This window comes from Tenacibaculum tangerinum (assembly GCF_029853675.1).
Lineage (GTDB): Bacteria > Bacteroidota > Bacteroidia > Flavobacteriales > Flavobacteriaceae > Polaribacter > Polaribacter tangerinum_A.
Genome location: NZ_CP122539.1, coordinates 3,312,128 through 3,369,798, shown reverse-complemented (window position 1 = coordinate 3,369,798; position 57,671 = coordinate 3,312,128). Strand labels below are relative to the sequence as shown.

Genomic DNA, 57,671 nt, shown 5'->3' with positions numbered 1-57,671 from the left:
CGACTGTAACTCAAAAAGAATTGATGGTTATTCCGAATGCTCCGAGATTTTTAAGAGAAGGCGACCAAATAACTTTTAGTACTAAAATTGCAAACATCGCTGATAAAAACTTACAAGGAACAGCACAACTTACACTAACCGATGCGATTACTGGAGAAGAAATCAACTTGTTAAACAACTCTTCTAAAAACCAGTCTTTTTCTGTTGACGCTAACGGAAATACCAATGTGTCTTGGCACCTTTCTATTCCCGATAGCTACCAAGCAATTCAATATAAAATTGTTGCAAAAGCAGGAGCTTTTTCTGACGGAGAACAAAACGTATTGCCTGTTTTATCGAACCGAATGTTGGTTACAGAAACCTTGCCGCTTTGGGTTCGTTCTAATCAATCTAAAACATTTACATTGGATAAGTTAAAAAATCAGACTTCGACTACGCTCAATCACCATAAACTTACATTAGAAGTAACCTCCAATCCAGCTTGGTATGCCGTACAAGCCTTACCGTATTTAATGGAGTATCCGTATGAATGTAGCGAACAAACCTTTGCCCGTTATTATGCAAACGCACTGGCGAGTCATATCGTAAATTCAAACCCGAGAATTCAAGAAGTTTTCAATACTTGGAAATCTTCAGATGCTTTGCTGAGCAACTTAGAAAAAAATCAAGAATTAAAATCGTTGCTCATTCAAGAAACTCCATGGTTGCGTGATGCGCAGTCAGAAACCGAGCAAAAGAAACGTATTGCCTTGTTATTTGATATGAACACCATGCAAAATGCACAACAAAACACCATGAACAAACTGCTACAAATGCAATTAAATAATGGTGGTTTCCCTTGGTTTAAAGGCAATGATTATCCCAACATATACATTACAAACCATATTGCTACTGGTTTCGGGCATTTACAAAAGTTAGGCATCACTTTTAACACTGAAGCTACTACAGCACTCATAAAAAAATCAGTGCATTTTTTAGATGCTGAAATTGAGGATATGTACAAAAGACTACTAAAAAATGCTGAACGTATTAAGGCTGAAAAAGGACAAAAAGAATACACCAAGTATTTAGAGAAAAACCACCTAAACTATTTCATCATTCAATATCTATACATGCGTTCTTTTTATAATCATATCGATATTAGCAGTTCATTTAAAACCGCTGTAGCTTATTATAAAAACCAAACAACCACCTATTGGAAAGAATTTAATTTATATGGAAAAGGACAAATTGCCTTACAACAATTTAGAAGCGGTAACACAGCTGTGGCTACCAAAATTTTAAATTCTTTAAGAGAAAACAGTATTACTTCTGATGAGTTAGGAATGTACTGGAAAGAAAATCAACCTAGTTGGTACTGGCATCAAGCGCCTATTGAAACACAATCGTTATTAATTGAAGCCTTTTCAGAAATTGAAAATGATACCAAAACTGTTGACAACCTAAAAATATGGTTGTTAAAAAATAAACAAACCAACCGTTGGAAAACTACCAAAGCTACCACCGAAGCTGTGTATGCCTTATTATTACAAGGTAGTGATTGGATTTCGGTAACCGATATGGTCGCTGTAACCGTCGGAACAAAAACTATCAGTCCAACCAAATTAGAAAATACAAAAATCGAAGCAGGTACTGGTTATTTTAAAACATCATGGAGTGGTGCTGAAATTACAAGTGATATGAGTACCGTTAACATTACTAAAAAAGGAAAAGGTATCGCTTGGGGTGGTTTGTATTGGCAGTATTTTGAAGATTTAGATAAAATTACCTCAGCAAAAACGCCACTACAATTAAGTAAAAAACTATTTAAAAAAGTAAACACTCATACGGGTAAAGAACTTCAAGAACTCACTGAGAACACACCACTAAAAGTAGGCGATTTGCTTACTGTTAGAATTGAACTTCGTCTCTGACAGAGACATGGAATTTGTACACATGAAAGATATGAGAGCAAGTGGAGTTGAGCCTATTAATACACTATCACAATACAAAAGACAAGATGGTGTAGGTTATTATGAAAGTATCAAAGATGCTGCAACAAATTTCTTTTTTGACTATCTACCGAAAGGAGTGTATGTATTTGAATACGATGTTCGAGTAAATAATGCAGGGAGTTTTAGCAATGGTATTACCACAATACAGAGTATGTATGCTCCTGAGTTTACCAGTCATTCAAAAGGAAAAAGATTAGTAATTAAATAAAAAAAGTTATCTTAGCGAGCAGATAACATTAAATTAAAAATTATGAAAAAATTATTTTTATTTATTGGTTTTGTAACCATATCATTTTTTACAGCTAACGCTCAAGATATTTCAAAAAATGCGCTTGGTCTTCGCTTTGGCGATAATGACGGCTTTGGTGCCGAAGTCTCTTACCAACGTAGATTGAGCGATAACAACCGTTTAGAGATTGATTTAGGTCTTAGAAATGGTAAGAATTATGATGGGTTTAAAGCAACAGCATTATACCAATGGGTGTGGAACTTAGAAAACCGTTTTAACTGGTACGCTGGCGTTGGTGGTGGTTTAGGGTTTTGGAGTTTTAAAGACCAAACATCAAATGGTATAACAATAGAAGGAGGATCTGAAACATTTGTGTTTGCTTCAGGTGTAGTTGGAATCGAGTATAATTTTGACATTCCATTAATCCTATCTTTAGACTTTAGACCAGAAATTGGATTCAATGATTCTTATGACGGGTTTAACTCTGACTTTGGTTTAGGTATCCGTTACCAATTCTAAAAAAGTAATACTACATATAATCAAAGCCTTCAAAATAATTTTGGAGGCTTTTTTTTATACCCTTACTACACCACTTAAAAACACCTTTTTTAAACACCTTAATGTTTTGTTGAAAACACTACTATGTTTTACTCAAAACACTACTACGTTTTTACAAAAAGACTACTATGCTTTGTTTATAAACACCATTATGGCAGTAGTGAAGAAAGTGAAACTGTCGACAAAGTAACTGCGAGCAACATAAAAAGTGTCCATACTATTTTTAAACCTGATAAACTGATTAAAGATGCCTTAAAGCCTGCTACTTTTGAAGAGAAAAGTCTAAACAAAGGTAAGTCTGGGATACAATATCAAATTGAATTCACTAAAAATCAATAGTGTGTCATATCGATAAAACGAAGTATTGGTAACATAATCTCATGAATAAGAGTTACTCATAACTTAAAGATTTCTCCTTCCAGTCGAAATACCCCTTTTAAAGATAAAATCTTAAAATCAACACTGATACCTAACTCACGTTAAACACCTAAAAACCCTTGCTATTATTGAAAAAATAACTATTCAATATCTTTGGGAGGATACTTATCTAGTACCTTTTCTATTATTTTTTGATAATATACAATTTTTTGTTCTGGTGTTATTTTTTCTCGTAAATCAGCTGTAGCAATTCCTTGCCAGATAAGTTGATTGTTCTTGCTCTCTACAAAATCAATGGTAAGTTGCTGATTTATTTTCCTACTTTCAATAGGAATACCACCAGAAATACCGAAACCAACATTTGCTCCCCCACTTCCTATACCCACACCTATGGTATTTCTATTAAGAGATTCTCGTTCTTCAGCGAAAATATTCACATACATAGCTGGTGTTTCAGACAATTGCATTCCCTTTGCTTCTAAGGCTAGTTTTACCTCGTGGGTTACTCTTTTTACATCTAATGCTGTTAAACCTTTACCTACATCTTCAAAAAAGTTAAAGGTTTTGTATTCGCTAAAATCTGTTGTACTATCATAGTCATACACTACCTTAGAAGAAGAACAGCCTATACAAAGCAATAGCAAAAGAAGCGTACCATATTTCATAAATATTTTTTTACATATTAAACACCAAACTACACCTTATAAAAATACAAAAAGCCTCGTACAAACGAGACTTTTTCTTGGTTTAGTTAGTTGATTTTTATTGAACTGCTTTTAACGCATCAATATTTCCATATCCAAACTGTGAATGTTTGTTCGGATAAAAATCAGAAGATTCTTTCATTTTTTGTAACACTTGTGCTCTAGACCAGCTTGGGTGCTTTGCCCACACCAATGCGGCAATTCCTGCTGTAGTTGCTGTAGCTACTGACGATCCTCCCACATAATCTGACTTTCCATCGTAATAACTTAGTACAGGTACTTTATTACTCGTACCATTAGTTCGTTGCATTTGTATAGTGAAATCAATTTTTGACCCCGTATGGCATACATCACATTTGCTGTATTGTCCTTCTCGAACACCCGTGGCAGCTACCGTTTCACTCATATTTGCAGGAAAAATAACACCGTACCAAGTAGTAAAAGAAGTAGAAGTACCCCCTGCGGCAATAATCATTTTTCCTCTGTTGTACGCATATTTTACGGCATCTTCAACACGCCCAATACTAAACGGAGAACCGATAGACATTGAAATAACTCTTACATCACTTCTATTACCCAATGCAGTTAATGCTTCGGCAACCCCACGCTTTTCATGATAATCGTCAATTACTACATTTTCTACGGCGCGATACGAAACTAAATTCGCATTGTAAGCTACTCCTACTGGCAAATTATTGTTATTTCTAGGTGCAGTAGCCGCAGAAGCCATGCTTGTTCCGTGTCCGCATTTATCGTTCACGCCATCATAATTATTAGACCATGACCACCAAGAATCTACAAACGTTCCGTATTTCTGAACAGTTCTTCCAGAAGAATATCCATCATTAAAATACTGATTCATCCATCGTTGTTGAGGCGACAGTCCTGTATCAATAACTGCTACGGTAACACCTGCTCCTGTACTATAGTTCCACGCCTGTGGTATGTTATGCGCATCGAATGACCAAGGTACTCTAGCACCTGGTGTTATCGTTCGATAGTCGTTTGAGTTTAACGTGGTCGCTTCGTAACCACAACCAGAAGAACTAGAAGAGTCTGACTTTGCTTGTGCTTCTGACGTTAAAAATTGATATCCTGCTGGTTCTATATACCGTACTCTACTATCGTTTAACAATACTTGTATCGTTTCTTTTTGAGTCACTTTTACGTCAATAACATTAATATTTTCGTCTTCATATAATTCAATACTTCCCTTACTAGAAGTTGGTTCAAAACTTTTTACCAAAGCAATAAGCTCATTTTTTATCGAATTTGTTTCTTCACTTTTGGCATAATTGTTTTCGTCGCTACCATATCCAATAGTTAGAATATTATCTCCAAGACTTACGGCGCTCCAAATGGTATGCGCATCTTGCGACATCCAATCAAAATCTCCTGTTTGTTCTAGAGAAGTAGTAATTTTTGCGTTGATTTCTTTCTGTGTAAGTAAGTTTTGTTCTTGTTGTATTTCTACTGCTTCATCAGGTTGAGAACATGAAATCATAGCAAAAACAATTGTTAAACTTAAAAGTGTTTTTTTCATTTTTGAAGGGTTTAAAGGTTATTTTAAAACTTTCCGAATATAGTAAAATTTTAATATAATTTTAATATTTTAAATAATTTTAGATGTATTTAATTACCGTTTCACTAAAAAAAACAACTAAAAGCCAACAAAAAAAGGAGCTTGAGGCTCCTTTTTTTATTCAGTTTTCTATATAATTACTCCATCGTAACTCTGGTGGGGGTATCTTTTCCTTCAATAATACTTTCAGTTCCTCTTGCGACTGCTTTTATAGTTTCTGTTAATACAGTCATATTTAAAGTTGCTACTTCGTCTGTTACTTTATGATAGTCTGCATCGATATCAATAGGTGTTGTTGAAAACGTGTGAGAAGGTACTCCTAAACGTGCTAACGAAGCATTGTCTGAACGTAAAAAAAGGTTGAACCTCGGGTATGGGTCTGGAAACACTTCATACCCTGACCCTTCCAAGTTCTTCTGAATTATTTTTCCAAAGTCCGATTTATCAAAGCCTGTTAGCCATGACGTTTTAGGCCCTGTTTTGGGTTGTTTTCCTATCAATTCTAAATTAATACCAGCTACAAATTTACTAGCGTCAATTCCTTTTCCAAAGTATTCAGAACCTACCAAGCCCATTTCTTCGGCAGTAAAACATACAAACAAAATACTACGCTCATTGGTTCTTTTTTTTGCATAATATTCGGCTAATGATAATACTCCTGCGACTCCGGAAGCATCGTCATTTGCTCCGTTAAAAATTCGATCACCATTCCCTGATTTCTTTACGCCTAAATGATCGTGATGCGCAGACACAATAACAAATTCGTTTTTTTTAGAACTTCCTTCTAGCAAGCCTATGATATTGCTCATTGGTATACCTTTGTATTCAAAATTTTGACGATAGGTAGTTAAGGTATCAAAGGTTTTTAGCCCTATTCTTTTGTATTCATTTTCTATATACTGAGTTGCTTTTTCCATCCCTTCAGTTCCTGGTCTCCTTCCTTCCATTTCATCCGAAGCGAGAGTGTATACATGTTTTCTTACTAAAACTGAATCTATGAACACTTGGCTGCTTTCCTTTTTCTGCATTACCGCAACAGCATTCGTAGCAACTTTGTTACCAGTGCTTTTTACTTGTTTGCACGATACTAAAATTGATACACTTAGCAATGCTAATGGGTATAAATTTTTTTTCATTCGTTATTTATTTAAAAGCCTAAATATAGCCAATTTAATTTCTTAATTTTGTCGAAAATTTTTAAGGATGGCTTTAACTGATATTCCAAACATAAAATATGCTAATTCAAACAATTTTTTCTTACTCGCGGGTCCTTGTGCCATTGAGGGAGAAGATATGGCAATGCGAATTGCTGAAAAAGCAATTACTATTACCGATAAATTAGAAATTCCTTATGTATTTAAAGGAAGTTTTAAAAAAGCGAATCGCAGTAGAATTGATAGTTTTACGGGTATTGGTGATGAAAAAGCGTTAAAAATTTTACGTAAAGTTTCTGAGACATTTCATATACCTACAGTAACTGATATTCATGAGGTTGCTGATGCTGAAAAAGCGGCTCAATATGTAGATGTATTGCAAATTCCTGCTTTTTTAGTTCGTCAAACCGATTTGGTCGTAGCTGCTGCTAAAACGGGTAAAGTTGTCAACCTAAAAAAAGGACAGTTTATGAGTCCAGAAGCCATGCAGCATGCCGTAAAAAAAGTACACGATGCCGGCAACCAACAAGCGTGGATCACTGATCGAGGAACCATGTTTGGCTACCAAGATATGATTGTTGATTTCCGCGGAATTCCTACCATGCGCCAATACGCTCCTACGGTATTAGATGTAACCCATTCGTTACAACAACCAAATCAATCTAGTGGTGTTACAGGTGGTAGACCAGACATGATTGAAACCATTGCTCGTGCGGGTGTCGTAAACCATGTAGATGGATTGTTTATCGAAACTCATTTTGACCCTGCCAATGCCAAAAGTGATGGTGCAAATATGTTACATCTCGATTATTTAGAAGGTTTATTAAGCAACTTGGTTGCCATTAGAAAAACGATTACGAATTTATAGGCACAGTTTTTGTTTCATGTCATTGTTTTTAACTCCTATATGAAACAGCTTCTTTTTTTATTCTTTTTAGTAACTGGTAGTGTTAGTGCACAAGACTTTTCTTTAATTGAAGAGAAAGTAAATAATTACCCACAATTCAAAAAAGTAGCACGGCTAACTCAGCAAATAGCGAAAGATTTTAATACCGAAGAACAGCAGGTACAAGCAGCATTTTATTGGCTTGCGTATAATATACAATACGATTTACATGCCTATTATCATCCTACACAAAAACGAATTTATTTTAGCTACAGAAACGAGCAAGAAAAGTTAGAAAAACAGCAAGCAATAAAAGACAGTATTGTAAACCAAACTTTAACAACTCGAAAAGCCATTTGCGAAGGATACGCACAAACTTTTGCTAAAATATGCTCCATGCTTCAAATTGAAAATGAAGTTATAAGAGGCCATATTAGAAATTCATCTCGTGATATTGGCAATGCCAAACCCAATGCTAATCACGCTTGGAATGCTGTAAAACTGCATGGTAAATGGATATACATTGATGCTACTTGGGCAGCGGGGGTTGTTAACAATAATAGGTGGCATTCCTTATTTAACGCTTACTATTATAACATTCCAAAAGAAAAGTATTTTAAAACCCATTTTCCTGAAGAAAAACGCTGGCAACTCAGGGTTGGAAGAACGAATAAAGTGGAATTTTACAGTCAACCTATTTATAATGCGCCCTTTTTACAATCTGACTTGGTATTAATTTCTCCTAAAAAAGGAATTCTAAACGGAAACAAAACGATTGAAATACGTATTAAAAATTTGAAGCCAAGTCAAAAAGTAACTTTAGGGTATAGTGGATATCGATATGCTGTGAAGCCCGACAAACTAGTTACCCATAACCATAGTACTATAATTACATCAACGCCTCGTAAAAACAGCAATCGATTATTTTTGATAATCGATAAAGAAGTAATGCTTGAGTTTTTGATTCGGTAATTATTTTTTATCTTTAGTTTTCAATTAAAACACGCCATGAAAAAAAGCTTATTTGTTATTGTTCTCTTTTATAACCTCTCTTTCTCTCAAAATCTAGAAAAAAATAGTTCATTAAACTATCATGTTAAAGTAAATTCTACCAAAGAGCTAACTCAACTAATCAATCATAATTTCAACACAGACATAGACAAAGCAAGATTTCTTTTTTCTTGGCTTACTTCTAACATACGATTTTATTCAAACTCAAATAACTCAACCCTCAAAGATCCAGAACTTATCGTTTACTATAATAAGGATGATTTAAAAAGGAGAAGAAAAATGATTAATGATGCTATTGCTGAAAAAGCAATTTCATCAAAAGAAGGAGTATGCATAGATATTGCTATTATATTTAAAAAAGTTTGTGATTTATTACATATTGAAAACGAGTTAATCAAAGGATATACTAAAATGTCAGCCACCGACATCGGTATAAAACCAAAATTTAAAAATCATGCTTGGAATGCCGTTAAGATTGATAATGATTGGGTTTTAATTGATGCTACTTACGGAATTAAATTTGATTCTAACTTACTGAAACAAGTGCCTAATTTCAATTATTTCAATATTGCTAAAGACAAAATTAAACTAACACATTACCCAAGTGATAAAAAGTGGCGTGACTTTCTTGAACAAACCGATTTGAACTCTTTTAGTCACTTACCCATGGTTTGGACACCTTTTTTAGAAAGCAATGCTAAGATAGTGTCTCCTATCAATGGTAAATTAAACAACCCTAAAAATATTTTTATCACTTTAAAAAACTTAGAATCTAATACTGATATTACTTATAAATACAAACAAGATAAACATGCCAAGAATCCTTCAGTAACGAACAGTGGGACTTATACAAATATTGCTATTGATAAAATTAAACCAGGAGTACTCACGTTATACTTTAATAATAAATCTGCTTTGTCATACATTATAGCTGCAAAATAAATTACGAAAGCACTATTTTTTCCAAAAACCTTTATGATGGTGTTTTGTCACTTCTTGTATAACTTGCAGTAGTATTTTTTCGTCAATTTCTTCTACTGAGCTATAGCGAAGTGATTTAACAACTGTTCTTCCTTCTGAAACCAAAAAAGCATCAAAATCTTGTAAAATGCCTTTTGCCCAAAATCCTACATCAACAAATCCTTTTTTATGAGATGCGTTTAGGTAACATAATGGTTTTCCGTGACTATAATACACAGGAATTTTCCATTTGTATTGTAGCTCTAAATTCTGAAAACTGCTTTCTATCAACACTTGCAAATGCAGTAAAATAGACCTGTATGGTTCTGGTTGTTCGAGTATATAGGCTTCGGCTGGCTTCATCATTTCAAAAATACAATAAACTACGTCGATGCAAGCATACTGGGTATTCAAAAAATATTTGACGTGATTTAGGGATCTTATTGTATTGATTTTAAAAAATTTACCTTTAAAATCCATTTAAAAATATCATTTCGCCTGGAAGGAGAAATCTTTACGTTATGAGTAACTCTTATTCATGAGATTAGGTCACTCATACTTCATGCAATCACCCTGCTATTAAAATTTTATTTGGTAGTTTCATAAAATTACTTTTACTTTGTTTTTCAAAGTTCTTTAAAAATGAGTTCAGAAGAGTATTTAAAAGACATATCAGAAATTAAAAATTTAATGAACAGATCTTCTCGGTTTATTTCACTGAGTGGATTGTCTGGTATTTTAGCAGGGATATATGCACTAATTGGAGCGGCGTATGCCTATTGGTTGGTAAACAACAGTTCTAATGGTTATTTACTGTTGGACGGAAAGGTTTTCCGAATAGTTATTTTTGTTTTATTGTTGGTAGGTTTTTTAAGTATTGCTACTGCTATCTTTTTAACGACTAGAAAGGCTAAAAAGAATGGAGAAAAAATCTGGGATGCTACCACCAGAAGATTACTTTTAAATTTTCTTATTCCGTTAGTTGCTGGTGCCATTTATATCATCATCATTTTAGGACATCAAAAATACGGACAAACAGGTGCTTTGATGTTGCTTTTTTATGGATTGGCGTTGATTAATGCATCAAAATATACGGTGGGAGACATCAGGTATTTAGGGTATACTGAGGTTGTATTAGGACTTCTTGCTGCGATGCTACCGGGGTACGGTTTTTGGTTTTGGGTAATCGGTTTTGGCGTAATGCATATTGTGTATGGCACAGTTATGTATTTTAAATATGACAGAAAGTAACCGTACTTTCGTACTTTATAATTCATCTTTTTTTGAAAAACATTATTCTAAATATTAACAAAGCTTTTGACCATAGGATTCGACTGGGAATTATGTCGGTGCTCATGGTAAATGAATATGCCGAATTTACAACGCTTAAAGAGTTGCTCGGGGCTACAGATGGCAACTTGGCAAGTCATACAAAAGCCTTAGAAAAAGTAGATTTTATTAGAGTAGAAAAACAATTCATAGGTAGAAAACCAAACACAAGATACTACGCTACCGAACTCGGCAAACAAGAGTTTAAAAAACATATAGACGCTCTTGAAAAACTAATTAAGAATACATAACACTAATTTTTTTATCATTAAACTTTGAAATTCAAAGTTCTTTTAAACAACAAACTATGGAAACATCAAACAAACAAAATGGAAAACTCGGAAAGTGGGTAAAAACATCGATTACTGCTAGAATGTTAATGATTGGGGTTTTAATTCTCATCTTATTAATTCCTTTATCTTTTATTGAAAGCTTAATCATGGAGCGTATGAACCGACAGCAAGAAGTGGTACAAGAAATCAATCAAAAATGGGGAAAAGAGGTATTACTCTATGGACCTATTTTAAAAGTTCCTTATAAAACCTATAAAGAAAAGTTTGTAAAGAATCAAAAAACAAAAGAAACGCAAACCGAAATAGAAGAGAAAATTAACTACGCTTACTTTTTTCCGAAGGAACTGAATATTAAATCTACCATTAATCCTGAAGAAAAAAAGCGTGGCATTTATAAAACGGCTGTATATAGCAGTAAAATTGATATTGAAGGAAGCTTTCCAACACCTGATTTTAGCGAAAAAGATATTGAAGAAAAAGATATTCTTTGGAACAAAGCACGCTTGATTATAAAAACCTCAAATTTAAAGGGAGTGAATAATTTGGTGGAGATTAAATTTCATAAAAACACCTATGCGTTTACATCTAAATATGAAGATGATCACAGCAATGAAAAAGCCTACTACAATTACTTAAACCTTCATAAATTAGAAAGTACGTTTTTGAATGAAGAAGATCTTCCTAAAAAATCAGACACCAACTTTCATCTGTCGCTAAGTATCAACGGTAGCAAACAAATTCGTTTTATACCTATTGGTAAAGAAACAACGGTTCATATCAATTCCAACTGGAAAACTGCCAATTTTATTGGAGAGTATTTGCCTTTTAATTCCGACAAAATCTCTGATACTGGTTTTAATGCTAAATGGAAAATATTGGATATCAACCGACCCTTTTCACAACAGTCTTTTAACGGAATTCCGAATTTAAAAGACTATGCTTTCGGTGTAAACTTTATGATTCCTGTAGATGAATATCAAAAAAGTGAACGCTCGGCTAAATACGGATTTTTGGTCATCGGACTTACTTTCTTAATTTTCTTTCTAATTCAAACTATGAGTAAAATTTCGATTCATCCCTTTCAATATTTAATGATTGGTGTTGCCTTAACGATGTTTTATACGCTGCTGATTTCGATTTCTGAACACAGTAGTTTTTTAAAAGCGTATGTAATTGCTTCTGTTGCCGTCGTAGCCCTGATTACAATGTATTCCAAATCGATTTTAAAGGGTTTTAAATTCCCAGTATTCATTGGAACTTCACTCAGCATACTATATGCTTTTATTTTCGTGATTATTCAACTGGAGAATTATGCGTTGCTCGTGGGTAGTGTAGGACTGTTTATCATTCTTGCTTCAGTAATGTATGCATCCCGAAAAATAGATTGGCAAAATGACTAATGAGGATTGAGAACGATGCCAAACATCCTATGGTATAACAGCTATGCATATTTAAAAAAATGACAGAAATAAGCCTACCTTATCACTTAATAGTTCCAAGTTTGATTTCAATGCTGATTTTGGGCATACTACTTTTGAAAAGAAAAAAATATTTTCGAAAGGTAAAAATAAATGGTTTTGGATAAGCACCACGATATTTTTTGGAGTTTATTTTCTGATAGTAACTACAGCAGCTTATACTGACATTTCATCGGAGCTAGCCCTACAAAAATTTGATCTTAATGGGGATGGAATTTTTAACAAAAGTGAGTTTACACCTGAACTGAAAGATGCGATGCAAATAGTGATTTCTGATACAGGACGTAATTTCTCATTTATCACTGGGCTAATATTTTCTGGAATTATAGCACTCTTTGTTTTTAGTAGTGGAAAAATAATTGAATCTATAAAACTGAAAATAAGAAAAAACATACAGTAATTTGTAAGAGCTATTACTGCGGATTCAACCACTTTCGAATCCGCAGTAGTTACCCAAACATTTTAGTTAAAGGACTATTAACCTACATATTTGATAATTGATCGTTACACGCGAATGATTACAAAAAATCGCCATGAAATTCAACCGAAAATACTTCCTACTCTTTCTCTTTCTTCTTTTGCTAGAAATGTAATAGCCCAAACTTCAGGATTTACACGACATACTTTGGGTGACTTTTTAGTAGTTATCTTACTCTTTTACTTGGTAAAAGCATTCTTTAACTTCTCCAACAAAACCATTGGCATTTCGGTACTTATTTTTGCTTATGTTGTAGAGTTTTTACAATTCGTACCTCTTTTAGAGTTTCTCGGACTACAAAAGAATCGATTGGCAGCAATGCTATTGGGTACTACTTTTAGTATGGGCGATTTAGTAGCGTATAGCCTCGGAGTAGGGACTGCCCTTCTTTTAGAAAAAAATTAAGTTTGTAAGTTATCTTCTAATCTTGCGTAAAATGTCTTCAAGTCCATTTAGTTTTAACTCGTACACTAACTCTAGCATAGTTCCCAATTTACCATTCGGAAATCCTTTGTTTTTATACCAAACAATATAATACTCAGGAATATCGATTAAATAGGTTCCTTTGTATTTACCAAAAGGCATTTTCATGTTTGCCGTATCGATTAAAAATTGTTTGTTATTCATCATAGTAATACGATTAATGGTTTATTATTTCGCATTTAGGCTTATTGTCTCTTCAAGTAAAAGTAGTTACATGAAATGAAGATTGTACTTCCGCCAGGCTCAGCAGCGCTATCGAGAAGTGATAGCATATTTCTCAGTACGGCCGAAGTACAATTTTTAATTTATTATCATTCTTATAAACCACTATGTTTAACATCTTTTCTTAACGAGTTAGTTTTTACATTGAACACTTTTTATAAGCCATTTTTCTTTTTCCATTGATGAAAAAGAAACAAAAAATCTAGTCTTAACCACCCTACACTCAAAAATAATCATCCTCGAACCTAAATTAAAATAACTCGCTGTAGCTCAAACAGATTTTAATTTTAACGGCTCTTGCGGTGTTATTTTTGGCTTGTCTGCTTAGGACGAGGTACTTTTAATAGTCTCATTAATCAAAGTAATTTGCCTTTCAAAAATAATTATATCGCTATCATTGCATTTGTTGACTTTTTTTTGTGTTTTGTCTAGAACTCGAAGTACACGAAAAAATCATTCGTCAGTTGTATATTCCCTTTTATAATTTTATAATGACGCTAATAAAACGCCATCTTTATGTTTTACCCTAATTTCAAACTACAAAGGTTATAAGAAGTTCGATATGGTATGTATGGATTGTAAACAACTAACAAACCTACTCTTTTCCGTCTACATAATTTTGCAGATAGGCATACCGTTCGGTTAGTTTTCCCGTAGCTGTTGTCATTTGCGAGCGTGCTAAAATTCCGTCTTTGTCGTTGTTAAAAAACGCAGGAACTACATGCTCTAAGAACATATTTCCAAAACCTTCACTAGCGTCTTTTGGCAACTCACAAGGTAAGTTATCAACCGCCATTACGGTAATGGCATTTTCATCTTTAAAGTCGATTTCTGATGCTGTTTCTGGGTTATAACCGTAAATAGGATCTGCAATTGTTGAGGCTCGGAGGGTACTAGCCACGGGTCCGTTGATATCGCATGAAATATCGGCTACATATTTTATTCTAAATTCAGGGTGCTTTGCATCGTCATGAGTAAATAAATAAGGAGCACCATCGCCATAAAAATGTCCGGCTATAAAAAAGTCGGTTTGTTTTGCATACGGCATAAAATTACTCTCGTACCCTGTTGGATCTTTGTAAAATTCATACTTATCTCCTACTTTACCATCTGTACGTTTCGCATATTCCATCACATCGGCTATGCAATATACAGGTTCGGTAAACTCTGTAGTTAAGTACAGCGCATCGCTTACTTGTTTTATGTTTAAGTGATCTAAAATTTCTTTCGCCCCATAGGTTACTTTTCCTGTACCGGTTAGTAAAATTTTAATATTCGGTATCGTAATTTTATCCAATTCCGCCTTCACGGCATCTAAATCAGCTAAGGTTTCTACCTTTGGCAAGGTATATATTCCTTCACGCAATCCTAAGGCTCGAAAACCGTTGTAAGCACCTACCAATCCGGCATAGCGACCAAAACCAATTAAACGCGCGCCATTTTCTTTTATAATAGTTTCATGGTCGTACAACTCGATATTTTTTGCCAACAGGGCTTGTAACAATTTTCTATTGTAGGGTTGTTTTTTGATGGTATGGCTAAAAAAGAAATACTTTTTATTAGGAATGAGGTTTTCTACTGGAACTTCTTTTACTCCTAACAACACATCGCAATTTGAAACATCGTTCGTTACTTCGAATCCTGCTTTTTTATATGCTTCGTCAGAAAAAACTCGGATATCAGAACTCTCTACCACGATTTCAGCCTGAGGAAACTGCTGTTGAAATGCTTGCAGTTTTTCTGGAGAAAATACGACTCTTTTATCGGGTGGGTTCTTGCGTTCTTTTATAATTCCGAATTTCATTGGTTACTTGTATTAAATTTAAACAATTTTGCCATTAATGTTACAGGTTATAACACCAGCAGCGAAAATACTTGTTTTAAAATGATTGTACAAGTCACCTTAAGTAGATTTTTAAGTAAGTTATTACTGCTAATTGTCAGCAAGATCATAACAATCAATTCGAATTTGTCTTAGGTTCCCATCATATATATGTTTTATAATAAGATGGGATTCCCAAATAAATTCAGAATGACGCGAATTTATAATTATACATACTATTTTAGATTTTTGTTTGTTTCAATCGTTGAAATGTCAGTTCGAGTATTTTTTGCTAAGTGCTAACGAAGCTAAAAAATGTATCGAGAACAGTATGCAGCAATAAAGAGCTCTTCTCGATACAAAATTATTCTTCATTTCATTTCTAATAATTTTACTCGAAGTGACAAACGTAGTTACACGAAGTCAATAGTCAACCTGAGCTTATTTCAGGTTCTCATCCTACATATTTTATATAACATGATTAGAGATTTTAAAATGAATTCGAAATGAGACAAATATTGTAATAATGACAGCAATAAAAGGAACTCTAAAAAAGAGCAACTGAATTGTAGTATTTGTTTATATTTGCATCCGCTAGTTTTTGTACTTCTTAACAAAGAATTGCGAATTAAATTGCACAGTATTGTAAGTACTATTTGGTATATTCTTTGCAGGAATACAAGTAGCATCTTTGACATATTGGGGACGACTGGTTTTGACAGCAAGACGAGTGAAAATGTAAGCATGCCGAGGAGTGAAATGACGACTCGTTAAACTTATTTCAACTTTATAAACGGCGAAGATAACTACGCTTTAGCTGCTTAATCTGAATTACAGTAAGATTACAAGCCACGTCCCGCTAGGCGGGAAAGCTAAATGTCCACGAAAAGCCTTGGTTTACGGCGTTTCACTTTTGGGCATCGTAAAAGTAAACATAGAAAACTTAGGGCTTCGATAGGTTTTCGAAATTAAAGAAGCTACGCTAAAAGTAGGTAGTTCTGAATCAGCTTTTAGTCGACAATTAATTCAAAACTAAGCATGTAGAAAGCTTTTGAGCTGCTTGTTTGGACCCGAGTTCGATTCTCGGCGTCTCCACAAATAAAAAACGCAACCCATTTGGTTGCGTTTTTATTTTATCTACAAAGTTCAATTTTTCCTTTCTATCTAAATCCATGATTTAACTAAAGTATATGTTCATAACATTGGTCATCTTATAATAGTAATTAACTCAAACATTTTTTTAAGAAAGGAACAGAAGTCAGTAGTAATTTTTATTAGCACCATATATGAAATAAAAAAGACTTACGATTTCTAAAATCTCAGCAGGATTCAAAACCTATGACCGTCTGCTTATAAGGCAGATATTATTAAACCAAATAAAACCAAACAAAAACACAAACCCTTATAAATAAAGGTGTTTAAAAAATATAAAATTTTACAGAATCAGATAAAAACAAAAATAGCGGGCAAAAAACGGGCAATTTTTTAGTGTCTTTGTATAAACAAAAAGTACTATGGCAACCGTAAAAATTATACTAGACAAAAAGAAAAGTAATCAAAGACAAGATGGCTCATTCCCTATAAAACTTAAAGTCCAAAAAGAAGGAAAGCATCTTCCGATTAATTCAAAAAAATATGCTTTAATAGAACAATGGGATGAGGATAAGTTCAATAAAAAATTCAAAAACTACAAAAGAGAAAATAACAAGCTTAGAAAAAAACTCGTCATTGCTGAAACATTAATCCAAGATTATGAAAACGAAATACATTCTTAGAATATTAAACAATTACGTGACTTTATTGCTCAACAAATTTTAGATAATAAATCTGAAACTCGTGATAAAAAAATCAAAGAAAAAGGCGGTATACTTTTAATGACTCCTAAAGGTATTAAAACCATTAAGCTTTTTGAATATGGTAATACTTTGGTCGAACACTATGAAAATTTAAAACTCTATGGTAGAGCTAAATCCTACAAGCAAGCTCTTAGCGCATTTAAAAAATACACGAATTGTAAAGAAGACATCACTTTTGTAGAAATCACTGGAAAAGTCTTGGAGCAATGGAAAGTAAACATGATGAATAAACCTATGAAAGACACTTCGTACAATGCTTATTTAAAAGGCTTGCGTGCAGTAATCAATCATGGCATTAAAGATCATAAACTTCCAAAAGATGGAAATTATGGATTTCAGTATTTTACGGTGGGTACGCCTCAACCAACACAAAAAAGAGCTATTCATTTAGAACAAATCAAAGCTTTATTTGAATATCTTTTAGAAAAAGATACTTCTTTATGGCACTCTCAACAACAGGCTATTTTTATGTTCAATACCAATGGTATTAATTTTCGAGATTTAGCTTATTTAAGAATGAATCAGATTATTGGAGATTTTGACCGTATAAAATATACAAGAGCTAAAAACCATAAAAATTTTGATATTGTCATTGCAGGTAAATCAAAGGAAATATTACAATACTATTCACAAGGAAAAAAACTAAACTCTAACGAACTGGTCTTCCCTATTCTACTACAACAAATTTTAGGATTAGGCAAAAAAGAGGTTACTCTTTATGAAAGTCGTAGTGATGTTTTTAACAATAACCTCAAAAAAATTGCATCCTTGGCTGGAATTGACACTAATCTTACTAGCTATGTTCTTAGACATTCTTTCGCTACTGCTTTAAAACACTCAGGAACAAACATTTCATATATCTCCGAAGCTTTAGGTCATGATTCTTCTAAAACAACACAAGTATATTTAGATAGCTTTGAAACTGAGGACAATGATAATATTACTAGATCTGTGGCTTTTTAAAAACATTTATTTGACGTTTAAACACATTTTATTTACACTTTAATTACATTTTATCGTACATTTACCCAAAACTTAATATGCCCTTTAACCCAAACTATACAATTACGTTAGAAATAGCTATGGATTTAGCTAAAATAGAGGAAGGTAAAAAACAGTTTGAAACTACCCCTGTAAGTGCTAAATTATTAAGTTCTTTAAGAAAATCAGCACGACTTGTTGCTACACATTATTCTACTCAAATTGAAGGAAACCGACTAACAATGGAAGAAGTAACTCAAGTAGTAGATAAAAATATCGGCGGTTTACCAGGGAGAGAAAGAGACGAAAAAGAAGTTAGGAATTATTATTTGGCATTAGAATACGTAGATGCTAATTATACTAAAATCTTAACTGAGAAAATTTTGCAAACTATACACGGTTTAGTTTTATATGGTAAAAAGAAACCTACTTTATATAGAGATGGTCAAAATGTAATAAAAGACGGTTTTTCAAATGCTATAGTTTATATGCCTCCAGAAGCATCTGATGTTTCTATGATGATGCAGGATTTAATAGTTTGGATTAATGATAAATTACAAGAAGAAAAAATTCCTGTACCAATTATAGCTGCCTTGGCTCATTATCAATTTGCCACAATTCATCCTTATTATGATGGTAATGGACGTACTGCTCGTTTACTTACAAACTATATACTTCATCATGGAGGATATGGATTAAAGGGAATTTACTCCTTGGAAGAATATTATGCTAAACACATTCATGGATATTATGATGCTTTAGCAGTGGAAGATATTCCTAATTATTATATGGGCCGTGAACAAGCCGATTTAACTGATTTCCTCGAATATTTTACAAAAGGAATGGCTATTGCTTTTACCAATATTATAGAGAATTCTAAAAAACAGAATCCTGTTATATCAAATGATAATTCCAAACTATTAAGAGAATTATCTGCTAAACAGCGAATGTCTTTAGGTCTATTTTTGCAACAAAAAGAAATTACTACTAATGATTTAGCGATTCATTTAGGTGTTTCTAAAAGAAGTGCTGCCATTTTGATAAAAAAATGGTTAGGAAGTGATTTTCTTATAATTGGTAACTCCTCAAAAAAAGCTAGAACATATTTACTTCATCATAAATGGGAAAAATTAATTTAAATCAATCATCACAATTATTGTAATCAAAATTGTAAATTACGAGTTTTAAGATATATGAAGAAAGCTAATTATATAATTGAAGAAATTATAGATCAATATACTATTGAAGACAACAATAAACCTTGGATAATAGGGTTTAGTGGAGGAAAAGACTCTACAGTTATGTTAACATTAGTCTGGCTAGGACTATTAAAAATAAAGAATGAAATTAATGAAAAATTCCTAAAACGTGAAGTTTGGGTCGTTTGTAATGATACTCTAGTTGAAAATCCAATAATCACAAATTATGTCAATGGTATCTTAGAAAAAATTAAAGAAGCTACGCTAAAAGTAGGTAGTTCTGAATCAGCTTTTAGTCGACAATTAATTCAAAACTAAGCATGTAGAAAGCTTTTGAGCTGCTTGTTTGGACCCGAGTTCGATTCTCGGCGTCTCCACATAAAACCTCTGTAATTAATTGTTTTACAGAGGTTTTTAAATTTTACTGCCTTTTCAAGTTACGATATTAAAATTATTTTTTTCTGAATATATCAATCCAAAAATGATATAGATTAAGCTCCGAAGAATCTTCTCTAAGAACCTTAGAGGAAAGTAAAACTTGAATACTTTCCTTTTCTAAAAATTTTAGTTTTTCTTGCTCCGACCAAGTAGGCATTAACTCTAGTATCCAAGAATTTATTTTATCTAACCAATCTTCAAAATTACCTCTTTCAACATACCCTAAAATCCCACAATAACTAAGTCCTTTACCGTGTTTTTGATACTTAAACCTCTCAATCCCTCCATTAGGATTTCCAGAGGGGGTTTTACCTACAACATATTCTTTTTCCCTATTAACTGAAGGAGAAGGAAGTCTTTTTGCTTCCATTATAAAAACAGGCTCATAATTTAAACCTTCTTCCAATATCGAATAATGCAAATCAGGAATACCTTTTGTCTTGTGATATAAATCTCTATATTGTTCCCCCACACGAATCGGAATACCAATTTTATTAATTTGAAACTGATTTTGATTTGCGAATAGAAGGGTTAATTCATCTTCATTAAGGTTAAAATTTTGATGTTTATTTAGAGCTGCTTTAAAACTAAAAGGAGTAGAACTGATAGAATCAATAACTTTTTGAATTAATCTACTTTTAGGATAACTATGATTTGCACTACTATGATAGCTTTCATTTCTTTTATCTACAATCATATTAATAACCCATTTTAGTTAAATCAAAGATTGATTTATCCGCATCTCTATATGCCGAAAGAGACATCCAATATCTATATTGATTAGGTTTAATAATGATAATTGTATCTTTTATATTATAAAGCCTAATGATTCTTTTAGAACTAAGGTGCTTTGTTATTTCAAATTCAGTTAAAGATTGTAAGTATTCCACTTGATTAGTAGTAAAAGAAACTTCTTTATTATCATCATCATATTCAAATACACACATCAAATAAGCACCTCCTAAAAATGAATTAACTTTAGATAATCGAAATTGGTTATCTTTTTCTTGATAAAGCAGATTTAAAATCTTTGAGAATTCGTTACCATAACTTAAAATTACACTTTGAATTTCATTTTTTGAAATTCTCTGAACCGCCTTAGATTTCTCTCCATTTCTTAAGAAAAATTGAAAATAATTATTTACATCGCTAATTATTTTAATATCAAACTCATTCAACAAACTCTGTAATTCATAAAAAAAAGGCACCCTCAGCAAATCATCTTTTTTGAAAGATGTGTTTTTGTAAACTAAAGCTTTTCCACTTGTTGCTAAAAGAAAAAATTTTATAAACTCTTCGTTAGACACAAAAAAATCTTTAATTATTTCCAATTCGTTTAATCTATCTTCTTTACCTGAAATACAAATTACTTCATTTGAAAATGGAATCTTTTTTTTATTCAAGGCAAATGGAAGAGAAATATTTTCTTTTACTAAAAAGTTAGGTGGGTGAAATTTAGTATTCTCTAAATTTTTAAAAGACTTTTTATAAAGCTCATTTGAAAATGAATCGTCAATATAATCAGAATGAAAAGCTTCATTGTTCAAACTTTTAGCACCACCTTCTCCTTCAAAGGCGACTAAACCATTATTTTCTAAAAAATCTAAAAGAGTATCTTTTTTTGTTAATTTGTCAACTATAACAGAAACTCTTCCTCCACCAACTAAGTTAGCTTTCCAAATAAACGGATTATTTATTGCTTGATTTCTCGAAATGTAATTCAAGTCAGCATCGTCAATCTCAAATAAAATCCTTTCTCTATTTACTTTCGTTCTTCTAAAAATAGCATGTAAAATATTCTTGGTAGTTTCTGGTACAGTATTTTTTGTGAACAAAGCAATCGTATCTACATCGGCACCATTATCCCATAAACTTTTATTTCTTGCTAGTGGAGTAAAATCAAATATCTGTGCTACATTAAATATAGAAAAGAAAAGCTTTTTAAAATCAAAAGATGTAGGATTATACAAAAAACTTGAAGCCTTTAGTATCAAACATTGTAGCCCATCTTCCTTTAACATTCCAGTCGATTTCCACAAAAACTTCAAAGCTATTTGGTTAGAAGGTATTTTCGTTCTTTTGTTGTTATAATTTATATCCCAAAAATCTTTCCTGCCTTCAATTTTCTTACCACTCCTGGCAAACGGAGGGTTACCTACGATTAATGAAAATTTAAGTGATTTAACTTTATTAAAATTCTCTATTTGTCTTGAATACTCTTTTAATTTTTCTTCTTCTTTTGGGAGAATTAGTTCATCTATAAAAAAATCAGTGTATAGTATATTATTTTTAGTTAAATCAACAAATTTTAATTCAGAAATTACTTGCATAGGACTTAAAGTATCACAAAGAGCTAAACACAAACTAAAAGCAGTTAACTTCGTTGCTTGTTCTTCTTTATCGACCCCATAAATGCAAGATAAAAGTTTGTTCAAATCAGAAGGTTTAGGTTTTTTTGCATATTGTTCTGAAGCTTCCACCACTGAACTAATCTTTTATATGCTAAAACAAGAAAAATTCCAGACCCACATGCAGGATCTAAAACCTTATAATTAGACAATTCTACTTTGTTATAATCTTTAAGAGGCATAGACTCATCTACTAATAGTTGAGCAAGATGAGAAGGTGTGTAAAAAATCCCCTCCTTCTGCTTTTTATTCTTTTGAGTTAAATTAACATCAGAATCCCCAGCTAAGAATTCTTCATAAATTCTACTTATCAATTCTACAGGAATATAGCTAAACTCATAAAATCTTATTAACTCAAAAACATTATTATTGATTTCCTCTGGTCTCTTATAAGCTTTAAGTGCTTCAGACAAACAAGACAGGTTCATTGTCTTTATAATTTCTTTTTCATCTTCCGACCATTCAAATAAATTACCATTTAAATCCTTTTGTAAATCTTCTAATAAATCTACTAATTTATTTTTCTCTAAAACCTCTACAAAATCTTGAGCGTTATCGTACTTTCTTACATATTTTTTATTGAAAGGACTATTACCTTTTTCATCTTTTCTTTCTTCTAAATACTTAATCATTATCGATTGGATAATGACTTTTTTAATTATTTTATTCTGAGAAACATTCTTAAAGCTAGAACTTTGTTTAATTATTTCCTTAATCCATTCTATTAAAATATCATAAGCAGAAGTATTAAACTTGAACTTATTTTTGTTTTCTATTTCTTCCCAAAATGCCCCCGTTTTAATCTTTACAGCAAACTGTTCATTATATAATTGATGTACATTTGAAACAATTTCTAAATCAGCAAGGTATACAGGAGTATTATTTTTTTTTATATGCTGAGTACAATCAAGAATTTTAATTTCGGTATCATAAAAAGCACACGCTATGGGAACACTACCATTACTCCATATTTTTTTTTGAATATCCGTTAAATCGTTTTGATTGAAGAGTTGATTTGTAAAATCATACAAATAAACTTGAGGTTTAAACCTATCAAGCTCTTTCCTGAAAAAAACTGCATCCGCATTAAAAATCTTTGCTTTTTCTAAATGAATTTTTAACTCTAAGTCATCTACTGAATTTAAATCTTGACACAAAAAAAGGCAATCATTTTTCTCTTGGTCAAAACCAAGAACTTTAAAACCTTTGTCTAATTTTTGTGATATATTCATTTGCGGTTAAAAGTACGATTAATCTGCAAAAATAATTTAATTAAAATTAAAAAAATTGTCAATAAAAATATTATTCATTCAAATTTTTCAATGGATTTCATAAGGTTTTCCTTTTGACAAGTTTGAACAATCCTTCGTATTGTTTTTAATTAAAAAATGATTTAATATCTCCTTGCCCCACCTAACCATTGCAAATAATCGCTACAAACAACCAGTTGTTATGGTGTAGGTATGTTAAAGTATTGTCAAAATTCACCCATGGTTTTAAAAAAATACTATTTTAGTACCGCTATAAAGAAAAAGTATACAACCCATAAATTGCAAATACTACTTTATACCTTAATAAGTAGTCAGTCCGTATCCTTTTTTTAAAAATTAGCACACACGTAGTATATACGGTGCTTGACAATATGTAACCTTTTGTTATGTAAACACACCCTAGCCGTACGTGTAATTGAAAAAGTAACGTAATTTAAAAATTGATATTATGAAGTATTATTTAACAGAAAACAGACTCACAGAAGAAACCAACTATGTAGCACGTGTGCTCACCACACGTACCATTAACCAAGACGAGCTTATCGAAAAGATGCTAAGCAAACGTAATTTGGTAAGCAAAACCGATATCGTAGCCGTACTCAATTCGTATTACGAAGAAATTATTGAGTCGATAGAAGAAGGCGACAATATTAACTTACCCCTCGTAAACATTGGGTATTCGATTTCGGGAGTCTTTGAAACAGAAGAAGACAGTTTTAATGCCGACATTCATAAGCTGCATGTAAACTTAAACGGAGGAAAGTTAATTAACGAAATAAAAGAAAGTATTCCGTTACAAAAAATAACGGCGCCTTTAACCAATACCTTTATTACGAATTGTAAAGATATTACCAGCAAAACTACCAATACTACGATTACCTCTAATGGACTATTTGAGCTTAACGGAGTGCGCTTAAAGATAGATGGCGATCAAGAAGAGGTAGGCTTGTATTTTGTTGCTCCCGACGGCACCGAAACCAAAGTGCAGTACTTGGCTCAAAACAGTTTTAAAAAAGTAATTGGGCAAGCACCCGTCTTAGCAGCTGGTGCGTATAAAATTCGTATTAAAACACAAGCCACAAACACTTCTGGACTCTTTTTAAAAGATATCCGTATATCAGACGCTACGTTTACCGTAACAGCCGCCTAATCTATACCGCTTATAAAAAGTAATTCATACCGTTTATAATTTGAAATGACGGTGCTAAAACCTCATAAATAGTCTTATTTATGAGGTTTTCTTATGGTAAAAAGAGTATTTCATACAACATAAAGAGGCTATGAGCAACATTCCCCTTATAAGGGGAACGACACCCCAATGAGGCATGGGGTACTACTCCCCTTATAATTGGGGTGACACCCCAATGAGCGATGGGGTGTTATTCAAATGAACTAAAAACCAAGAATGTGTGGTATTGAAAGAACGAAGTATACCGAGATGAGACCTCTCGATACTATGGGGTATTTGCTTCAATGAGTTTTAAATCATACTACGATTAACAAATAATTTTTTCGTGTACCGTCGATTGGTTATTAAGAATGGTAATGCATTAAAAATTTACTTCTACAAAACAAAAAAATCTCAACTACCCCGTTGAGATTTTTTATTTCGATTTCCCTTTATACTTATATTTTTTTTGCTCCTCCTCTAATTAGTGAAATAATAAACAACACTAAAAATACGAAAAATAAGATTTTAGCAATTCCTGTTGCTGCTCCAGCGATTCCAGTAAATCCTAAAACTCCAGCTATAATAGCCACTACTACAAAAATAATTGTCCAACGTAACATATATATAAATTTAAAGTTAATATTACAATTGTGTAATTTTTACACCTTGTAAAATTATAGCGATTGTAACAATTAGTTTAGCTCTAAAGAAAAATATGTTTGCTCATATATATTTTTTCAGTTAAGCTAAAAAAAATAGTTTTCGAGCTAACTTACATCGTTTATTAGAATTATATTACCCTGTTTATAAATTCGTATGTACCATGATAAATATTCATATTGAAGACGACAACCAAGATGCCATAATTACGAGCTTTGCCGAAACGCTCAATATACCAATCGATTCAAAATCAAGCAATTTCTCTAAGCTGTGTTTTCCTGAATCTTTGGGTAATGGTTGTATACAACAGCACAATTATAAATCAGGAGTTTCTGTACTCGACGTTCGTTTGAAGCTCAAAGAAGAAATGAGCCTGCTATTTGAGCAAGGGGTATCGCATCCGCTAAAAATAATAATTAATAAAAAAGCACGTCTTAAGCATCAATTTCATGATAACAAAGATGCCGCATATTTAAACGAGCAAGGTTCTGTTGCCCTTGCCAGTATTGCAAAGCAAAATCATACCATATTTTTACCTAAAAACCAGTACATCTCGTTACTTAGCATTCGAATTGATCGTAAAAGTTTTGAAAGCTATCTTGAAAATCATTTAGAGGAAATGGACAAAAATTTGTCGACCCTATTAAGAGATGTCAATGGGGTGAACCCGTATTTTCATGAAGGCTATTACAATTACCAAACATCAGAAATTTTAGACAAGTACTTTAATAGTAATTTCAGCAATATTGTAGAGACGTTGTATTTAGAAGGATTAACCTACCAACTCATTAGCTTGCAATTTGAGGCCATATCTACCAACTCAAAACTATCTGACGATCAAAAACGCATGTCGAAAACCCTTCAAGAAAAGATTTTAAAAGCTGCGAGAATTATAAAATCTGACATTGCGCACTTTACTACTGTAGCAAACTTAAGCGATGAAATTAATTTAAGCGTAAAAAAAACACAACAAGGGTTTAATGAATTGTTTGGAATGTCGGTGTTAGAATATGTAACAAATTACCGAGTTGAAAAAACCAAAGAACTCTTGTTAGAAACTGATTTAACGATTTCAGAAATTAGCTATCAATTAGGTATTTCTTCTCCTGGCTATTTGTCTAAAATATTTAAGCGAACAGTAGGAGTATCTCCTTTAGAATACCGCAAAGTAAAATAACGTCGCAAATGTTCAATACTAAATACCTAATGTTATACTATTTGCAGCAATAGTCATAGTTAGTTTACACATCCATTTCTACCTTTACATCGTTAAAAAACAACTTATAATAAGAAGTCGTTTACAATGCCTTTTAGTAGCATCGTTTCTTTTTTAAGTGTTATGTTATTAATTAGGTTGTAAGATAATTCCCCCCTTGTCAATACCTAGGTTTATATTTAGGTAGTTTATATTTGACGAAACCATTCTTTTTCGAAAGAATGGTTTCAATTTATATCCCCTATTTATCTTCTTCTCATTATTGCTCCATTTGTATCAAAAAACCATCAACCCCAACTTTTATCTAAATGAGTTAAGCATTTACGTAATTGAGTTCAATTAAAATTTAGTGTTGACCTACTTTTGCTCCACCAATTACTAATTAAACAGTTTACTTATGGGAGTCTTAGCGAAAGATAACAGACAGCTATTGTACATTTACTCTTCTAAATCTGTATTCGGAAAAGAAATGTTAGCCTATGCTAATAGTATCGACAAACGCATACAAGCTATTGATATTTGTGAGGAAAGCATTTCTCAAACAGTATGGCTAGAAATTGCCGAAATGGTAGGAGTTACACTAGGCGAACTTTTTTCTCCTGAACACCCAGATGCTAAGAACGTGGGAGATGTGAGTGATTTTATTGTAGAAGATTGGTTAAAAATCATTGAGCATACTCCTAGCCTATTACAACATCCGATTGCTATTAATTGCAACAAAGCTGTGAGCATTAAACAAAAATCGGATATGATGATTTTTTCTGAAGAATTAAATAATTAAACCTTTCAGTACGATTTGGTAAAACAGCATGTGTTTAGCACAACTTTTTGGTTGGTTTACAAATTATAAATATAATAGGTGTGTAGCATGTGCGTTACATTATAACAAACAACTTTAAATGAGCTAACTTTTAATTTTAATGAGCAAAATAAACGTTTTGTTGCTGCCTACCTTTGACAACTATATATAAACAAACTTTTTCACAAAGCACAGTCGTTACTATGTGAAAAAAATTATGAACACTAATAACAAATAAGAACCATGAAAAAATTTATTTTATTATTTGCAATAGTTTCAATTGCACTTGTAAGTTGTGACGTTGAACAGAAAAAAGAAATGAAGTTACCTGATGTAGATGTGGATGTGGATACAGAGGCAGGCCAATTACCTACTTTCGATGTTGATTGGGCAGACGTAGACTTAAAAACCACCACTAAAACCGTAAAAGTACCAAAAGTAGTGGTAGTAATGGAAGAGGTTGAAGTTGAAGTACCTTACATAGATGTTGATATGCCTGATGCGGGTGAAAAAGAAGAGCGTAATTTAGTAGTTGAAGCTGAAGTGATTGAAACAGAACACGATTTAAAAATTCAAAAAGTATATGCAAACAACAAAAATTTAGTTGTGGTAGCTACTCTTGAAGAACTAAGTCAAACTTTAGGTGATAAAAAACTAAGAGTTTCAGATCAATTAACTCTAAATGCTCCTGAAGATTTAAACGTAAAATATTACATCGTTGGCGAGAAACCGAACAGAATATTTAACAGTGCTCACAAGTACTTTTCTTCTATGAACGATGTTGAGCAAAAATTAAAAGATTATAGTGTAATTTACTCTAAGTAATACATTTACATCCATACAAAAAACCTTACAAGCAAGTTGTTACAAAACACTTGCTTGTTTTTTTTACACAAAAGTTACCACTTCGCACCTGCAGTCATCCGTTCACTATTCAGCCCAATTGTAGAGATTTAAAACCGTATTGTGCTATTGTTTTTCTAGAATAACAATTAAATTTGTTGAATTAGCTTAATCTTACACCTATGTCTTTTTCTCGAATTCAAGAAAAATTAAAAATATTAGCAGATGCCGCCAAGTACGATGTTTCGTGCTCTTCAAGCGGTAGTAAACGCGCTAACAAAAATAAGGGTTTGGGTGATTCTTCGGGCATGGGAATTTGCCACACCTATACCGAGGATGGAAGATGTGTTTCTTTATTAAAAATATTATTAACCAACTTTTGCATTTACGACTGTGCTTATTGCGTAACTAGGAAGAGTAACGACATAAAAAGAGCGGCATTTACGGTACAAGAAGTCGTAGACCTTACGATTAATTTTTACCGCAGAAATTATATTGAAGGCTTGTTTTTAAGTTCGGGTATTTTTAAAAATGCCGATTATACCATGGAACGCCTGGTTGCCATTGCTAAAAAATTACGATTAGAAGAAAACTTTAACGGTTATATTCACTTAAAATCCATTCCTGGTGCTTCTGACGAATTGATGCGAGAAGCAGGGTTGTATGCTGATAGACTGAGTGTAAATATCGAAATTCCTACAAAATCTGGATTAAAGTTATTGGCTCCTGATAAAAATCACCACGATTTTATAAAACCAATGACGAAGGTTAAAAATGAAATTATAAAGTACAAATCTGAAAAGAAACTAATTAAAAGTACTCCTAAATACGCTCCTGGTGGTCAGAGTACACAAATGATTATTGGTGCGAGTGGCGAAAGTGATTTTCAGATCATGGCAACCTCTAATCACTTTTACAAAAATTACAATTTAAAGCGTGTGTACTATTCTGGATATGTGCCTATAAGTTATGATAATAGGTTGCCTCAAATTGGCACAGAAGTGCCTATGCTTAGAGAAAATCGACTTTATCAAACCGATTGGCTGATGCGTTTTTACGGTTTTGAGTTCAATGAAATTTTAAATACGCAGCATCAAAACTTAGATTTAGATGTAGACCCTAAACTCAGTTGGGCTTTGCGCAACATTCATTTGTTTCCTGTAAATATTAATACGGCAGACAAACGCTTGTTACTACGTGTACCCGGGCTTGGGCTTACTTCGGTAAATAAAATTGTAAACGCTAGAAAATTTAGACAACTAAATTTCGAACATCTTAAAAAATTAGGCGTGGCGCTTAACAGGGCTAAATATTTTATAGAATGTGCTTCTATGTATGGGTACACACATCAAAACCTAACCCCACTGCAAATAAAAACCAACATTCTTAACAACTCTACAAGTAAGTTTCGCAAAACTATAAGCCCTCAACTAACGTTATTCAGTTAATGCAAGCAACAACCCTTATATATGATGGTAGCTTCGATGGTTTCTTAAGTTGTGTTTTTACTTGTTACGAAAAAAAGCTCAGCGAAGTATCCATTCAAAAAAAAATACACGTACAGCATACGGTGTTTGGCAACTTCGATGAAGTTCTTACCCATAAAGAGTATGCTGATAGGGTTTGGAATGGACTAAAAAATAAATTAACCTATGTGGGTTTGAATCAAATTTACTATGCTTTTTTAAGTGAACAGCCTCAGGTAGAAGATGTGCTTTTGGCATATATTCGTCAAGTATTTTCTTCAAAAAAAACATAGAAAAAGATTATTCAAACGATACCGTTTTAAAAATTGCGAAACTTAGAAAAAGTGTAGGACGAGAAAAACACAGAATGGAAGCTTTTGTACGGTTTAAACTTACGAAAGACAACATTTATTTTGCCAATATTGAACCCGATTTTAATGTACTTCCTTTAATTGCCAAGCATTTTAAAAGCAGGTATGCCGACCAAAAGTGGCTGATTTATGACATAAAAAGAAAGTATGGTCTTTTTTATAATTTAGATAGCGTTGAAATTATAGAACTTGAATTCGATAAAAGTTTTGACTTTAGTAAAACGTCTGATAAAATTTTTACTGTAGAAGAGTTAGAGTTTCAACAACTTTGGAAAGATTATTTTAAAAGCACGAACATTGCATCTCGTAAAAACACAAAGTTACACACGCAACATGTACCGAAACGTTACTGGAAATATTTAAGCGAAAAGCAATAAAAAAAAACAGCTTAATAAAGCTGTTTTTACCCCTAATAAAAAAATTCAGAAAACTGTACATTACATACAATTCTCTGCTACTACTATACTTTTACTGTTTTCTGTTCGGTAGTATCCCAATAATACGCATCGCTAATTACTACTTTTAAAGCCACTATACAGTCGGTCTCTCTACCATTCTCATACCACTGTGCATCTTGCTCATCCCACAGTGCATCTATAACTTTCTTTTCATCATAATGCATACCATCTCCGCTTATAGACAAGTATTCTTCATCGGTATTGTTAGCAAATATCAACAGTACCTTACCTCCTTCTCGTATGTTCTTGTAATGCTCTGAATGTTTGTCTGACAAAAACCAAATAGCCCCTTCATCTTCTATCGTTTTTACGGTCATTGGGCACACAGAAGGATTCGACATATCTAAAGAGCTAACCAACATACATGTTGGGTTATTAATTAAAATACTTTGAATTTTTTCTACAGCATTGCTACCAGCCAAGTCATCAATTTTTTCCATACTATTGAGTTTTAACTGACACAAAATTGAAAAAAAGCTTTTTTCTATTTAACTCAATCCATTTTTAGATGTGCTCATTCGACTCAACCCACATAACGCACTTTATATGAGCTAAATATATTTTTTTTTAAGTCAATTACTCACTTTCTATTTATAGAGATTTGCACTGTGAGTGATGGTTCATTCACATAACCGTATTATTAATCTTAAAATCAAAATTATCATGGGAATTTTTTCAGAAAGTACAGAAAACAAGTTTAACGATTTATTAGAAAAGGCATACGATGCAGAAAAGGGATTTAAAAAAGCTGCTGAAAATGTAGAAAATTCTTCCCTACAAAGATTCTTTAATCAAAAGGCTGAAGAGCGTCAAGTTTTCAGATCTGAATTAAGAAATGAATTGAGATCTAATGGTTTGGAAATTAATGAAGAAGATGGTAGTGTAGCTGGTACTATTCACAGAGCTTGGATGGATACCAAAGCTTTCTTTTCTTTCGACAACGAAGAATCGATGTTAGAGGAAGTAAGAAACGGTGAAAAAGCAGCATTAGAAGATTATGAAGATCTTTTAGAAGACAACAACTTGCCTACAAGTACAGTAAACGTTTTGCGTAAGCAGCGAAATGCTATTGAAAGCAGTTACAATAGAGCAGACTATTTAGAAGATATTAGATAGAAACGCCTCTATAGTTATGTGGTTGATTTACAAAAAGCTATCGGTTGATAGCTTTTTCTTTTGAATTTACTTCTTTGAGTAATAAGCCCTTTTTTATCTCTCTCCAAAACCATATTTCTGCTTCGGTACTTGTTTCTGTAAAATTTTCAAGCAGTAATAAGTTTTGCTTAAATTGTTCTATTTCTTGTTCTGTAACAAAACTTCTATTTATGGGTTGGTACAACATTCCCCATTCCTTATAAAGTCTTTTTTTTGTAAAACTTGTTCCAACTATTTTAACTTCGGAATGTCTTTCATCTTTTTTTATTAATTCAAACAAGTGCAATACATCTGCCTCATCTCCTTCTAAAATTTGATAAAACTTATGATTGTAAAACAACAAACATCCAGAAATTTTTAACGTATCATTGTTTACTTTACTGTTATATAAGATGTCTTGAATGTCTTTATCACTAATAGTACCGAGTGCTTTAGATGTGTAAGTTAGTTGATATATCATAGTTATAGTTAAGCAAATTAAAATTACACACACTCGTATAAAAAAAGAAATAAAAAAAGAAAATTATCTCTTTTTTGTTATACAAATAATGTATTTTTAACTTTAAATTTTTTTTATTGTTGTAAGTTAACCCTAATTTTCTGAATTATGAGGATTTATTTAAAATTTGATGCTAATGCAGTATTAAAAAACTTACTAGTGCAACAATTAAATACTCTTAATTTAGAATATACGTTACACAATACTCAGGAAATTATTTTTAATAAAGAACTTTCTCTTGCCGAAAAAACACATGTTCAAGAGTTATTAGAACCCTTCAATATTTATATAACGAACGACTTAAAATTAAATATTATACAACGTATAAAAATATGTATTGACAATATGCTTAAAGATGAGGATGCTGTAAAAATTACTGCTTCTCATTACCTGTCTGATAAGTTAAATTATTCGTATGCTTATTTATCGAATTTATTTTCTGAAGCAACCTATACTTCTATTGAAAATTATATAATTTTGCGTAAAGTAGATTTAGTTAAAGATTTTTTAGTTGAAAGTGACCTAACGTTAACCGAAATTGCATATAAACTTAACTACAGTAGTGTAGCACACCTATCTAGTCAATTTAAAAAAACTACGGGGCTCACTACTTCTACATTCAAACGCATTATCGAAAAACGAAACCAAACTAACATCTAACGAACCATGAATCAATCGCCCCTCAATATAATTTTAACCGATGACGATATCGATGACCGTCTTTTTTTTGAAGAAGCTATTGAAGATATCGATATCGCTACCAAACTTACCACCTTTAATCATGGTCAAGAGCTTATGAATTATTTACAGAGTAACGACACTGCGTTGCCGCATCTTATTTTCTTAGATCTTAATATGCCTATTAAAAATGGTATGGAGTGCTTGCAAGATATTAGAAACAACCCTAAACTACAGCATACTATTGTTGCCATTTACTCTACCTCTTCATCTGAAAGTGATATTGAAAAAACATTTGTAAATGGGGCCAATATATATATTAACAAACCCAATTCTTTTAACGATTTAAAGAAAGCAATTAAAAAAGTACTGCAAATAAATTGGCAGTACCATACCTCTAATCTTAAAAAAGAAAACTTTTTGCTAAGAATATAAGCATGGATTATAAAAAATACCTCTTCTCTGATACCACTTACAAAGTTATCTCTACATTTACCATAGGTATTTTATTAACAGCTCTAATTATTTCTTACAGTCTTTTTTTAAATTATAAGGGCTCTGTTGAAAAAAAACCTGACTTATATACAAAAAGCCTTAGTTTAGAAAATATTAGTAAGAATCTCCATCAGTTAGAAAAACAATATGTAGATTTTCTTATATTTAAAAAACCAATAAACACTGATAACGTAATTGATGTTAATAGTAACATCTTAAAAAAGCTTGATGAATTAACTGTAAATTTTCAAAATGATTCCTCGTGTTTGGAGCAATTAATGGATATTTCTTCGAAACAACAGCAGTTGTTTCGCTTTTTAAATGAATTAGATACTGTAAGCATTTCTGAAGAAGTAGCCCATAAACATTTAAAAACAATTATAGCTCCTATAGAAAGCATTAATGCCATTCAAACAAGTCTTATCAGCAATCAACAAATTATTCAATTAAAAAAAATAGAAGATCGAAATTATTCTTTTTCTAAAATTATAATGGTTTGCTCATTAATTGCCATTGCATTACTTCTACTCTTTGTATATAAGTTATTTATCGATAAAAAAAGGCATGTTAAAATCAATTCATTTTTAGAAAACATCCTCAATCAAACAAACGACATCGTTAACCTTTACACACCAATATACGACAGCACAAAAAAAATAGTAGATTTTAAAGTTGAGTATGCTAGTAATGCCAACAAAAAAATAACCGACACCCCTTTACATAAAATCTCTGGTAAATATCTTACAGAAGTATTCCCTGTATTCAAATCATCTGGTGAACTCAATGAACTCATTCAATCTTTTACCACCAAAACACCCATTGAAAAAATAACAGAACTTACCCATAACGGAGAAAAAACAACTTTTTTAACTCGATTTTTCCCTTCTGAAAAGGATATTAAAGTGATTTTATTTGACATCTCTAAGTCTGTAAAATATGAAAACGATCTCTCTAAGTTAAATTACGAATTACAACTGAGCAACGATTTACTTAAAGAAGCTGAAAAAGTTGCTTTAATGGGAAGCTATATTTGGTATGTAAAAAACAATGGTATTGCTCTTTCTGAGAACGTATACAGAATTTTAGAACATACCCCTTATGAATTCGAATCGTCTTTAGAAAAACTCAGAGAGTTTGTGCACCCGAATGATTTAGACATTTATGACAAGCAAATTAGCAATGCTTATGAAAACAATCAAATTATTAATTTTACCTTCAGAGTAGTCACCAAAAGCAACAAGATTAAGCATCTTTTTACCAATGGCGCTCTACATAAACACCAAAATAAAACCATTATTATTGGTATTATTCAAGATGTTAGCAAGCAAGTTGCTATTGAGGAAAAACTACAAAAAAGAAATGCCGAACTAACCCACCAAAATGTAGAATTAGAATCTTTTAACCGTATTGCTAGTCACGATTTACAAGAGCCTTTACGAAAAGTACAAATGTACTTATCTCGTTTGTCTGATGGTGATTTAACAGAAAGAAACAAAAAATATGTTGAACGTGTAATCGACTCAGCTACCCGTATGCGCACGTTAATAAATAACCTATTATCTTTTTCTCAAATTAATAAAAAAGATGAAGCGCATACTCTTGTCGACTTAAATGATGTATTGCAACATGTAGAGGATGACTTATCGATGAAAATTAAAGAACACAATGTGCGCATTCAATACGATAATTTACCTCTAATTAACGGAGTTGAGTTTCAGCTTCATCAGTTGTTTAATAACTTACTTGCGAACGCTATAAAATACAAAGACGAAAACAAACAATTGCTTATCGAAATTCATTCAAGAATATTAAATCGTGCACAAATCGATGAACCTTTTGTTAAAAAACACAACATCTATTACCAAATAAAAGTAATAGATAACGGAATAGGTTTTGATAATAAAATGCGTGACAAAATCTTTGAAGTGTTTCAACGCTTACACCAAAAACACGAATATTCTGGAACCGGAATTGGTCTTGCTATTTGTAAAAAAATTGTTACCAAACACCAAGGCTACATTCAAGCTACTGGTATTAAAGGTAGCGGATCTGTATTTACCATATATTTACCTGCATAAATAACTTTTTCTAAAAATTATATAACACAAAATAAAAATTGTGTAACATTCAAAGTGTATTCCTGTTGCACCTTTGCAAAGTATCCTAAAAGCTTGTAAAGATGAAGACAGTGAACTACCACTACAGTAAGTTAAATGCGAGAGTTGGTCGTACAATTGCGAAAGCAGTATACTGTGACTACAATACGACAGAAAAAAAATCATCCCGTAAGACTACGCGTTCTAACAATTAGAAAAAAACTACTCTACTATACTTTTTCAATTAACCTAACTAAAAAACCCATGAAAACTATAACAATCAATACCGAGTCTATTGGTAAAACTTTCAGTCAGTTGCATAAACAATTATCAGCATCTTATGAAAAATGTTTTAAAGAGCATTGTTTAACTTTTAATAACACATTGGGTCGTGGTGAAGTAAGAGGTATTTTATTACAAAATAACATTTCTTATCTTGAATTTAATGTACAGTTTGAAGAAGACGTTGCATTGATTGTTAATGGTATTGTAAGTAAAACTGTAAATATAGCCTATTGTTCTGGAGGGTCTGTAAGTCACCAATTTTCATCAACTTCTAAAGAGGTAACTTTAGAACCTTTTAAAACGGCCATCGTATCGAATGTAAACTCTCAAAGTAACACCATTTATTTTAAGAAAGATACTCCCACAACTATTACCTTAATTAGTGCTTATAAGCTAGATGAAGGTTATGCAAATACTACGGTTCAAAAACAACTATTTAACACGTTTATTAATAACAAAAAAGAAAATACTGTGTTTTTAACTTCTAATAATTTAGAAGTGGCTGAAAAGATAGCACAACTAAGCTCATACAACGAAAAAGGAATTGTGCGTAGCTTACTAGTTGAAGGAATGGTACACATTATTCTTGCCTTACAAATTCAACACTACCGAAGAGATGTTATGAATTTAAACACCAATAAAGGCAGTTTAACATCGAGCGAAATGGAAGAAATAAAAGAGCTTTCAATGTTTATTAAAAACTATCCTGAAGAAGCCAACACCATAGAAGATTTGTGCAGAAAAACAGGACTAACTGCTTCTAAACTACAAGAGGGTTTCAAGTTAATGCACAACACCACTGTAAACGATTTTATTCGCGACGAACGTATTAGAAAATCTGAGAAACTGATTAAAAATAGTGACTTAAATATTTCTCAAATCGTTTACTCTATAGGTTTTTCAAGCAGAAGCTATTTTTGTAAAATATTTAAACAAAAGTATAACTGTACTCCTACACAATATAAACTAAAAACCAAGTTAGCTGCAACAGCATAACATATATGCTTACTGGTTTTTGTTATGCAAACAAGAAAAGCACAATTTTTAATGAATTGTGCTTTTCTTGTTAATCTATTATAATTACCAACCTTCTCTATTCTTCTTTAAACAACTGCTCTTTATAAGCTGCTTTTTGAATTTGTGCTCTTCTAGTTACAGAAGGTTTCGTGTATTGCTTTCGCTCTCTTAACTCTTGTAAAACTTTTACATTTCTAAACTTACGCTTATAACGCTTTAAAGCTCTATCAATATTTTCACCATCTTTTACAATTATTCTTAACATACGATTATAGTGTTTTGTTATTTGTACTATTTTTCGTCATATAAATTTCAGCTCACAACTACCTATAGCTTGAACCGTGAATTATATAACTGATTAATTAGATTAAAAATTCTATTGAAAATGCTTTGTAAAGCAACTGAAGACTATAAAATCTGAAAAATGCAGAAAATAGTATAAAGACTTGTAGATTTTCTCCTAATAAGGACAGAACATTAATACGGTACAAAGGTATGTTTTATTTATCGCCCCTACAAGAATTATACATAGTAATTGCTTTTTAATGAAAAAGGCGTTACCAATTGGTAACGCCTTTTTGTTAAATTGTTTCTCCCAGTTCTTTCAACTTAGAAGTATTTTCTGCGAGCATTAACTCGTCTATAATTTTTTGAATATCTCCGTTTACAATATTAGATAAATCGTATAGGGTTAATCCAATTCTATGGTCTGTAACTCGTCCTTGAGGATAATTATAGGTTCTAATTTTTGCAGAACGATCTCCTGATGTTACCATCGACCCACGTTTTGCAGCATCTTCCTCTTGCTTTTTAGCCAATTCTAGGTCGTATAAACGAGAACGCAATACTTTAAATGCTTTTTCTTTATTTTTATGTTGCGATTTCTGGTCTTGACATTGTGCTACCAAACCTGTGGGAATGTGCGTTAAACGTACTGCCGAATACGTCGTGTTTACTGATTGTCCTCCTGGCCCCGAAGAACAGAAATAATCAATACGTACATCTTTCGGGTTGATTTCTACATCAAATTCTTCTGCTTCTGGAAACACCATACAAGTAGCTGCCGATGTATGTACACGTCCTTGTGTTTCAGTTTGTGGTACACGTTGTACACGATGTACACCTGCTTCAAATTTTAAAGTACCATACACATCTTCACCTGTAACTTCAAACTGAATTTCTTTAAATCCGCCGTTAGTTCCTTCAGAAAAATCTACCGTAGAGACTTTCCATCCTTTACTTTCGCAGTATTTGGTATACATTCTAAACAAATCACCTGCAAAAATACTTGCTTCGTCTCCACCTGTTCCTGCACGCAATTCAACTACTGCATTTTTAGCATCTTCTGGATCTTTCGGAATCAATAAAAACTTAATTTCTTCTTCCAATTCAGGAATACGCGTTTTTGCTTCGTCCATTTCCATTTTTGCCATTTCCACCATTTCTGCGTCCGAACCGTCGGCAATGATTTCTTTAGCTTCTTCTATCGTATTCAATAAAGTTTGGTACTCGTCTGCTTTTTTTACAACCTTTCCTAAATCTTTATATTCTTTATTTAATTGCACATAACGTTTTTGGTCAGAAATAACATCTGGCTGAATGATTAAGTCTGAAACCTCATCATAACGTTGTTTAACTATCTGTAATTTATCTAGCATAGTATCTTTTCTTGGGGTGCGAATTTACGATTTTTTATCGAATTTTATTCATATCTTTAGTTCATTAAGGCTTTTGCAATGCGATTTTTAATCTTATTTTTTACTTGTATACTACTTTTGTGTTGCCAGCAAGAAAAGAAAATTAAAAAACCAACTTGGTTGTTTGGCAAATGGCAACGTATGCATAACGAAGCTATCAGCCAAGGAGAAACTTTACAGTTACTAGAATCAATTAGTGGAAATGCCTCTGGAAGTGGTTTTTTTAGCATATCATCTACTCAAGGAGAAGGAAGTGAAACAGATTCCAGATACACAGGTGAACTTACGATTACTAAATTCGATTTTACGAACAAGATTGTATCGGGTACTTTTTGGTTTGATATCAAACACCCTACCACTGGAGCAACTGTTGAAATACGAGAAGGTCGCTTCGATACCTTGTTTACCCAATAAAAAAAGAAAGATGGTCACCTTAAGGCTTAGAAACCTTAAAAAGTAACCTTTTGGTTACAAAGCATTTAATTAATATATTTTAAAAAAAAGACCCCCATGAAACACCTACTCCTACTAGTTACCATTACATTCGCACTGAGTTGTTGTAGCAAAGACGACAACGACCCCAAAGAACCCCTTCCACCCGCCACACAAACAGGCGCAGGCACCTTTGCTTGCAAAGTAAACGGACAAAACTTTATCGATACCAGCGGCGGCTACTTTAATTGCTTTTACCAATTGATAGACGGAGCCTATTATTTTGGAGTACAAGGTAGTGATGAAGTTGGAATGATAACCTCATTAAACATAGGCACAACAAATAAAACAATTACAGAGGGAGAGATTCTAAATCTTGTAGAAAATATAGATGGTAATGCTTGGGCTGGATGCAGATTTTTGTTAAATATAAATTCGTCTGAATTTTCAAATACAACTCAACTATATACAGGCGAACTTACGATTACCAGATTCGATCTTACCAACAAGATTGTATCGGGTACTTTTTGGTTTGATATCAAACACCCTACCACTGGAGCAACGATTGAAATACGAGAAGGCCGCTTCGATACCTTGTTTACCCAATAAAAAAAGAAAGGTCACCGCCTTAAGTCTTAGAAACCTTAAAAAGTAACCTTTTCGTTACAAAGCAATTATAGTATAAAAGCATTTAATTCGTATATTCATATCATTTATTAGCAAAAAAAGACCCCTATGAAACACCTACTCCTACTAGTTACCATTACATTCGTACTGAGTTGTTGTAGCAAAGACGACAACGACCCCAAAGAACCCCTTCCACCAGCCACACAAACAGGCGCAGGCACCTTTGCTTGCAAAATAAACGGACAAAATTTTATCGATACCAGCAGCGGCTACTTTAATTGCTATTATCAATTCATAGACGGAGCCTATTATTTTGGGATTAGTGGAATAGATAATAATATGTTACCTGGAAATGTTTTTTTTGGTACAACAAAAAAGACAGTATCAGAAGGAGAGGTTCTGAAATTACTTGAAATTTCTGATGGGAATGCTTCAGGAGGGGGGGATTTTCTATTTCTTCAACAAATTATCAAGTATCGCATACCTCAGCAAATTATACTGGTGAGCTTACCATTACCAGGTTCGATCTTACCAACAAGATTGTATCGGGTACTTTTTGGTTTGATATCAAACACCCTACCACTGGAGCAACTGTTGAAATACGTGAAGGGCGCTTCGATACCTTGTTTACCCAATAAAAAAAGAAAGGTCACCGCCTTAAGTCTTAGAAACCTTAAAAAGTAACCTTTTCGTTACAAAGCAATTATAGTATAAAAGCATTTAATTCGTATATTCATATCATTTATTAGCAAAAAAAGCCCCCTATGAAACACCTACTCCTACTAGTTACCATTACATTCGTACTGAGTTGTTGTAGCAAAGACGACAACGACCCCAAAGAACCCCTGTCCCCCGCCGCACAAACAGGCGCAGGCACCTTTGCTTGCAAAGTAAACGGACAAAATTTTATCGATACCAGCGGCGGCTACTTTAATTGCTATTACCAATTGATAGACGGAGCCTATTATTTTGGGATACAAGGTTTGGATTCTGTTATCGATTTAACTTCAATAACTTTTGGAACAGAAAAAAAAGAAATCAATGAGGGAAATACGTACATCCTTTTTGAAATTTTAGATGGAAATGTATGGGGAGGTGTTGGATTTTCTAGTGAAAACAATCCTTATAAATTTGTTTCTACCAATTCCCAATATACGGGCGAACTTACCATTACCAAGTTCGATTTTACCAACAAGATTGTATCGGGGACTTTTTGGTTTGATATCAAACATCCTACCACTGGAGAAACGGTTGAAATACGAGAAGGTCGCTTCGATACCTTGTTTACCCAATAAAAAAAAGAAAGGTCACCTTAAGCCTTAAAAACCCTAAAAATTAACCTTTTGGTTACAAAGCATTTAATTCATATCTTTAACAAAAAAAGACCCCCATGAAACACCTATTCCTACTAGTTACCATTACATTCGCACTGAGTTGTTGTAGCAAAGACGACAACGACCCCAAAGAACCCCTTCCACCAGCCACACAAACAGGCGCAGGTACCTTTGCTTGCAAAGTAAACGGACAAAATTTTATCGATACCAGCGGCGGCTACTTTAATTGCTATTACCAATTGATAGACGGAGCCTATTATTTTGGGATTGGTGGCGATGATGATTTTAACCCTCAAAATATCTATATTCTAACTCAAAAAAGGGAAATATCTCAAAATGAGACTTTAAGTTTTTCAGAAATACTAGATGGAAATGCTTATGCTGGGTGTGGATTTAGCTTTTCGCCAACAGAATCCTATCAATCTTATACGAACTCACAATACACGGGTGAACTTACGATTACCAAATTAGATTTTACCAACAAGATTGTATCGGGTACGTTTTGGTTTGACATCAAACATCCTACCACTGGAGCAACGGTTGAAATACGAGAAGGGCGCTTCGATACCTTGTTTACCCAATAAAATGCATTGCTAGTATACCAGAACACTGTATCTCGCAAACTATAAAAAAATACGACTAACCAAAACTCATCAATAATCCTATGAAAAACCTTTCATTTATCTGCGCATTGCTAGTAAGCTGTATGCTGACTGCACAAACGGTTACCAACAACACTTGGAAAGACCAAATCAACCCCATATTTCAAGGACTCGACAAAAGCAAGGTGCCTCATGCCATTTTACTAGATTATGCCATGGAATTTACCAACGTTCCTGCTTACAACGGTACCTTAACCGACAGCACCTATATTTCTACCAATGTATTGGGTAGTATTTACAAAACCCTGTTTATGGGAAAAGCAACTACGAGCACACAATATTTTCCTAAGTTAGAAACCGTTGCCAGTACTTGGAGTACCGCTCGCCAAAACTACAACCAAACCGACAAAAGCACCCTAGTACTGGCAGGCTTGTATTACCAGTACGCTACGTTAAACCCCAATGCACTAAATACCAATAAAATTACGGTAAGCAACAACAAATACTACGACAAGTATAGTAATGGGGTGTGGCAAAACCCCTACTTAACAAAACAAACCATTGCGTATGCACCCCCTGTAAACACCTATAACAAACGAAGTTTTGGCGTGGTATTACCCCAAAACCTGTGGTTAAGCAACAGTGCTAGCAACATCCAAACCATACAAGTAAACTTTAACGATGGCGCAGGCTATAAAACCCTAACGCTTGGTCAAAAAATATACGCCAATTATACCCAAAACGGCACCTACGATTGGGTGTTTAAAACCACACTCACCAACGGGGCTGTTTTATACACGAGAACGAAAATAAAAATTGAGGCACCCGAAACCGACAGCAATGGACTCAACAAAATGACCAACCACGAAAACAACGTTGTTATTTCAGGTCCTAATTCCTCATTTCCATCTTGGGCAAACGGTGCAGTATTACGAATAGACTATGCTCCTGCACACAACGGACAACTGACAAACCCGTTCATTGTAGCCGAAGGCTTTGATGCCGGAAGTATTTTAACCCCAGAAGTTGAAGGTGGGGATAAAACATTAAACGATTTCCTAAATGCAAACAATAGTTTACCAAGATCTGATAATTTAAGAAACCTACTGCTTTTTGACTCTACCCAAGAATACGATATTGTGTATATCGACTGGCAAAACGGTACCAACAGCATTCAGCACAACAGTGAGGTACTAAAAAACGTACTGGCTTGGGTAAACAGCAACAAGGTAGGCAGTGAGCCCAATGTGTTGCTAGGGCAAAGTATGGGTGGTGTTATTGGGCGCTATACGCTTGCTAAGATGGAAGCAGACGGCATAGCCCACAATGTACGCTTGTTTGTTGCACACGATGCGCCTTTGCAAGGGGCAAATACCCCGTTGAGTTTTCAATATTTTTCTCGCCATGCCTACGACCAGTATACTTCGGCACCTGTATTATACGGGTTGGTTGAGGTGGTAATTCCTACTGTTTTAAACCTCGTAGAACTTATGAGTTTAGGCAATCTAGACGTTGCCTTTCCATCGGTAGAAGACTATTTAACCATTCAAGATACACCTGCTGCCATGCAAATGAACTACCATTATGTAGATTATAATAGCAATCCTACCATGGCTATTCACAATGCTTGGCAACAAGAATTTGAAAGTGTGGGCTACCCAACACAATCTCGAAATATTGCCATTAGCAATGGTAACGAGTGTGCTGTAGACCATGGTTTTGCTCCAAGAGCAAAGTTTATCAATCTACACGATACCCACAATCCAGGTTTTTGGGGCGATTTGGTTCATCTACTAGCCACTCCGTTAGCAGGGGCTTTAACTGGAGATATAGAATTAACCTTTTTAGGCTTACTTCCTGGCTCTAGCAAGTATTTTTTTGATTTTGATTTGTATGCAAATCCAGATGTAAACGCTTCGAACAGGCAAGTATACAACGGAAAAATGCGATATGAGAAAAAATTGCTCTGGCTTATTCCTATTTCACATACCATTACAAAACGCTCAAAAGATGCCCCTAGTGGTTATTTACCTTTTGATACCTATTCTGGAGGTTTTTTTGATTTTGTGGATACTATTTCATTCGACTTTGAGCAATACTTACCAAGCGGTACAATAGTTAATTCAAGATATGGTTTTATTCCTGTAGTGAGTGCATTAGACATTAAACGCAATAATGGCGATGTAGATCCTACAGACTATCATAAAAATTACTCGGGTGGTAGTACCCCTGAACCCGCATTAACCACTGGATTTGACAATTTTATTGTCGATTTCATGCCCGATACTCCAAATAATAATGCACACATTTCATTTCAACCTAGAAACGGTAATTGGTTGGCAAACGAACTAAATGAGGCTGCTGGTCTAATAGAAAATTGTGCCGAATTCTGTGGAAATACGCTCATAACTGGAAATAATAACCTATGTGGTTCGGGAACATACAGCCTTGGTACTACCACCACTCCTTTTTGGCATATAAGTGGAGGAAATAGCCTTGTTACTTTATCGCTAAATGGAACATCGGTAACCTTAACGCAAACAAATACCAGTGCCAGCGGACTCGTTACATTAAATGCTAATATCAGCAAAACAGGTTGTGGTGAACGAACAGTAAGCAAAGAAATATGGGTAGGTAAGCCAAATATCACCACAACGCTAGAACCCAATGTAAACTATGTAACCGTATACTTGGTTGGCGCAAACGGCACCAATATTAACGAACAAGGTATAACCACTACAACTTGGGAAAAAGTTTCGGGGAGCGGTGGATGCTACGCTAGTTTTAGCGGTAGTGGTTTTCAAGGATTGGCACATGGAAACTGTACTAGTTGGAATGTATACGCAAAAATAACAGCTACCAACGCTTGCGGTACCACAACAATTTATAGAAACATTACCCCTCCTGAACCAGGTTGTGAAGACAACTTTCGATTTGCTCAAAACCCTATGAAATCTGGAAATAGCGTGAATAGAATAATTATTGACCCCTGTGATGGAACTTATAGAACAAGCAATACCAACAAGGCTAGAAATTATCAAATTGACATTCACAATAGTTATGGCGAAAAGATATACTCTAAAACGCAAACAGCAACTGAATTTGATATAAGTAGCCTGAAAAGTGGCTTTTATATCGTTAGATTTCAAACAACTTCAATGAAAGTAGTATCAAAAAAATTAATTATTGAATAATAATAGTGTATGATTGTATACCCTAAGTTTAAATATTGAGAATAAATTAAGCCCTTTCAATTGTAATTGAGCTAAGTATGGGTTGCTATTTAATAAACTACCCCGGAGGCTTGCCTCGGGGAATTAAATCCATGGCTATCGCCCTAGGACTAAAATACTAAAAACCGAACTCAGGTTAAAAGTAAACCATATACAATACTTTTCCTTTATTCTACAAAACCAATAAAGAATCTTTCTATATCCATAGTTTTTTTCATACCTTTAGAGTGCTATGAAAAAATTGTTAGAATACCCGCCTTTTCACTTTTTGTTATGTAGTATTGTCGGAATACTCCTTCAATTTTATACGCAGCTTTGGAATTGTACACCTCTTTACTTAGCATATACTTTGGCAGGTTTGCTAGCTGTTTTGTACTTTTTAAAAAGATTCCAAAAAAGAGAAGTGTTTAGTTTGGGTAGCTGGTTGCTTTTTGTGCTTCTTGGAATTGGTACTACCTATATTCACAACCCGAAAAACCATGCTGCTTTTTACGAACATCAGCTTACTGAACATTCAACATCGATACTTACCATCGAAAAAGTACTAAAAACAGGAAATTACCACCTGAAATACGTTGCCAAGGTTTCGCAGGTTGACTCTTTTAAAACCAACGGATATGTGTTGCTAAACCTTCAAAAAGATAGTGTGTTGAGCCCTTTAAAAGTTGGCAATCGTATTTTTATCAAAACTCCTTTTAAAGAAGTGCCTCCGCCTTTAAATCCGCATCAATTTAATTATAAAAAGTATTTAGCAAAACAATACATCTATCATCAAGTATTTTTAAATAAGCAACAATATAGAGAGCTTGAGAACGCAGCGTCTTCTTTCATCGGCTTATCTGCCCGTATTCGAGAAAAAGTTCAAAACTCTTTAGAAAGATATTCTTTTTCTGCCAATGAATTTGCGGTCATCAATGCTTTATTGCTTGGGCAACGTCAAGAAATCTCTAAAGAATTATTACAAAACTACACCAATGCGGGTGCTATTCATATTCTGGCAATTTCAGGACTGCACATTGGTATTTTACTACTCCTACTCTCCTATGTATTGAAACCTTTAGAAAAGCTTCCGTACGGAATACTTATAAAAACGAGTTGCATCGTAGTGTTACTTTGGTCGTTTGCTTTTATTGCCAGCTTGTCAGCGTCTGTAGTTCGTGCTGTTACCATGTTTACTTTTGTCGCAATTGGTCAGTCTTTCAAGCGGAAAAAAGTGATTGAGTATTCTCTCATTAGTTCTATGTTCTTCCTGCTGTTACTAAAACCTATGTTTGTATTCGATGTAGGGTTTCAACTGAGCTATTTGGCTGTTTTTGGAATTGTTTGGGTACAGCCCTTACTTTATCAACTCTGGAAACCTAAGCGTTGGTTAGCAGATAAAGTTTGGAGTTTATTTTGCGTTTCAGTAGCCGCACAAGTAGGTGTTTTACCGTTAAGTTTGTATTATTTTCATCAGTTTCCAGGGTTATTTATGCTCTCTAACCTGATGATTGTTCCTTTTTTAGGAATCATTTTATTCTTTGGAATTCTTGTTATACTACTGGCTCTATTGAACATACTTCCTGAATGTATCGCCGATGGTTATGGATGGGTTATTTCTATGATGAATTATTTTGTCGATTGGGTTTCTAAGCAAGAAACTTTTTTATTGAAAGAAATTCCGTTGTCTTTTTTAACCATGTTCGCTTGGTATTTGTTTATTATTTCCTTATATCGAGTTTGGATTCGAAAAACCACTAGAAATAGCATTCTTTTGCTAACTTCCATTATAGTGCTGCAAGGAGTTTATGTTTATGAAAAGTATCAAACTAGCCGTAAAAACGAGTTTATTGTTTTTCATAAAAGCCGAAATTCTATTTTTGGAAAAAGGAACGGTAAAGAAGTAACTATTCATAGTTCTTTAAACGATTCTATCCTTCGTCAAGAAAAACTATTGCAGTCTTACAGAATTGGCGAGCAAGTTTTTTCTAAACATATTGATTCGGTGTTTGGCATTACTTCCTACAAAAACAAGCAAATTTTAATTGTAGATAGTTTGGGAATATACCAAATAAACGGACTTCATAATCCTGTAGTAATTCTTACGAACAGTCCGAAAATTAATTTAAGCAGGCTTATTAGCACACTCAAACCACAACAGATTATTGCAGATGGCAGTAATTATACATCGTACATTCATCGGTGGAAAGCAACCTGTTACCAACAAAAAACACCCTTTTGGCATACGGGTCAAAAGGGTGATTATATTTTTAAAGAATAAGATTTATACCTTTTATGATTTGAAATTACTAGTATCATACGATTTATGGTTTATCATTTCGCATTTAGGTCTATTGTCTACCATTAACATCTTTTCTTAAAGACTTAGATTTCACATGGAATAATCTTTTTTCTAAGCTATTTTTCTTTTTCCATTGATGAAAAAGAAACAAAAAATCTAGTCTTGACCAGCCTGCACTCAAAAATAATCATCCTCGAACCTAAATTAAAATAACTCGCTAGCGCTCAAACAGATTTTAATTGTAACGGCTCTTGCGGTGTTATTTTTGGCTTGTCTGATTATGACGGGGTGCTTTTAATGGATTCGTTAATCAAAGTAATTTACCTTTCAAAAATAATTCCATAGCTGTCATTACACTTGCTTGACAATTGTTTTGTCTGTTGTCTCTAACTGACAGTATGAGAAAAAATTATTCGTTAATCGGTTTACATGGCACTTTTAAAGTTTTGTTCAAACTCTTTCCATGGTGTTTTCTTGTAGTGTTTTTCGTTAAAATAGGCTATTATTTTTTCAAACTTTTTCGCGTCTACATATCCTGGCACGTTTTGTAATAGCTGTATTTTTTCATTCAGAAAAATAGTGGTGGGGTAGCTCATTTTTCCTTTCATAATCGATGCTGCTAGCTCATGATACCCTCTTCTTCCGTTTTCTTTGTAGGTAAATGTTTTTCCTTTAAAGGTAATATCTTCTTTTTCTTCACCGTTTAATTTTACGGGATAGTAGTGTGTATTTACATAGTCGACAATGACTTTATTGCTATAAGTGGTTTTATCCATTCGTTTACACCAACCACACCAATCAGTATATATATCAACCAAAATAGGTTTCGGATTTTTTTCGTTTAATTCGATTGCCTCTTCAAAAGACAGCCACTGTATTTTATTTTGTTGTGCCTCTATTCCGAATGAAATAAAGCTTAAAATTGCTAGTATTATTATTTTTTTCATACTTCTTTAGTGTCAATAAGTGTTCCAAATTTACAAAAAAACCCATCAAGTTTTTATACTCGATAGGTTTTTTATATAATTTAACGTTTGTAAACCACTATTTTACACCGTGCATTAGTCTTTTAAGTAAAGGATGAAGTGCAAAAGATAGAAGTCCGAGTGCTATTGGAACTATCGTAAATATTAAGAAGAAAAATGACAGTCCGCTTTCTTCTGTAATTTTTTCAATATCACCTCCTATGTAGTGTGCTAACTTGTTTCCTATTGCAATGGCTAAATAATATACTCCAAACATGAATGCTACCATTCTCGCTGGTACTAACTTGCTCAAATATGAGAGTCCCATCGGAGATAAACACAATTCTCCTAATGTATGGAACAAATAAGCTAATACTAACCAAAACATACTTAACTTGGCTGTCTTAGCTCCTAAAGGAATGTCTTTTGTTGCAAATGCGAGTAGCCCAAAACCTATCGCCATAATTATTAAACCTAAACCGTACTTTACGGATGCTGGCGGGTTGTACTTACTATCCCATAGCTTCGTAAATAGCGGTGCAAATGCAATGATAAATAAGGAGTTTAAAATAGCAAACCATGTAATTGGAACTTCTGCTTTAGGGTCGCTAAATTCTACATATAATTTGTATATGATAATTGCCCAAACAATTAAAAAGCTTACCCCTAAAACGATGTTAGATAAACCTATTTTATTAAATGTTTTCTTAAAAAGGCTTATTAACACATACGTTATAATTCCCATAGGAACAACTGTTACTAATAGGTCAATTATTTTAAAAACACTTCCTGCTGTTCCTTCCAATACCCTATCGGTAAAATCTCTTGTATAAATTGGTAAAGAACCCGCAGCTTGTTCGAAGGCTGCCCAGAAGAAAATGGTGAATAGACAGAAAATTGTAAAAGCAATCATTCTATCGCGCTCTATTGGTGTGTATCTTGGTATTCTAACAATTAATAATACAATAAAGCTAATTGCCGCTAACAGTGCAAAGAATAAGGAGTCTGTCATTCCTGCAACCGTAAAGTTTAACGATTGTATATTACCTATTTTACTTAATGGGTCGTTAATAATAAATATCAATGCAGAAACAATAAAAACACCTATTAGGGTATAATCAAGTGTAGAAAACCTATTGAGTTTCGTACTTTCCTTATTATCTGAGTTCTCTGCTAAGGTGTCAATCATTCCTTTATTTTCGTTCTTTGGCTTATCGCCTAAGTTTCCAAAAATAGGTTGCGCTAAATAAAATTGAATCATTCCTAAAAACATAAAGATACCAGCCAAGCCAAAACCATAACTCCATCCTATTTTCTCACCTACCCATCCGCAAAGCATAATTCCTATAAAAGCACCCGCATTTACTCCCATATAAAAAATGTTGTAAGCGCCATCTTTTTTATCATCTTTACCTGCATACATCTTTGAGATAATTGAAGTCATATTAGGCTTAAAAAAACCATTTCCTACAATTAACAAGGCAATTCCTATATAAAGAAAAGTAGGAGTTTCGATCGCCATTGATGCATGACCTAGTGTCATTAGTAATGCTCCGATAACCACTGCCATTCGATACCCAATTTTATTGTCGGCTAACCAACCACCAACAATAGGTGTTAAATACACAAAAAGAGCATAGGTTCCTAATAAAGATAGAGCAGCTGATGTGTCCCATCCCCAACCGGGATTGCTTCCAGTTATGGCCCCTGTTAAAAATATTACTAAAATAGCTCGCATTCCGTAGTACGAAAAGCGTTCCCACATTTCTGTAAAAAACAATACGAACAATCCTGCCGGATGTCCTAAAACTTTGTCTTTAAATAGATTCTCAATATCTGTATTCATTTTTTTTGATATATAGTTTATACTGTAAACCTTGGTAGTTTGTGTTACTACCAAGGTTTATTTTTTAATTATTTTCTACTAATTCGTCTTTTAAGTCTCTTTCATTATCTTCTGCTCCATGTGTTAATGCCTCTAATTTTTTTCTAAACAATAACATTAACAGTCCAAAGGAAACACAAAAAACTGCTATTCCTGTAAAAATCGTATACTCACCTAAGCTTTCAGATGCTTCTCCTAGAAGTCCTGCAACTTTATTACCAACTCCAGTCATAGCAAAATACACTCCCATCATTAAAGAGGCGTATTTTACAGGTGCTAATTTGGTTATGTAAGATAATGCTACTGGTGAAATACATAATTCTCCGATGGTATGGAATAGGTATGCTAATACTAACCAATACATAGCAGAGGTACCTTCACTTTGATATTGGGCAGATGCTGCCGTCATAAAAAAGAAACCTGTTCCCATGATTATTAATCCCATAATCATTTTAAACAAACCTGTTGACAGTTTTCCTTTTAACTTTCTTTTAGCCCAATATGCTGCTACAGAAGTTCCTAAAACAATGATAAAAAATGCGTTTAATGATTGAAACCACGATGCAGGAATTTCAAAACCTCCTAACATTCTACCTGTTTTTTCAGAAGCATAGATATTCATTAATCCTCCTGCTTGTTCAAAAGCTCCCCAGAAGATAATTACTAACAAAAATGAGATTAAAAGAACCACTACTCTATCTTTCTCTATTTTTGTTAATGGCTTATTCATTAACTCTTTATCTTCTTTGTTTTCTGAGGTACCTAAATAATCTCCTACACCTTGCAAATGTTTTTGACCTAACACATATTGAAGTAAGCCTAAAGCCATTCCAATTCCTGCTAACCCAAATCCGTAGTGCCAACCATAAGTTTCTCCGACATACCCCACTATTAAGGCAGACAAAAATGCTCCCACATTAATACCGATATAAAAAATTGTAAACCCTTTATCTCTACGAATATCTCCTTGCCTGTATAAACCTCCTACCATTGTTGAGATATTCGGCTTGAGCATTCCTACACCAGCGATAATTAAACCTAATCCTGTATAGAAAGCCCACATTTGTTCTATTGCTAAAATACTATGCCCTGCTACTAACAAAATACCTCCGTACAAAACAGATTTCTTTTGTCCTAAAAACTTATCGGCAATCCAACCTCCTGGTATAGACATTAGGTATACTAGCATTGTATACGTACCATATAAAGACAATGCATCTCCATTAGACCAACCCAAACCTGCATTCTCTTCGGTAGTTTTTGCCACAAGGTACAGTACCAAAATTGCTCTCATACCATAGTATGAGAAACGCTCCCACATTTCTGTAAAAAACAGTACATATAGTCCTGCTGGATGTCCAAATAATTCTTTTCGTTTTATTGGTGTTGAATTTGCCATATTTTATAAGTTATTTTTAATAAAGTTTGTCATTTTAGTGTATAGATGTAAGCGCGTATTTCCGCCATAAATACCATGGTTTTTGTCTGGATACATTCCCCATTCAAATTGTTTGTTGGCTTGTATTAGTGCTTCTGCCATTCGATACGCATTTTGCACATGCACATTATCATCGCCTGTACCGTGAATTAACAGGTATTTTCCTTGTAATAATTCAGGGTAATTCAAAGGTGAGTTATCATCGTATCCTGATGGGTTTTCTTCTGGGGTACGCATGTAACGTTCTGTATAAATTGTATCATAAAAACGCCACGTAGTAACGGGTGCTACTGCAATGGCTGCTGCAAATACATCGTTTCCTTTTAACAAACAATTGGTACTCATGTGACCTCCAAAAGACCATCCCCAAATACCAATTCTATTCGCATCTACATAAGGCAATTTTGCTAATTCTTTAGCTACTGCGATTTGGTCTTCCGTTTCATACTTTACCAAGTTCATGTACGTTACTTTCTTAAAATCACGACCTTTATAGCCTGTTCCTCTACCATCAACACAAACAATCATATAACCATTTTGTGCTAATAGTTGATGCCAATAATCATTGGCACTATTCCAGCTATTCTTTACATTTTGAGAACCGGGTCCTGAATATTGATACATTAAAACTGGGTACTTTTTATTGGCATCAAAATTTGCTGGCTTAATAGTGTACATATTTAAGTCGTTTCCGTTTATGTTAATGGTAGAAAACTCCTTTTTACTTAAGTTATAACCTGCAATAGTTTCTTTTAAGGCAGCGTTGTCTTTTATCGTTTTTAACACCTGTCCTTCACCATTTCTCAACGTATATACTGGCGGTGTATTCACATCGGAAAAGGTATTGATAAAATAGTGTTTATTTTCGCTAAATGCTGCACTGTTAGTTCCAGTAGCATTGCTTATTAATTTTTTATTACTTCCATCTAAAGAAATGCTATACACCCCTCTGTTAATAGAACCGTTTTCAACAGATTGATAATAAATCGTTTTCGTTGCTGTATTAAATCCATAATACGAAGTTACTTCCCAATTTCCTTTGGTTACTTGATTTCGCAATTTTCCATTTTTATCATAGTGATAAATATGATTAAATCCGTCTTTTTCACTCGTCCAAATAAAACTATTATCGTCTAAAAAAGTTAAATCATCGGTAATATCTACGTAGGCTTTATCCGTTTCATTTAATACCAAATTGCTTTTAAACGTACTGGCATTTACAAAGTACATTTTTAAATCGTTCTGATGACGGTTTAAGGTACGAACAGCTAATAGATCGGCATCGTTTGTCCAATTAATTCTTGGAATATATTCGTAATCTCCCACTCTAATCTCAGCGGTCTTTCCTGTTGTTAACGAAAAGATATGTAACGAAACTTTGGCATTTGCTTCTCCTGCTTTTGGATATTTGAACACATGCTGCATTGGATATTTCTGTTTTCCGTATACATCCATTGAAAAGGTTTTAACCTCGCTTTCATCAAAACGTAAGTAGGCTAAATTACTACCATCTTTACTCCAGTCAAAGGCTCTTACAAAACCAAACTCTTCTTCGTATACCCAATCGGTAATACCATTAATTATTTCATTCTTTTTTCCGTTACTCGTTATTTGAATAACTGTATTATCAGAAAAATCTTTTATAAATAAATTATTTGACTTTGCATACGCTACCTTCTTACTATCTGGCGAAAAAGTAGGCTCTTGAATATCTTCTCCTATTAAATCTAACGATTTTGTTGCAATGTCGTACACGTAAAATGTACCTAAATACGAACGACGGAAGATTTGTTTGAAATTAGTTCCTAAAATTAATTTCGTTTCATCTTTGTTAAAGCTATATGATTGAAAGTATTCTAATCTTGGTAAATCGCTACTATTAACTATCGTAGCTACTTTTTCTAAAGTTTCATAACTGTATTTATCTACAGTAGAGCTTCCATTTTCATTATTTAAGAGTGAGTAAAAATCTCCATTCATAGAGTTTAGAGAGTTCATGTAATCGGCTCTAAATGTGCCATTTCTCCATATATCCTCTAAAGAAATATCCTTTTTTTGTGCTTGTACTAGCGAAGATATTCCTATAAACAATACTAATAGTTTCTTCATTTTAAGTTGCTGTTTATCTAAAAAGTTTGCCAAGTTTACGGAAAAATAGCCAAAAATCCTTTCAAAAATATCATAAAAACTAAATAAGATAACCATTTTAACAGGATTGATGTATCTTTGAACCTCTAAAAATGAATTGAGAATGTCTAAAAAAATCTCTGGTTTTTCTAAACTTACCAAAGAAGAAAAAATAGACTGGTTGGCCAAAACATATTTTAACAATCAATCAGAAATTATTCAAACGCTTAAGCAATACTGGAATGTTGATGACAAACTACAACAGTTGCACGATGATTTTATAGAAAACACCATTTCTAATTTTTACATGCCTTATGGTATTGCCCCTAATTTTGTAATTAATGGACGTAGTTATGTAATACCCATGGTGGTTGAAGAAAGTTCGGTTGTTGCCGCTGCTGCTAAAGTAGCCAAGTACTGGAGCACTCGTGGTGGATTTAAAACCGAAGTGATTTCTACCACTAAAATTGGTCAGGTGCATTTTATGTATGCAGGCGATAAAAAGGAATTAGAGAACTACTTTCACCTACAAAAAACCGAGTTATATGCTGCCACGGCATCTATTACTAAAAATATGGAAAAACGGGGTGGTGGAATTTTAGATATTCAACTAGTTGATAAAACGGATAAATTGGCAAACTACTATCAATTACATGTTACTTTTGAAACTAAAGATAGTATGGGTGCCAACTTCATCAACTCTTGTTTAGAAGCCATTGCAAAGGCTTTTAGAAAAGAAGATATTGAAATTGTAATGAGCATTCTTTCTAATTATGTCCCTGAGTGTTTGGTAAGAGCCGAAGTAAGCTGTACAATAGAAGAACTCGGTGGAGAAAATCCAGAAAAATTTGCTCAAAAATTCAAACAAGCGGTTCAAATAGCCGAAATAGAACCGTATCGTGCCGTTACACACAACAAAGGAATTATGAACGGAATCGATGCCGTCGTACTCGCTACAGGTAACGATTTTAGAGCCATTGAAGCGGGGGCACATGCCTATGCTGCAAAAGACGGACAATACAAAAGCTTAACCCATTGCGAAGTAAAAGACGGGATTTTTCGATTTTGGATTGAAATTCCCCTAGCTCTCGGAACCGTAGGCGGATTAACAGCATTACACCCCATGGCAAAACTATCGTTAGACATGATGCAAAAACCTGGTGCACGCACCCTCATGCAAATTATTGCCGCTGCTGGATTGGCTCAAAATTTTGCCGCTTTACGTGCTCTGACCACCAAAGGAATTCAACATGGACACATGAAAATGCACCTGATGAATATTTTAAATCAGCACAAAGCAACCCATGAAGAAAAAGAAGCCGCAATTGCTTATTTTGATAACAGAACTGCTTCACATAGCGCTGTGGTTGAAAAACTAAACGAGCTTCGTAAACCTAAAGTACAATGGGTCAATTTTTTAAATGAAGAAGAAGTACGCAATACACTTACAAGGTTAAAAGCGGATGCAAAACCGTTGTTTGGAAAGATGAACGGGCAACAAATGGTTGAACATTTAAGTGCAGTGACTCAAATTGCAAATGGCAACTGGAAGGTTGACATCTATGTTTCTGATGAGAAGTCAGCTAGAAGAAAACCGTTTTTACATACTGATAACGAATTGCAAGTCGGATTTAAAGCTCCGTTTTTATCGGAAGCACCAACTCCGTTAAAATTTAGTTCGATGGAAGAGGCTATTGAGGATTTAATCGAACAAGTGCAGCTCTTTGAAAAAGTGTTTACTGAAAATCCTGAGAAAACAGTCGTACATCCGTTTTTTGGAGCATTAAATTATGAGTACTGGAAGAAATTCCAAGTAAAGCATTTCACCCACCATTTTAAACAATTTGGATTGTGACTTCGACTACGCTCAGCCACCGATCATTTAAAAACCGTTGACTCTGACTACGCTTAGTAACCACCTATTAATATTAGAATTATAAAATGCCTAAAGGTTTTGTTTACATACTAGAATGTTCAGACGGAAGTTTTTATACAGGTAGTACTATTAATCTAGAGAAGAGACTTGCCGAACACCAAAATGGCAAAGGTGCTCGTCATACTCAAAAGAGATTACCTATTACCTTAGTTTATGTTGAAGAATTTCAACAAATACCTCAAGCATTTTATAGAGAAAAACAAATCCAAGGTTGGTCAAGAGCCAAAAAGATCGCTTTAATTGATAAAAATTATAAAATATTACCTGAACTTTCTGAATGCAAAAACGAAAGTCATTATAAAATTCAAAAAAGAAATGGTTTAGTTTAACTATGGAAAAAGACACGAACCCATGGGTAGCTGAGCGTAGTCGAAGTTACAGTAACGGAAAATTATTACTCACAGGAGAATATGCGGTGTTAGATGGTGCTACAGCACTTGCAGTTCCTACGAAGTTCGGACAAGATTTAGTGGTCGAACCTATCAAAGAACCACAACTTATTTGGGGAAGTTTTACCCATACGAGAGAATGTTGGTTTGAAGCTTCTTTTGATATACCCAAACTACGATTAACCTCAGCAACCTTTACTTCTGATAAAGAAGGAAGTGCAGAGTTCATTGCCGAAACACTTCATACTATTTTATTAGAAGCGAAAAAACTAAATCCCGATTTTTTAAATTCCGAAAACGGTTTTATCGTAAAAACGAATCTAACATTTCCTCAAAATTGGGGATTGGGCAGTTCTTCTACTCTAATTAATAATATTGCTACGTGGGCAAATGTAAATCCGTTTACCTTGCTTTGGAATGCTTTTTCGGGTAGTGGTTACGATATTGCTTGTGCGAAACACAATGCACCAATTTTGTATCGATTGGAGGTGGCTTCGACTACGCTCAGCCACCAATCGACTACGCTCAGCAACCAATCGACTAAGTCAAATTACCAACCAATTGTTAAAGAAGTAGCATTTTCTCCTAGTTTTTCTGAGGAATTGTTTTTTGTGCATTTAAATCAAAAACAAAATAGCCGAGAAGGAATTGCGCACTACAAAAAGCATAGAACGGAAGCTAAAACCTTACTCCCTGAAATTGATAATTTAACGCAAGCGTTTTTAAAAGCTAACAGTTCTAAAGATTTAGAAAAAGTGATGGTAGCGCATGAACAACTCATTGGCTCCATTATAAAACAAGACACGGTAAAAAAACGGTTATTTCCCGATTATTTCGGGGAAGTAAAAAGCTTGGGTGCTTGGGGAGGCGATTTTGTATTGGTAACAGGTACTAATGATACGCCAAGCTATTTTCAAGAGAAAGGATTCAACACTATTCTTCCGTATAAAAAGATGATTTTATAAATTAAGCATGTCACATAGATTGAATTTATTTCAGAATAAAATAACTTTGTATCGAGATGATTTAAAAAATTTATCAGTACAATTTTCTATCTAAAATTACTCGAACTGACCTTAAAAAGATGAAAAAAGTCGTTATTATTGGTGGCGGAGCAGCAGGCTATTTTACTGCAATCAACGCCAAAGAATTCAATCCGAATTTAGATATTACCATTCTTGAAAAAGGAAAAGAAGTATTGCAAAAAGTAAAGATATCGGGCGGAGGTCGTTGCAATGTTACGCATGCTTGTTTTGAACCCAAAGAACTAACAAAATTCTACCCAAGGGGTGAAAAAGAACTATTAGGCCCTTTTCATCAATTTATGACGGGTGATACTTTTGAATGGTTTGAAAACCGCGGAGTTCCTCTAAAAATTGAAGCTGATAATCGCGTATTTCCAGAGGCAAACACTTCGCAAGCGATTATAGATTGTTTTCAAAATGCTGTAGACACCCTTGGTATTAGGGTGCTGAAAAATCATGGCGTAACTGCTATTTATCAACAAGATTCGACATGGGTTATCAACACCAAAAATCAAGATTTTGAAGCTGATGTTGTCGTGGTTGCTGCGGGAAGTAGCAAAAAGGTGTGGGAATTATGCAAAACGTTAAACCACACGATTGTAGAGCCAGTACCTTCTTTATTTACGTTTAATATTAAAGATAAACGCATTCTAGATTTAGGCGGAATTTCTGTGCCAAACGCTGAAGTATCTCTCGTTGGAACGAATCTTGAAAATACAGGTCCGTTATTAATTACGCATTGGGGCTTCAGTGGTCCTGCTGTTTTAAAATTATCGG

The 57,671-nt window shown here is 33.5% G+C and carries 55 protein-coding genes and 1 other RNA gene (2 of these 56 running past the window's edge); 38 read left to right on the top strand and 18 right to left on the bottom strand.

Translation table 11 applies throughout. From position 1 onward, the window contains the following. The 3 genes in view from P8625_RS15235 to P8625_RS15230 are tightly spaced (at most 42 nt apart) and all read left to right on the top strand, a layout consistent with a single transcriptional unit that may run on beyond the window. A protein-coding gene (locus tag P8625_RS15235) for an alpha-2-macroglobulin family protein (protein ID WP_322790494.1) crosses the window boundary here: on the top strand, window positions 1-1,913 show its final stretch. The gene continues 3,925 nt to the left of window position 1, outside the view; the window shows 1,913 of its 5,838 coding nt (coding positions 3,926-5,838); its start codon lies off the left edge, out of view; it ends in the stop codon at window positions 1,911-1,913. Window positions 1,914-1,920: 7 nt separating this feature from the next. Next, window positions 1,921-2,202, top strand: coding sequence for an alpha-2-macroglobulin family protein (locus P8625_RS16295; RefSeq protein ID WP_322790493.1), 282 nt, complete (start codon window positions 1,921-1,923; stop codon window positions 2,200-2,202). A gap of 42 nt (window positions 2,203-2,244) precedes the next feature. Further along, window positions 2,245-2,742, top strand: a complete 498-nt coding sequence (locus P8625_RS15230; RefSeq protein WP_279651288.1) for a hypothetical protein — start codon at window positions 2,245-2,247, stop codon at window positions 2,740-2,742. A 557-nt stretch (window positions 2,743-3,299) separates the two neighbouring features. Here the strand turns inward: P8625_RS15230 and P8625_RS15225 are convergent. The 3 genes from P8625_RS15225 to P8625_RS15215 all read right to left on the bottom strand — a co-directional run bounded on the left by P8625_RS15225 (window position 3,300) and on the right by P8625_RS15215 (window position 6,581). Continuing rightward, window positions 3,300-3,824, bottom strand: coding sequence for a DUF4136 domain-containing protein (locus tag P8625_RS15225; RefSeq protein WP_279651287.1), 525 nt, complete (start codon window positions 3,822-3,824; stop codon window positions 3,300-3,302). 97 nt (window positions 3,825-3,921) lie between these two features. Continuing rightward, on the bottom strand, window positions 3,922-5,406 hold the full coding sequence (locus P8625_RS15220) for a S8 family peptidase (protein WP_279651286.1): 1,485 nt from the start codon (window positions 5,404-5,406) through the stop codon (window positions 3,922-3,924). A 176-nt stretch (window positions 5,407-5,582) separates the two neighbouring features. Further along, on the bottom strand, window positions 5,583-6,581 hold the full coding sequence (locus P8625_RS15215; RefSeq protein ID WP_279651285.1) for a M28 family peptidase: 999 nt from the start codon (window positions 6,579-6,581) through the stop codon (window positions 5,583-5,585). Window positions 6,582-6,648: 67 nt separating this feature from the next. On the opposite strand from P8625_RS15215, the gene kdsA reads away from it, so the two are divergent. From kdsA to P8625_RS15200, 3 genes are read left to right on the top strand one after another with little or no spacing between them, the layout of a single operon-like run. Next, entirely contained in the window at window positions 6,649-7,467 is an 819-nt protein-coding gene (gene kdsA / locus P8625_RS15210; RefSeq protein ID WP_279651284.1) for a 3-deoxy-8-phosphooctulonate synthase, read from the top strand. A gap of 39 nt (window positions 7,468-7,506) precedes the next feature. After that, a complete protein-coding gene (locus P8625_RS15205) occupies window positions 7,507-8,457 on the top strand; it encodes a transglutaminase domain-containing protein (protein WP_279651283.1) in 951 nt (316 codons plus the stop codon). A 36-nt stretch (window positions 8,458-8,493) separates the two neighbouring features. Then, window positions 8,494-9,438, top strand: a complete 945-nt coding sequence (locus P8625_RS15200; RefSeq protein ID WP_279651282.1) for a transglutaminase domain-containing protein — start codon at window positions 8,494-8,496, stop codon at window positions 9,436-9,438. 12 nt (window positions 9,439-9,450) lie between these two features. Here P8625_RS15200 and P8625_RS15195 read toward each other — a convergent pair whose 3' ends face one another. Beyond that, the gene (locus P8625_RS15195) at window positions 9,451-9,822 is read right to left on the bottom strand and encodes a DUF1801 domain-containing protein (protein ID WP_322790492.1); all 372 of its coding nucleotides are present in this window, start codon (window positions 9,820-9,822) and stop codon (window positions 9,451-9,453) included. Window positions 9,823-10,098: 276 nt separating this feature from the next. Here P8625_RS15195 and P8625_RS15190 point away from each other — a divergent pair, with 276 nt between their 5' ends. From P8625_RS15190 to P8625_RS15175, 4 genes are all read left to right on the top strand, one after another. After that, window positions 10,099-10,707, top strand: a complete 609-nt coding sequence (locus P8625_RS15190; protein ID WP_279651281.1) for a hypothetical protein — start codon at window positions 10,099-10,101, stop codon at window positions 10,705-10,707. Window positions 10,708-10,739: 32 nt separating this feature from the next. Next, a complete protein-coding gene (locus P8625_RS15185) occupies window positions 10,740-11,036 on the top strand; it encodes a winged helix-turn-helix domain-containing protein (protein ID WP_279651280.1) in 297 nt (98 codons plus the stop codon). Between the two features lie 56 nt (window positions 11,037-11,092). Further along, window positions 11,093-12,478, top strand: a complete 1,386-nt coding sequence (creD, locus tag P8625_RS15180; RefSeq protein ID WP_279651279.1) for a cell envelope integrity protein CreD — start codon at window positions 11,093-11,095, stop codon at window positions 12,476-12,478. A gap of 592 nt (window positions 12,479-13,070) precedes the next feature. After that, the gene (locus tag P8625_RS15175) at window positions 13,071-13,439 is read left to right on the top strand and encodes a ribosomal maturation YjgA family protein (RefSeq protein ID WP_279651278.1); all 369 of its coding nucleotides are present in this window, start codon (window positions 13,071-13,073) and stop codon (window positions 13,437-13,439) included. Window positions 13,440-13,448: 9 nt separating this feature from the next. Here P8625_RS15175 and P8625_RS15170 read toward each other — a convergent pair whose 3' ends face one another. Both P8625_RS15170 and P8625_RS15165 read right to left on the bottom strand, forming a co-directional pair. Beyond that, window positions 13,449-13,664 carry a DUF3820 family protein gene (locus P8625_RS15170; RefSeq protein WP_279651277.1) on the bottom strand — a complete coding sequence of 72 codons (216 nt, stop codon included), beginning with the start codon at window positions 13,662-13,664 and terminating at the stop codon, window positions 13,449-13,451. Window positions 13,665-14,334: 670 nt separating this feature from the next. After that, window positions 14,335-15,543 (bottom strand): NAD(P)-dependent oxidoreductase, encoded by a 1,209-nt coding sequence (locus P8625_RS15165; protein WP_279651276.1) that lies wholly within the window; start codon window positions 15,541-15,543, stop codon window positions 14,335-14,337. 719 nt (window positions 15,544-16,262) lie between these two features. Here P8625_RS15165 and ssrA point away from each other — a divergent pair. From ssrA to P8625_RS15140, 5 genes are all read left to right on the top strand, one after another. Continuing rightward, window positions 16,263-16,659: a transfer-messenger RNA gene (gene ssrA / locus P8625_RS15160) on the top strand. Window positions 16,660-17,075: 416 nt separating this feature from the next. After that, entirely contained in the window at window positions 17,076-17,336 is a 261-nt protein-coding gene (locus P8625_RS15155; RefSeq protein ID WP_279651275.1) for a hypothetical protein, read from the top strand. Window positions 17,337-17,435: 99 nt separating this feature from the next. Then, window positions 17,436-18,380 carry a tyrosine-type recombinase/integrase gene (locus tag P8625_RS15150; protein ID WP_279651274.1) on the top strand — a complete coding sequence of 315 codons (945 nt, stop codon included), beginning with the start codon at window positions 17,436-17,438 and terminating at the stop codon, window positions 18,378-18,380. Between the two features lie 119 nt (window positions 18,381-18,499). Then, the gene (locus tag P8625_RS15145; protein WP_279651273.1) at window positions 18,500-19,537 is read left to right on the top strand and encodes a Fic family protein; all 1,038 of its coding nucleotides are present in this window, start codon (window positions 18,500-18,502) and stop codon (window positions 19,535-19,537) included. Window positions 19,538-19,591: 54 nt separating this feature from the next. Continuing rightward, window positions 19,592-19,915, top strand: coding sequence for a hypothetical protein (locus P8625_RS15140; RefSeq protein WP_279651272.1), 324 nt, complete (start codon window positions 19,592-19,594; stop codon window positions 19,913-19,915). 133 nt (window positions 19,916-20,048) lie between these two features. Here P8625_RS15140 and P8625_RS15135 read toward each other — a convergent pair whose 3' ends face one another. The 3 genes from P8625_RS15135 to P8625_RS15125 are packed head-to-tail and all read right to left on the bottom strand — an operon-like array spanning window position 20,049 to window position 23,675. Then, window positions 20,049-20,732 carry a hypothetical protein gene (locus P8625_RS15135; protein WP_279651271.1) on the bottom strand — a complete coding sequence of 228 codons (684 nt, stop codon included), beginning with the start codon at window positions 20,730-20,732 and terminating at the stop codon, window positions 20,049-20,051. Window position 20,733: 1 nt separating this feature from the next. After that, window positions 20,734-22,518 (bottom strand): Eco57I restriction-modification methylase domain-containing protein, encoded by a 1,785-nt coding sequence (locus P8625_RS15130; protein WP_279651270.1) that lies wholly within the window; start codon window positions 22,516-22,518, stop codon window positions 20,734-20,736. After that, window positions 22,467-23,675 (bottom strand): N-6 DNA methylase, encoded by a 1,209-nt coding sequence (locus P8625_RS15125; RefSeq protein WP_279651269.1) that lies wholly within the window; start codon window positions 23,673-23,675, stop codon window positions 22,467-22,469. The genes P8625_RS15130 and P8625_RS15125 overlap by 52 nt, the downstream gene beginning before the upstream one ends. Before the next feature lie 487 nt (window positions 23,676-24,162). Between P8625_RS15125 and P8625_RS15120 the strand changes: the two genes are divergently transcribed. Beyond that, complete coding sequence (locus P8625_RS15120) at window positions 24,163-24,864, top strand: HU family DNA-binding protein (protein WP_279651268.1); 702 nt, start codon at window positions 24,163-24,165, stop codon at window positions 24,862-24,864. 476 nt (window positions 24,865-25,340) lie between these two features. Here P8625_RS15120 and P8625_RS15115 read toward each other — a convergent pair whose 3' ends face one another. Then, window positions 25,341-25,505 (bottom strand): DUF1328 domain-containing protein, encoded by a 165-nt coding sequence (locus P8625_RS15115; RefSeq protein ID WP_279651267.1) that lies wholly within the window; start codon window positions 25,503-25,505, stop codon window positions 25,341-25,343. Window positions 25,506-25,708: 203 nt separating this feature from the next. Here P8625_RS15115 and P8625_RS15110 point away from each other — a divergent pair, with 203 nt between their 5' ends. From P8625_RS15110 to P8625_RS16285, 6 genes are all read left to right on the top strand, one after another. Then, window positions 25,709-26,722, top strand: coding sequence for a helix-turn-helix domain-containing protein (locus P8625_RS15110; protein WP_279651266.1), 1,014 nt, complete (start codon window positions 25,709-25,711; stop codon window positions 26,720-26,722). 436 nt (window positions 26,723-27,158) lie between these two features. Beyond that, entirely contained in the window at window positions 27,159-27,542 is a 384-nt protein-coding gene (locus P8625_RS15105) for an arsenate reductase family protein (protein ID WP_279651265.1), read from the top strand. 261 nt (window positions 27,543-27,803) lie between these two features. Beyond that, window positions 27,804-28,385 (top strand): hypothetical protein, encoded by a 582-nt coding sequence (locus P8625_RS15100; protein WP_279651264.1) that lies wholly within the window; start codon window positions 27,804-27,806, stop codon window positions 28,383-28,385. A gap of 200 nt (window positions 28,386-28,585) precedes the next feature. Next, complete coding sequence (locus P8625_RS15095; protein WP_279651263.1) at window positions 28,586-29,851, top strand: putative DNA modification/repair radical SAM protein; 1,266 nt, start codon at window positions 28,586-28,588, stop codon at window positions 29,849-29,851. Next, window positions 29,851-30,162 carry a hypothetical protein gene (locus tag P8625_RS16290; RefSeq protein ID WP_322790491.1) on the top strand — a complete coding sequence of 104 codons (312 nt, stop codon included), beginning with the start codon at window positions 29,851-29,853 and terminating at the stop codon, window positions 30,160-30,162. The genes P8625_RS15095 and P8625_RS16290 overlap by 1 nt, the downstream gene beginning before the upstream one ends. Further along, the gene (locus P8625_RS16285) at window positions 30,126-30,617 is read left to right on the top strand and encodes a TIGR03915 family putative DNA repair protein (protein WP_322790524.1); all 492 of its coding nucleotides are present in this window, start codon (window positions 30,126-30,128) and stop codon (window positions 30,615-30,617) included. The genes P8625_RS16290 and P8625_RS16285 overlap by 37 nt, the downstream gene beginning before the upstream one ends. Window positions 30,618-30,700: 83 nt before the next feature. On the opposite strand, the gene P8625_RS15085 is transcribed toward P8625_RS16285, so the two are convergent. Continuing rightward, window positions 30,701-31,138 (bottom strand): pyridoxamine 5'-phosphate oxidase family protein, encoded by a 438-nt coding sequence (locus P8625_RS15085; protein ID WP_279651262.1) that lies wholly within the window; start codon window positions 31,136-31,138, stop codon window positions 30,701-30,703. Window positions 31,139-31,361: 223 nt separating this feature from the next. Between P8625_RS15085 and P8625_RS15080 the strand changes: the two genes are divergently transcribed. Next, the gene (locus P8625_RS15080) at window positions 31,362-31,814 is read left to right on the top strand and encodes a ferritin-like domain-containing protein (protein WP_279651261.1); all 453 of its coding nucleotides are present in this window, start codon (window positions 31,362-31,364) and stop codon (window positions 31,812-31,814) included. A gap of 37 nt (window positions 31,815-31,851) precedes the next feature. Here the strand turns inward: P8625_RS15080 and P8625_RS15075 are convergent, their stop codons facing one another. After that, window positions 31,852-32,313: a BLUF domain-containing protein gene (locus tag P8625_RS15075; protein ID WP_279651260.1), complete on the bottom strand. Its 462-nt coding sequence runs from the start codon at window positions 32,311-32,313 to the stop codon at window positions 31,852-31,854. A gap of 147 nt (window positions 32,314-32,460) precedes the next feature. Here P8625_RS15075 and P8625_RS15070 point away from each other — a divergent pair, with 147 nt between their 5' ends. The 4 genes from P8625_RS15070 to P8625_RS15055 all read left to right on the top strand — a co-directional run bounded on the left by P8625_RS15070 (window position 32,461) and on the right by P8625_RS15055 (window position 36,902). Next, entirely contained in the window at window positions 32,461-33,012 is a 552-nt protein-coding gene (locus P8625_RS15070; protein WP_279651259.1) for a helix-turn-helix domain-containing protein, read from the top strand. Window positions 33,013-33,018: 6 nt separating this feature from the next. Further along, window positions 33,019-33,465 carry a response regulator gene (locus P8625_RS15065; RefSeq protein WP_279651258.1) on the top strand — a complete coding sequence of 149 codons (447 nt, stop codon included), beginning with the start codon at window positions 33,019-33,021 and terminating at the stop codon, window positions 33,463-33,465. A 2-nt stretch (window positions 33,466-33,467) separates the two neighbouring features. Further along, on the top strand, window positions 33,468-35,603 hold the full coding sequence (locus P8625_RS15060) for a sensor histidine kinase (protein ID WP_279651257.1): 2,136 nt from the start codon (window positions 33,468-33,470) through the stop codon (window positions 35,601-35,603). A gap of 282 nt (window positions 35,604-35,885) precedes the next feature. Then, entirely contained in the window at window positions 35,886-36,902 is a 1,017-nt protein-coding gene (locus P8625_RS15055) for a helix-turn-helix domain-containing protein (RefSeq protein ID WP_279651256.1), read from the top strand. Window positions 36,903-36,999: 97 nt separating this feature from the next. On the opposite strand, the gene rpsU is transcribed toward P8625_RS15055, so the two are convergent. Then, complete coding sequence (rpsU, locus tag P8625_RS15050; RefSeq protein WP_279651255.1) at window positions 37,000-37,188, bottom strand: 30S ribosomal protein S21; 189 nt, start codon at window positions 37,186-37,188, stop codon at window positions 37,000-37,002. A gap of 316 nt (window positions 37,189-37,504) precedes the next feature. Continuing rightward, the gene (prfA, locus tag P8625_RS15045) at window positions 37,505-38,581 is read right to left on the bottom strand and encodes a peptide chain release factor 1 (protein ID WP_279651254.1); all 1,077 of its coding nucleotides are present in this window, start codon (window positions 38,579-38,581) and stop codon (window positions 37,505-37,507) included. A 78-nt stretch (window positions 38,582-38,659) separates the two neighbouring features. Here prfA and P8625_RS15040 point away from each other — a divergent pair, with 78 nt between their 5' ends. From P8625_RS15040 to P8625_RS15010, 7 genes are all read left to right on the top strand, one after another. Then, window positions 38,660-39,034, top strand: a complete 375-nt coding sequence (locus tag P8625_RS15040) for a hypothetical protein (protein WP_279651253.1) — start codon at window positions 38,660-38,662, stop codon at window positions 39,032-39,034. Between the two features lie 96 nt (window positions 39,035-39,130). Beyond that, window positions 39,131-39,661: a hypothetical protein gene (locus P8625_RS15035; protein ID WP_279651252.1), complete on the top strand. Its 531-nt coding sequence runs from the start codon at window positions 39,131-39,133 to the stop codon at window positions 39,659-39,661. A 126-nt stretch (window positions 39,662-39,787) separates the two neighbouring features. Then, window positions 39,788-40,363: a hypothetical protein gene (locus P8625_RS16470; RefSeq protein WP_279651251.1), complete on the top strand. Its 576-nt coding sequence runs from the start codon at window positions 39,788-39,790 to the stop codon at window positions 40,361-40,363. An 80-nt stretch (window positions 40,364-40,443) separates the two neighbouring features. Beyond that, window positions 40,444-40,974: a DUF6252 family protein gene (locus P8625_RS15025; RefSeq protein ID WP_279651250.1), complete on the top strand. Its 531-nt coding sequence runs from the start codon at window positions 40,444-40,446 to the stop codon at window positions 40,972-40,974. A gap of 95 nt (window positions 40,975-41,069) precedes the next feature. Beyond that, the gene (locus tag P8625_RS15020) at window positions 41,070-41,597 is read left to right on the top strand and encodes a DUF6252 family protein (RefSeq protein ID WP_279651249.1); all 528 of its coding nucleotides are present in this window, start codon (window positions 41,070-41,072) and stop codon (window positions 41,595-41,597) included. An 80-nt stretch (window positions 41,598-41,677) separates the two neighbouring features. Continuing rightward, window positions 41,678-44,809, top strand: a complete 3,132-nt coding sequence (locus tag P8625_RS15015; RefSeq protein ID WP_279651248.1) for a T9SS type A sorting domain-containing protein — start codon at window positions 41,678-41,680, stop codon at window positions 44,807-44,809. A 271-nt stretch (window positions 44,810-45,080) separates the two neighbouring features. Next, window positions 45,081-47,108 carry a ComEC/Rec2 family competence protein gene (locus P8625_RS15010; RefSeq protein WP_279651247.1) on the top strand — a complete coding sequence of 676 codons (2,028 nt, stop codon included), beginning with the start codon at window positions 45,081-45,083 and terminating at the stop codon, window positions 47,106-47,108. A 446-nt stretch (window positions 47,109-47,554) separates the two neighbouring features. On the opposite strand, the gene P8625_RS15005 is transcribed toward P8625_RS15010, so the two are convergent. The 4 genes from P8625_RS15005 to P8625_RS14990 form a co-directional block, all read right to left on the bottom strand. Beyond that, on the bottom strand, window positions 47,555-48,076 hold the full coding sequence (locus P8625_RS15005) for a thioredoxin family protein (protein ID WP_279651246.1): 522 nt from the start codon (window positions 48,074-48,076) through the stop codon (window positions 47,555-47,557). A 97-nt stretch (window positions 48,077-48,173) separates the two neighbouring features. Then, a complete protein-coding gene (locus P8625_RS15000) occupies window positions 48,174-49,940 on the bottom strand; it encodes a peptide MFS transporter (RefSeq protein ID WP_279651245.1) in 1,767 nt (588 codons plus the stop codon). Between the two features lie 64 nt (window positions 49,941-50,004). After that, window positions 50,005-51,378 carry a peptide MFS transporter gene (locus P8625_RS14995; protein WP_279651244.1) on the bottom strand — a complete coding sequence of 458 codons (1,374 nt, stop codon included), beginning with the start codon at window positions 51,376-51,378 and terminating at the stop codon, window positions 50,005-50,007. A gap of 3 nt (window positions 51,379-51,381) precedes the next feature. Beyond that, window positions 51,382-53,526, bottom strand: a complete 2,145-nt coding sequence (locus P8625_RS14990) for a S9 family peptidase (RefSeq protein ID WP_279651243.1) — start codon at window positions 53,524-53,526, stop codon at window positions 51,382-51,384. 136 nt (window positions 53,527-53,662) lie between these two features. Between P8625_RS14990 and P8625_RS14985 the strand changes: the two genes are divergently transcribed. The 4 genes from P8625_RS14985 to P8625_RS14970 form a co-directional block, all read left to right on the top strand. Beyond that, window positions 53,663-55,399 carry a hydroxymethylglutaryl-CoA reductase, degradative gene (locus P8625_RS14985; RefSeq protein ID WP_279651242.1) on the top strand — a complete coding sequence of 579 codons (1,737 nt, stop codon included), beginning with the start codon at window positions 53,663-53,665 and terminating at the stop codon, window positions 55,397-55,399. An 86-nt stretch (window positions 55,400-55,485) separates the two neighbouring features. Next, window positions 55,486-55,809: a GIY-YIG nuclease family protein gene (locus P8625_RS14980; RefSeq protein WP_279651241.1), complete on the top strand. Its 324-nt coding sequence runs from the start codon at window positions 55,486-55,488 to the stop codon at window positions 55,807-55,809. Between the two features lie 2 nt (window positions 55,810-55,811). After that, window positions 55,812-56,834, top strand: coding sequence for a GYDIA family GHMP kinase (locus P8625_RS14975; RefSeq protein WP_279651240.1), 1,023 nt, complete (start codon window positions 55,812-55,814; stop codon window positions 56,832-56,834). Window positions 56,835-56,953: 119 nt separating this feature from the next. Continuing rightward, window positions 56,954-57,671: the 5' portion of a BaiN/RdsA family NAD(P)/FAD-dependent oxidoreductase gene (locus P8625_RS14970; RefSeq protein ID WP_279651239.1), read on the top strand. 494 nt of this gene lie beyond the right edge of the window; only the first 718 of its 1,212 coding nucleotides appear in the window; the start codon lies at window positions 56,954-56,956; the stop codon falls past the right edge of the window.

Bases quoted from the DNA above. Each gene is read 5' to 3' on its own strand.
- P8625_RS15085 (WP_279651262.1), bottom strand. From the start codon at position 31,138: ATGGAAAAAATTGATGACTTGGCTGGTAGCAATGCTGTAGAAAAAATT.
- P8625_RS15110 (WP_279651266.1), top strand. From the start codon at position 25,709: ATGATAAATATTCATATTGAAGACGACAACCAAGATGCCATAATTACG.
- P8625_RS15020 (WP_279651249.1), top strand. From the start codon at position 41,070: ATGAAACACCTATTCCTACTAGTTACCATTACATTCGCACTGAGTTGT.
- P8625_RS15195 (WP_322790492.1), bottom strand. From the start codon at position 9,822: ATGATGAAGCCAGCCGAAGCCTATATACTCGAACAACCAGAACCATAC.
- P8625_RS14975 (WP_279651240.1), top strand. From the start codon at position 55,812: ATGGAAAAAGACACGAACCCATGGGTAGCTGAGCGTAGTCGAAGTTAC.
- P8625_RS15035 (WP_279651252.1), top strand. From the start codon at position 39,131: ATGAAACACCTACTCCTACTAGTTACCATTACATTCGCACTGAGTTGT.
- P8625_RS15095 (WP_279651263.1), top strand. From the start codon at position 28,586: ATGTCTTTTTCTCGAATTCAAGAAAAATTAAAAATATTAGCAGATGCC.
- P8625_RS15115 (WP_279651267.1), bottom strand. From the start codon at position 25,505: ATGTTACGTTGGACAATTATTTTTGTAGTAGTGGCTATTATAGCTGGA.
- P8625_RS15125 (WP_279651269.1), bottom strand. From the start codon at position 23,675: ATGAATATATCACAAAAATTAGACAAAGGTTTTAAAGTTCTTGGTTTT.
- P8625_RS15060 (WP_279651257.1), top strand. From the start codon at position 33,468: ATGGATTATAAAAAATACCTCTTCTCTGATACCACTTACAAAGTTATC.
- P8625_RS15150 (WP_279651274.1), top strand. From the start codon at position 17,436: ATGACTCCTAAAGGTATTAAAACCATTAAGCTTTTTGAATATGGTAAT.
- P8625_RS15135 (WP_279651271.1), bottom strand. From the start codon at position 20,732: ATGATTGTAGATAAAAGAAATGAAAGCTATCATAGTAGTGCAAATCAT.
- P8625_RS15140 (WP_279651272.1), top strand. From the start codon at position 19,592: ATGAAGAAAGCTAATTATATAATTGAAGAAATTATAGATCAATATACT.
- P8625_RS16290 (WP_322790491.1), top strand. From the start codon at position 29,851: ATGCAAGCAACAACCCTTATATATGATGGTAGCTTCGATGGTTTCTTA.
- P8625_RS15230 (WP_279651288.1), top strand. From the start codon at position 2,245: ATGAAAAAATTATTTTTATTTATTGGTTTTGTAACCATATCATTTTTT.
- P8625_RS15040 (WP_279651253.1), top strand. From the start codon at position 38,660: ATGCGATTTTTAATCTTATTTTTTACTTGTATACTACTTTTGTGTTGC.
- P8625_RS15065 (WP_279651258.1), top strand. From the start codon at position 33,019: ATGAATCAATCGCCCCTCAATATAATTTTAACCGATGACGATATCGAT.
- P8625_RS16470 (WP_279651251.1), top strand. From the start codon at position 39,788: ATGAAACACCTACTCCTACTAGTTACCATTACATTCGTACTGAGTTGT.
- P8625_RS15055 (WP_279651256.1), top strand. From the start codon at position 35,886: ATGAAAACTATAACAATCAATACCGAGTCTATTGGTAAAACTTTCAGT.
- P8625_RS15225 (WP_279651287.1), bottom strand. From the start codon at position 3,824: ATGAAATATGGTACGCTTCTTTTGCTATTGCTTTGTATAGGCTGTTCT.
- P8625_RS15165 (WP_279651276.1), bottom strand. From the start codon at position 15,543: ATGAAATTCGGAATTATAAAAGAACGCAAGAACCCACCCGATAAAAGA.
- P8625_RS15015 (WP_279651248.1), top strand. From the start codon at position 41,678: ATGAAAAACCTTTCATTTATCTGCGCATTGCTAGTAAGCTGTATGCTG.
- P8625_RS14995 (WP_279651244.1), bottom strand. From the start codon at position 51,378: ATGGCAAATTCAACACCAATAAAACGAAAAGAATTATTTGGACATCCA.
- P8625_RS15190 (WP_279651281.1), top strand. From the start codon at position 10,099: ATGAGTTCAGAAGAGTATTTAAAAGACATATCAGAAATTAAAAATTTA.
- kdsA (WP_279651284.1), top strand. From the start codon at position 6,649: ATGGCTTTAACTGATATTCCAAACATAAAATATGCTAATTCAAACAAT.
- P8625_RS14980 (WP_279651241.1), top strand. From the start codon at position 55,486: ATGCCTAAAGGTTTTGTTTACATACTAGAATGTTCAGACGGAAGTTTT.
- prfA (WP_279651254.1), bottom strand. From the start codon at position 38,581: ATGCTAGATAAATTACAGATAGTTAAACAACGTTATGATGAGGTTTCA.
- P8625_RS15155 (WP_279651275.1), top strand. From the start codon at position 17,076: ATGGCAACCGTAAAAATTATACTAGACAAAAAGAAAAGTAATCAAAGA.
- P8625_RS15075 (WP_279651260.1), bottom strand. From the start codon at position 32,313: ATGATATATCAACTAACTTACACATCTAAAGCACTCGGTACTATTAGT.
- P8625_RS15100 (WP_279651264.1), top strand. From the start codon at position 27,804: ATGAAAAAATTTATTTTATTATTTGCAATAGTTTCAATTGCACTTGTA.
- P8625_RS15105 (WP_279651265.1), top strand. From the start codon at position 27,159: ATGGGAGTCTTAGCGAAAGATAACAGACAGCTATTGTACATTTACTCT.
- creD (WP_279651279.1), top strand. From the start codon at position 11,093: ATGGAAACATCAAACAAACAAAATGGAAAACTCGGAAAGTGGGTAAAA.
- P8625_RS15215 (WP_279651285.1), bottom strand. From the start codon at position 6,581: ATGAAAAAAAATTTATACCCATTAGCATTGCTAAGTGTATCAATTTTA.
- P8625_RS16295 (WP_322790493.1), top strand. From the start codon at position 1,921: ATGGAATTTGTACACATGAAAGATATGAGAGCAAGTGGAGTTGAGCCT.
- P8625_RS15080 (WP_279651261.1), top strand. From the start codon at position 31,362: ATGGGAATTTTTTCAGAAAGTACAGAAAACAAGTTTAACGATTTATTA.
- P8625_RS15120 (WP_279651268.1), top strand. From the start codon at position 24,163: ATGAAGTATTATTTAACAGAAAACAGACTCACAGAAGAAACCAACTAT.
- P8625_RS15000 (WP_279651245.1), bottom strand. From the start codon at position 49,940: ATGAATACAGATATTGAGAATCTATTTAAAGACAAAGTTTTAGGACAT.
- P8625_RS15025 (WP_279651250.1), top strand. From the start codon at position 40,444: ATGAAACACCTACTCCTACTAGTTACCATTACATTCGTACTGAGTTGT.
- P8625_RS15005 (WP_279651246.1), bottom strand. From the start codon at position 48,076: ATGAAAAAAATAATAATACTAGCAATTTTAAGCTTTATTTCATTCGGA.
- P8625_RS15170 (WP_279651277.1), bottom strand. From the start codon at position 13,664: ATGATGAATAACAAACAATTTTTAATCGATACGGCAAACATGAAAATG.
- P8625_RS14990 (WP_279651243.1), bottom strand. From the start codon at position 53,526: ATGAAGAAACTATTAGTATTGTTTATAGGAATATCTTCGCTAGTACAA.
- P8625_RS15200 (WP_279651282.1), top strand. From the start codon at position 8,494: ATGAAAAAAAGCTTATTTGTTATTGTTCTCTTTTATAACCTCTCTTTC.
- P8625_RS15010 (WP_279651247.1), top strand. From the start codon at position 45,081: ATGAAAAAATTGTTAGAATACCCGCCTTTTCACTTTTTGTTATGTAGT.
- P8625_RS15070 (WP_279651259.1), top strand. From the start codon at position 32,461: ATGAGGATTTATTTAAAATTTGATGCTAATGCAGTATTAAAAAACTTA.
- P8625_RS15145 (WP_279651273.1), top strand. From the start codon at position 18,500: ATGGATTTAGCTAAAATAGAGGAAGGTAAAAAACAGTTTGAAACTACC.
- P8625_RS15205 (WP_279651283.1), top strand. From the start codon at position 7,507: ATGAAACAGCTTCTTTTTTTATTCTTTTTAGTAACTGGTAGTGTTAGT.
- P8625_RS15220 (WP_279651286.1), bottom strand. From the start codon at position 5,406: ATGAAAAAAACACTTTTAAGTTTAACAATTGTTTTTGCTATGATTTCA.
- rpsU (WP_279651255.1), bottom strand. From the start codon at position 37,188: ATGTTAAGAATAATTGTAAAAGATGGTGAAAATATTGATAGAGCTTTA.
- P8625_RS15175 (WP_279651278.1), top strand. From the start codon at position 13,071: ATGATTACAAAAAATCGCCATGAAATTCAACCGAAAATACTTCCTACT.